The organism is Paraburkholderia sp. J69-1 (assembly GCF_905220255.1).
Classification (GTDB): Bacteria; Pseudomonadota; Gammaproteobacteria; order Burkholderiales; family Burkholderiaceae; genus Paraburkholderia.
The window spans coordinates 288358-346028 of record NZ_CAJMZG010000008.1; the positions used below are offsets into that span (position 1 = coordinate 288358).

At 65.7% G+C, this 57671-nt stretch carries 48 protein-coding genes (2 of these 48 only partly in view); 18 read left to right on the top strand and 30 right to left on the bottom strand.

The window, feature by feature from the left end:
- Positions 1-624, bottom strand: partial view of a beta-galactosidase gene (locus U5A67_RS17000; RefSeq protein WP_321815445.1) — the beginning only. It extends 1359 nt beyond the left edge of the window; the window shows 624 of its 1983 coding nt (coding positions 1-624); its start codon is at positions 622-624; its stop codon lies beyond the left edge, outside the window.
- Between the two features lie 21 nt (positions 625-645).
- Positions 646-1824 carry a sn-glycerol-3-phosphate ABC transporter ATP-binding protein UgpC gene (locus U5A67_RS17005; protein WP_321815276.1) on the bottom strand — a complete coding sequence of 393 codons (1179 nt, stop codon included), beginning with the start codon at positions 1822-1824 and terminating at the stop codon, positions 646-648.
- 246 nt (positions 1825-2070) lie between these two features.
- On the opposite strand from U5A67_RS17005, the gene U5A67_RS17010 reads away from it, so the two are divergent.
- Positions 2071-3123 (top strand): LacI family DNA-binding transcriptional regulator, encoded by a 1053-nt coding sequence (locus U5A67_RS17010; RefSeq protein ID WP_321815275.1) that lies wholly within the window; start codon positions 2071-2073, stop codon positions 3121-3123.
- A 2-nt stretch (positions 3124-3125) separates the two neighbouring features.
- On the opposite strand, the gene U5A67_RS17015 is transcribed toward U5A67_RS17010, so the two are convergent.
- A complete protein-coding gene (locus U5A67_RS17015) occupies positions 3126-3875 on the bottom strand; it encodes a TetR/AcrR family transcriptional regulator (RefSeq protein WP_205985901.1) in 750 nt (249 codons plus the stop codon).
- Between the two features lie 52 nt (positions 3876-3927).
- Between U5A67_RS17015 and shc the strand changes: the two genes are divergently transcribed.
- The 4 genes from shc to U5A67_RS17035 all read left to right on the top strand — a co-directional run bounded on the left by shc (position 3928) and on the right by U5A67_RS17035 (position 9897).
- Positions 3928-5973: a squalene--hopene cyclase gene (gene shc / locus U5A67_RS17020; protein WP_321815444.1), complete on the top strand. Its 2046-nt coding sequence runs from the start codon at positions 3928-3930 to the stop codon at positions 5971-5973.
- A gap of 280 nt (positions 5974-6253) precedes the next feature.
- Positions 6254-7870, top strand: a complete 1617-nt coding sequence (locus tag U5A67_RS17025; protein ID WP_205985900.1) for a methyl-accepting chemotaxis protein — start codon at positions 6254-6256, stop codon at positions 7868-7870.
- A gap of 191 nt (positions 7871-8061) precedes the next feature.
- Positions 8062-9015 carry a chemotaxis protein CheV gene (locus tag U5A67_RS17030; RefSeq protein ID WP_205985899.1) on the top strand — a complete coding sequence of 318 codons (954 nt, stop codon included), beginning with the start codon at positions 8062-8064 and terminating at the stop codon, positions 9013-9015.
- Between the two features lie 276 nt (positions 9016-9291).
- A complete protein-coding gene (locus U5A67_RS17035; protein ID WP_321815274.1) occupies positions 9292-9897 on the top strand; it encodes a histidine phosphatase family protein in 606 nt (201 codons plus the stop codon).
- 33 nt (positions 9898-9930) lie between these two features.
- On the opposite strand, the gene U5A67_RS17040 is transcribed toward U5A67_RS17035, so the two are convergent.
- Positions 9931-12420 (bottom strand): carbohydrate-binding family V/XII, encoded by a 2490-nt coding sequence (locus U5A67_RS17040; protein WP_321815273.1) that lies wholly within the window; start codon positions 12418-12420, stop codon positions 9931-9933.
- A gap of 411 nt (positions 12421-12831) precedes the next feature.
- Here U5A67_RS17040 and sfnG point away from each other — a divergent pair, with 411 nt between their 5' ends.
- Positions 12832-13938 (top strand): dimethylsulfone monooxygenase SfnG, encoded by a 1107-nt coding sequence (sfnG, locus tag U5A67_RS17045; RefSeq protein WP_321815272.1) that lies wholly within the window; start codon positions 12832-12834, stop codon positions 13936-13938.
- 19 nt (positions 13939-13957) lie between these two features.
- On the opposite strand, the gene U5A67_RS17050 is transcribed toward sfnG, so the two are convergent.
- Together U5A67_RS17050 and U5A67_RS17055 are read right to left on the bottom strand one after the other, a co-directional pair.
- The gene (locus tag U5A67_RS17050) at positions 13958-14398 is read right to left on the bottom strand and encodes a cupin domain-containing protein (RefSeq protein ID WP_205985893.1); all 441 of its coding nucleotides are present in this window, start codon (positions 14396-14398) and stop codon (positions 13958-13960) included.
- Between the two features lie 11 nt (positions 14399-14409).
- Positions 14410-14847, bottom strand: coding sequence for a carboxymuconolactone decarboxylase family protein (locus tag U5A67_RS17055; RefSeq protein ID WP_321815271.1), 438 nt, complete (start codon positions 14845-14847; stop codon positions 14410-14412).
- 343 nt (positions 14848-15190) lie between these two features.
- Between U5A67_RS17055 and U5A67_RS17060 the strand changes: the two genes are divergently transcribed.
- Complete coding sequence (locus tag U5A67_RS17060; RefSeq protein ID WP_321815270.1) at positions 15191-16681, top strand: SulP family inorganic anion transporter; 1491 nt, start codon at positions 15191-15193, stop codon at positions 16679-16681.
- A gap of 8 nt (positions 16682-16689) precedes the next feature.
- Here U5A67_RS17060 and U5A67_RS17065 read toward each other — a convergent pair whose 3' ends face one another.
- Positions 16690-17289, bottom strand: a complete 600-nt coding sequence (locus U5A67_RS17065) for a short chain dehydrogenase (RefSeq protein WP_321815269.1) — start codon at positions 17287-17289, stop codon at positions 16690-16692.
- A gap of 107 nt (positions 17290-17396) precedes the next feature.
- Between U5A67_RS17065 and U5A67_RS17070 the strand changes: the two genes are divergently transcribed.
- The gene (locus tag U5A67_RS17070) at positions 17397-18293 is read left to right on the top strand and encodes a LysR family transcriptional regulator (RefSeq protein WP_205985889.1); all 897 of its coding nucleotides are present in this window, start codon (positions 17397-17399) and stop codon (positions 18291-18293) included.
- A gap of 28 nt (positions 18294-18321) precedes the next feature.
- On the opposite strand, the gene U5A67_RS17075 is transcribed toward U5A67_RS17070, so the two are convergent.
- The 7 genes from U5A67_RS17075 to U5A67_RS17105 form a co-directional block, all read right to left on the bottom strand.
- A complete protein-coding gene (locus U5A67_RS17075) occupies positions 18322-19956 on the bottom strand; it encodes an OprD family outer membrane porin (RefSeq protein ID WP_321815268.1) in 1635 nt (544 codons plus the stop codon).
- A gap of 113 nt (positions 19957-20069) precedes the next feature.
- Positions 20070-21122, bottom strand: coding sequence for an oligopeptide/dipeptide ABC transporter ATP-binding protein (locus tag U5A67_RS17080; protein ID WP_321815267.1), 1053 nt, complete (start codon positions 21120-21122; stop codon positions 20070-20072).
- Positions 21119-22114, bottom strand: coding sequence for an ABC transporter ATP-binding protein (locus U5A67_RS17085; RefSeq protein WP_321815266.1), 996 nt, complete (start codon positions 22112-22114; stop codon positions 21119-21121). The genes U5A67_RS17080 and U5A67_RS17085 overlap by 4 nt, the downstream gene beginning before the upstream one ends.
- A 1-nt stretch (position 22115) precedes the next feature.
- Positions 22116-22997, bottom strand: a complete 882-nt coding sequence (locus U5A67_RS17090) for an ABC transporter permease (RefSeq protein ID WP_415767849.1) — start codon at positions 22995-22997, stop codon at positions 22116-22118.
- A 15-nt stretch (positions 22998-23012) separates the two neighbouring features.
- Positions 23013-23951, bottom strand: a complete 939-nt coding sequence (locus U5A67_RS17095) for an ABC transporter permease subunit (protein WP_321815265.1) — start codon at positions 23949-23951, stop codon at positions 23013-23015.
- Between the two features lies 1 nt (position 23952).
- Entirely contained in the window at positions 23953-25602 is a 1650-nt protein-coding gene (locus U5A67_RS17100) for a peptide ABC transporter substrate-binding protein (RefSeq protein WP_321815264.1), read from the bottom strand.
- 364 nt (positions 25603-25966) lie between these two features.
- Positions 25967-26686: a TetR/AcrR family transcriptional regulator gene (locus U5A67_RS17105; protein ID WP_321815263.1), complete on the bottom strand. Its 720-nt coding sequence runs from the start codon at positions 26684-26686 to the stop codon at positions 25967-25969.
- Positions 26687-26837: 151 nt separating this feature from the next.
- Here U5A67_RS17105 and U5A67_RS17110 point away from each other — a divergent pair, with 151 nt between their 5' ends.
- Complete coding sequence (locus U5A67_RS17110; protein ID WP_321815262.1) at positions 26838-28163, top strand: FAD-binding oxidoreductase; 1326 nt, start codon at positions 26838-26840, stop codon at positions 28161-28163.
- 7 nt (positions 28164-28170) lie between these two features.
- Here the strand turns inward: U5A67_RS17110 and U5A67_RS17115 are convergent, their stop codons facing one another.
- Positions 28171-29616, bottom strand: a complete 1446-nt coding sequence (locus U5A67_RS17115; RefSeq protein WP_321815261.1) for an ATP-binding protein — start codon at positions 29614-29616, stop codon at positions 28171-28173.
- A gap of 11 nt (positions 29617-29627) precedes the next feature.
- Positions 29628-30398, bottom strand: a complete 771-nt coding sequence (locus U5A67_RS17120) for a response regulator transcription factor (RefSeq protein ID WP_321815260.1) — start codon at positions 30396-30398, stop codon at positions 29628-29630.
- Positions 30399-30535: 137 nt separating this feature from the next.
- Here U5A67_RS17120 and U5A67_RS17125 point away from each other — a divergent pair, with 137 nt between their 5' ends.
- From U5A67_RS17125 to U5A67_RS17145, 5 genes are all read left to right on the top strand, one after another.
- Positions 30536-31774: an ABC transporter substrate-binding protein gene (locus U5A67_RS17125; RefSeq protein ID WP_321815259.1), complete on the top strand. Its 1239-nt coding sequence runs from the start codon at positions 30536-30538 to the stop codon at positions 31772-31774.
- A 92-nt stretch (positions 31775-31866) separates the two neighbouring features.
- Positions 31867-32895 carry a FecCD family ABC transporter permease gene (locus tag U5A67_RS17130; protein ID WP_205985944.1) on the top strand — a complete coding sequence of 343 codons (1029 nt, stop codon included), beginning with the start codon at positions 31867-31869 and terminating at the stop codon, positions 32893-32895.
- Positions 32892-33719, top strand: a complete 828-nt coding sequence (locus U5A67_RS17135) for an ABC transporter ATP-binding protein (protein WP_321815258.1) — start codon at positions 32892-32894, stop codon at positions 33717-33719. The genes U5A67_RS17130 and U5A67_RS17135 overlap by 4 nt, the downstream gene beginning before the upstream one ends.
- 144 nt (positions 33720-33863) lie before the next feature.
- Positions 33864-35003 carry a porin gene (locus U5A67_RS17140; protein ID WP_321815257.1) on the top strand — a complete coding sequence of 380 codons (1140 nt, stop codon included), beginning with the start codon at positions 33864-33866 and terminating at the stop codon, positions 35001-35003.
- 498 nt (positions 35004-35501) lie between these two features.
- Complete coding sequence (locus U5A67_RS17145; protein ID WP_205985877.1) at positions 35502-36914, top strand: MFS transporter; 1413 nt, start codon at positions 35502-35504, stop codon at positions 36912-36914.
- Between the two features lie 61 nt (positions 36915-36975).
- On the opposite strand, the gene U5A67_RS17150 is transcribed toward U5A67_RS17145, so the two are convergent.
- The gene (locus U5A67_RS17150; protein WP_321815256.1) at positions 36976-37764 is read right to left on the bottom strand and encodes a hypothetical protein; all 789 of its coding nucleotides are present in this window, start codon (positions 37762-37764) and stop codon (positions 36976-36978) included.
- 252 nt (positions 37765-38016) lie between these two features.
- Between U5A67_RS17150 and U5A67_RS17155 the strand changes: the two genes are divergently transcribed.
- Positions 38017-39303 carry a tetratricopeptide repeat protein gene (locus U5A67_RS17155; protein WP_321815255.1) on the top strand — a complete coding sequence of 429 codons (1287 nt, stop codon included), beginning with the start codon at positions 38017-38019 and terminating at the stop codon, positions 39301-39303.
- Complete coding sequence (locus tag U5A67_RS17160; RefSeq protein WP_321815254.1) at positions 39272-39697, top strand: hypothetical protein; 426 nt, start codon at positions 39272-39274, stop codon at positions 39695-39697. The genes U5A67_RS17155 and U5A67_RS17160 overlap by 32 nt, the downstream gene beginning before the upstream one ends.
- A gap of 33 nt (positions 39698-39730) precedes the next feature.
- Here U5A67_RS17160 and U5A67_RS17165 read toward each other — a convergent pair whose 3' ends face one another.
- The 13 genes from U5A67_RS17165 to U5A67_RS17225 all read right to left on the bottom strand — a co-directional run bounded on the left by U5A67_RS17165 (position 39731) and on the right by U5A67_RS17225 (position 56526).
- Complete coding sequence (locus tag U5A67_RS17165; protein ID WP_321815253.1) at positions 39731-42589, bottom strand: Hsp70 family protein; 2859 nt, start codon at positions 42587-42589, stop codon at positions 39731-39733.
- 111 nt (positions 42590-42700) lie between these two features.
- A complete protein-coding gene (locus U5A67_RS17170) occupies positions 42701-44545 on the bottom strand; it encodes an Hsp70 family protein (protein ID WP_321815252.1) in 1845 nt (614 codons plus the stop codon).
- Entirely contained in the window at positions 44542-45156 is a 615-nt protein-coding gene (locus tag U5A67_RS17175) for a DUF2760 domain-containing protein (RefSeq protein ID WP_321815251.1), read from the bottom strand. The genes U5A67_RS17170 and U5A67_RS17175 overlap by 4 nt, the downstream gene beginning before the upstream one ends.
- 409 nt (positions 45157-45565) lie before the next feature.
- Positions 45566-45871, bottom strand: coding sequence for a hypothetical protein (locus tag U5A67_RS17180; protein WP_205985872.1), 306 nt, complete (start codon positions 45869-45871; stop codon positions 45566-45568).
- A complete protein-coding gene (locus tag U5A67_RS17185; protein WP_321815250.1) occupies positions 45868-46395 on the bottom strand; it encodes a hotdog family protein in 528 nt (175 codons plus the stop codon). Before U5A67_RS17185 ends, U5A67_RS17180 begins: the two co-directional genes overlap by 4 nt.
- Complete coding sequence (locus U5A67_RS17190; RefSeq protein ID WP_321815249.1) at positions 46392-47240, bottom strand: beta-ketoacyl synthase chain length factor; 849 nt, start codon at positions 47238-47240, stop codon at positions 46392-46394. Before U5A67_RS17190 ends, U5A67_RS17185 begins: the two co-directional genes overlap by 4 nt.
- Complete coding sequence (locus U5A67_RS17195; protein ID WP_321815248.1) at positions 47237-48457, bottom strand: beta-ketoacyl-[acyl-carrier-protein] synthase family protein; 1221 nt, start codon at positions 48455-48457, stop codon at positions 47237-47239. Before U5A67_RS17195 ends, U5A67_RS17190 begins: the two co-directional genes overlap by 4 nt.
- A 76-nt stretch (positions 48458-48533) precedes the next feature.
- Positions 48534-49457, bottom strand: a complete 924-nt coding sequence (locus U5A67_RS17200) for a polysaccharide deacetylase family protein (RefSeq protein ID WP_321815442.1) — start codon at positions 49455-49457, stop codon at positions 48534-48536.
- An 8-nt stretch (positions 49458-49465) separates the two neighbouring features.
- Positions 49466-51946, bottom strand: a complete 2481-nt coding sequence (locus U5A67_RS17205; protein ID WP_321815247.1) for an MMPL family transporter — start codon at positions 51944-51946, stop codon at positions 49466-49468.
- A 76-nt stretch (positions 51947-52022) separates the two neighbouring features.
- A complete protein-coding gene (locus U5A67_RS17210; protein WP_415767854.1) occupies positions 52023-52610 on the bottom strand; it encodes an outer membrane lipoprotein carrier protein LolA in 588 nt (195 codons plus the stop codon).
- A 59-nt stretch (positions 52611-52669) separates the two neighbouring features.
- On the bottom strand, positions 52670-53743 hold the full coding sequence (locus U5A67_RS17215; RefSeq protein ID WP_415767855.1) for an acyl-CoA synthetase: 1074 nt from the start codon (positions 53741-53743) through the stop codon (positions 52670-52672).
- Positions 53744-53946: 203 nt separating this feature from the next.
- Positions 53947-55776 carry an AMP-binding protein gene (locus U5A67_RS17220; protein WP_321815245.1) on the bottom strand — a complete coding sequence of 610 codons (1830 nt, stop codon included), beginning with the start codon at positions 55774-55776 and terminating at the stop codon, positions 53947-53949.
- A gap of 81 nt (positions 55777-55857) precedes the next feature.
- Complete coding sequence (locus U5A67_RS17225) at positions 55858-56526, bottom strand: hypothetical protein (RefSeq protein WP_321815244.1); 669 nt, start codon at positions 56524-56526, stop codon at positions 55858-55860.
- Positions 56527-57104: 578 nt separating this feature from the next.
- On the opposite strand from U5A67_RS17225, the gene U5A67_RS17230 reads away from it, so the two are divergent.
- Together U5A67_RS17230 and fabG are read left to right on the top strand one after the other, a co-directional pair.
- Positions 57105-57365 carry a phosphopantetheine-binding protein gene (locus U5A67_RS17230; protein WP_205987420.1) on the top strand — a complete coding sequence of 87 codons (261 nt, stop codon included), beginning with the start codon at positions 57105-57107 and terminating at the stop codon, positions 57363-57365.
- 78 nt (positions 57366-57443) lie between these two features.
- Positions 57444-57671, top strand: partial view of a 3-oxoacyl-ACP reductase FabG gene (gene fabG / locus U5A67_RS17235; RefSeq protein ID WP_205987453.1) — the start only. It continues 489 nt past the right edge of the window; 228 of the gene's 717 nt are visible here — the first part of the coding sequence; the start codon lies at positions 57444-57446; the stop codon falls past the right edge of the window.

Here is a 57671-nt window from a genome sequence, read left to right on the forward strand (position 1 = left end):
GCGGTGCGAAGGATGCGCTTCCGTGACCGTGGCATTGGGTGCATCGATTTCGTCGAAGCTGCGGTATTCCATGCTCCAGAACACCGTGCCCCACGCCGCATTCAATGCGCCGATGCTGCCATAGCGCGCTGCAAGCCATTCGCGAAAACGCTTCACGGCGGCCGGCGAATAACTCACTACCGTATTGTGGCAACCGTATTCGTTATCGGTCTGCCAGTAAGCGACGGCCGGGTGCTGGCCATAGCGCTGCGCGATTGCTTCACAGATGCGCTGCGAAGCCTCGTACCACGCAGGCGAAGAAAAATCGTAATGACGGCGCGAGCCGAAGGCGCGCTCGCGGCCATCGGCGCCAATCGGCAGGATATCGGGGTGACGGTCGATGAGCCACTTCGGCGGCGTGGCGGTGGGCGTGCACATCACCACTTTCAAACCCGCTTCGCCCAGCGTGTCGATGGCGCGATCGAGCCAGGCCCAATCGAATTCGCCCGGCGACGGCTCGATACGGCTCCACGCGAATTCGCCGATGCGGACCTGCTCGATGCCAAGCGCTTTCATACGCGCGGCGTCGTCCTTCCACATCGCTTCCTGCCAGTGCTCCGGGTAATAGCAGACTCCAAGACGCATGCCTGTTTCCTCGTTCATGGGTTACGCGCGTTGCGCGGCGAATTCCTGCGATTGCGCATCGAGCGGCGCGACTGCAAAGCCGTCCTGCGCGAAAAGATGGCACTGGGCCGCGTGAGCGCGAAACTGCGCCGTGTCGCCGGGCGAGAAGTGCGCGTCGCCGGGCGCCTTGGCGATCAGCACGGTGCCGCCCGGTTGATCGAGGTGCACATAGCTGTGTTCGCCGAGCGCTTCCACCAGCGTGACCTTGCGGGTAAGCGTGAGCGAGTCGCCGCTGCGCGCAGCGTTCTCGCCGGAAGTGACCAGTTCGAGATGTTCCGGCCGCACGCCAAACGTGACCGGCGAACCCGCTGCGAGCGCGCGCCCTTGCAAGGGCAAGCGAAGCGATTCGCCACTGCCGTCGAGCGTGATGCTTACGCCTTGCGCGTCCACGGAAGTCACCGTGGCAGGCAGAAAATTCATGCGCGGCGAGCCGATAAAGCCCGCCACGAAACGGCTCGCAGGCCGGTGATAGAGTTCGAGCGGCGCGCCAACCTGGGCGATGCTGCCGTATCGTTCGGTATCCTGACCACTGTGCAGTAACACGATCTTGTCGGCGAGCGTCATCGCCTCGATCTGGTCGTGCGTGACGTAGACCACGCTCGCATCGGCGAACTGCTTGTGCAGCCGCGCGATTTCAATGCGAGTCTGGCCGCGCAAGGTGGCGTCGAGATTGGAAAGCGGTTCGTCGAACAGAAACACGCCGGGCTCGCGCACGATCGCCCGTCCAATCGCCACGCGTTGACGCTGGCCGCCCGAAAGCGCCTTGGGATGACGCTCCAGCAAGGCTTCAAGCTGAAGAATGCGCGCCGCTTCGCGTACTTTTCGATCGATATCGGCTTTCGGTGTTTTCGCGAGCTTCAGGCCGAAGGCCATGTTCTCGTACACCGTCATGTGCGGAAACAGCGCGTAGCTCTGAAACACCATCGCCACGCCGCGTTGCGCGGCCGGCACGTCGTTGACCAGTTTGCCGCCGATCGACACATCGCCGTCGCTGACATCTTCGAGGCCCGCGATCATGCGCAAAAGGGTAGATTTGCCGCAACCCGAAGGCCCGAGAAATACGCAGAACTCATTCTTGCCGATCTCCAGATCGACATTGCGTATGACCGGCGCGTTATCGCCGTAGGCCTTCTGCACAGCTCGCAAGGAAATGCTCGCCATTCGTCCCGTCTCCATGTTCTAATCGGCACGAAGCGGAGATTAAGCGCTTAATCAGGTAGCCGAAATAAATGCGATCGTGGGCGCGATCGCTGGCTGCCAGAAGGCGTGTCTCCGATTTCGTTAGATTAATGGCGTTGGCTCGTGGTGTCGGGCGCAACGCTGGAATGCGAGGCCAATGGTGCCGCTGCATGTGCCGATCAGGCAAATGTTGAAACGTGTTCCCAAATAATGAGATGTCGAGACACCATGCCCCCATCCTCCTCAACACCCACGCTCGCGGAAGTCGCGCGGCATGCGGGCGTGACGCCCGCAACGGTTTCGAACGTGTTGCGCGGCCGTGGCCGCGTGGGTTCGGCCACGCGCGAACGTGTGCTCGAAGCGATTGCGGCGCTGGGTTACCGGCCGCATTTGCCGGCCCGCGCGCTCGCGGAAGGACGTGCGCCCACGATTGCGCTGATGGTGGCGAGCATCGCCAATCCGTTCTATCCCGAGTTCGCGCTCGCGGTCGAAAATGCGCTGCGCAGCAGCGGCCAATTCCTCATCATCTGCAATACGGATGGCGATCCGCAAACGGGCCGCGCCTACCTCGAACAACTGGCGGGCACGCTCTCCGCCGGCGTGCTGGTGATGAACGCGAACCTCGATTTCGACGATCTGCGTCTGACCGAATTACGCGGCGCGCCGGTGGTGCTCTGCATGTGGGAAAAGCCGCATGAACCGCCGGGCTTGCCGTGCGTGGCGGTCGATTTTCATCTCGCGGGCGAACTGGCGGCGCGGCATCTGATCGAGTTGGGGCATCGGCGGATTGGCGCGATTGTCGGCAGCAAGGCGTATGGCATTCACGCGGCGCGCTACGACGGTTTTGTTTCGGCGATGGAAACGGCGGGGCTCGACGCGCAGGCCGCCCCCGTGGTGCACGCAATCGATACATCGCAGGGCGGCTACGCGGCGGCGCGCGAACTGCTCACGCATCACCCCGATCTCACGGCGCTGTTCACAACCAATGATCTGCCCGCGCTGGGCGCCATGCAGGCCGCGGCCGATCTGGGTTTCGATGTGCCGAACCGGCTTTCGGTGGTCGGCATTACGGATATTCAACTGGCGAGCGAATCGCGTCCCGCCTTGACGACCGTTGCGGTGCCAACCGTCGAAGCCGCGGAGCTTGGCGTGGCGCTGCTGCGTGAATTGATTGCGAGTGCGGCGAAGACTGCGGATCACGGCCAGCGCGAACCGAAAGTCTGCGTGGCTTCAGAGCCGTATCTGGTTGTGCGCGCATCGACTGCGCGCGTGCAAAACTGATTTCAGGCCGCGTTCAAGGTCATTTTCTCGATCTGGCGCACGACTTCTTCGCGCATTTCCGGCGACATATCCTGATAGCCGAGCAGATCGGAAATCCATAAACCGTCGGCGGCGAGGCGGCAGATCATGAGGCGCGCCGCCTGGTCGAGCGGCAGCGGGTCGGGGCGCGTCCACTTGCGCATGGGCGCGGCGTAACGTTCGCGAATGTCCGGGTCGGTCATCATCGCGGCGACCAGTACGCGCAGCACATTGGTGCTGGCGGCAGGGCTCATTTCGTCGATGCTCGAATGCAGATAGGCCCGCGCCCGCGCGCCGTGCGCGTTGTCTTCTTCTGCCGCAAGACGCGCTTCCATCTGGCCTTCGAAACGTTCGAGCGTCTGCTCGAACAAGGCGTCAAGGAGTCCTTGCTTGTTGGCGAAGTGATATTGCAATGCGCCCTTGGTTACGCCCGCGCGTTCGGCCACGGCGTCGAGCGTGACGGCGGGTACGCCCTGATCCGTGGCGATCTCGGAAGCCGCCTGCAATAGTTGCGCGCGCACCTGAACGGGCGCCTTTTTACGGCGCGTGCCCGATGCGGGAGCGGAGGGTGCGGCCCCGGTTTCCGGCGTGCTGGCTCGCAGCCGCGCAGCCCGCCTTTGGGCCGTTTCAGAGGCACTCGGGTTGCCCGGCGTGGCGCCTTGCGAAGGCTGCGGCGGCGTCGCCTCGGCGTGGCCAGCCGCGTCGGCTGGGGCTTTGGCGGAAGTGTTCTTCATAACGGGATCTTAACATTGCGGGCGTCGGCGCTAAACATTCCGTACGGATGGTATTATTCGCGCCATGAAGAAATCCGACCTGCCATTCGCGGCGCTGCTCGACGCCGCTATCGTCCGGGGACGCGACGCACTCGCGCGCCGGCAACAGCCCGAAGGGAGCTGGTGTTTCGAGCTGGAATCCGATTCGACGATTACCGCTGAATACATCCTCATGATGCATTTCATGGGGAAAATCGATACCGTGCGCCAGCAAAAAATGGCGCGCTATCTGCGCGCGATCCAGCGTCTGGAAACGCACGGCGCATGGGATCTGTATGTGGACGGCGCGCCCGATGTTTCGGCGAGCGTGAAGGCGTACTTCGCACTCAAGGCCGCGGGCGACCCCGTGACCGCGCCGCATATGGTGCGTGCGCGCGAAGCCATCCTCAAGCTGGGCGGCGCGGCGAAGTCCAACGTATTCACGCGTATTCTGCTGGCGACCTTTGGCCAGGTGCCGTGGCGCGCCACGCCGTTCATGCCCATCGAATTCGTGCTGTTCCCCAAGTGGGTGCCGATCTCGATGTACAAGGTCGCCTACTGGGCGCGCACGACCATGGTGCCGCTGCTGGTGCTGTGCTCGCTCAAGGCGCGCGCGAAGAATCCGCATAACGTGTCGATCGCCGAGCTGTTCGTCACGCCGCCCGAAGAAGAGGCGCAGTATTTCGCGCCCGGCAAGGGCGTGCGTCGCATGTTTCTGGCGATGGACCGCCTGCTGCGCCATGTCGATCCGCTGATTCCGGGCGCACTGCGCAAGCGCGCGATCAAGCACGCCGAAGCCTGGTGCGCCGAGCGCATGAACGGCGAAGACGGCATGGGCGGTATTTTTCCGCCCATCGTCTATAGCTACCAGATGATGGAAGTGCTTGGGTATCCTGATGATCATCCGCTGCGCCGCGATTGCGAAAACGCGCTGGAAAAGCTGCTGGTGACGCGCCCGGATGGCAGCGTGTATTGCCAGCCGTGCCTCTCGCCCGTGTGGGATACCGCGTGGAGCACGATGGCGCTCGAACAGTCGATGATCGTGCCCGATGCCGAGGCGAACGAAAGCGCCGCCGATGCCGCTCAACCGCTGCTTGCGCGCGCGGAACTGGAGCGCAGGATCGGTCAGGCCTACGACTGGCTCGCCGAGCGCCAGGTGGACGACATCAAGGGCGACTGGATCGAAAACGTGAAGCCCGACGTGCCGCCGGGCGGCTGGGCTTTCCAGTACGAGAACCCGTATTACCCGGACATCGACGATAGCGCCGTGGTGGTGGCGATGCTGCATCGCCGTGGCCGTCTGCAGAAGCAGATCACGGGCGCGGACCCGTATGCCGCGCGCGTGACGCTCGCGCTCGACTGGATGCGCGGCCTGCAATCGCGCAACGGCGGTTTCGCCGCCTTCGACGCGGATTGCGACCGTCTGTATCTGAATGCGATTCCGTTCGCCGATCACGGCGCGCTGCTCGATCCGCCGACCGAAGACGTTTCCGGCCGCGTGCTGCTGTGCTTTGGCGTGACCGGCCGCGAAGAGGACAAGGCGTCGCTCGCGCGCTGCATCGACTACATCAAGACGACGCAGCGCCCGGACGGTAGCTGGTGGGGCCGTTGGGGCACCAACTATATCTACGGTACGTGGAGCGTGCTGGCGGGCCTCGCGCTGGCTGGCGAAGATCCGTCGCAGCCGTATATCGCCCGCGCGCTGGCCTGGCTGCGCGCGCGCCAGCATGCGGATGGCGGCTGGGGCGAAACCAACGACAGCTATATCGATGCCAGCCTCGCCGGCACGAATGGCGGCGAAAGCACGTCGAATTTCACGGCATGGGCGCTGCTCGCGCAGATGGCGTTCGGCGATTTCGAGTCGGATTCCGTGCAGCGCGGGATTGCCTATCTGCTTTCCGTGCAGGATGGCGAAGGCTTCTGGTGGCATCGCTCGCACAATGCGCCGGGTTTCCCGCGCATCTATTACCTGAAGTATCACGGCTATACCGCGTACTTCCCGCTCTGGGCGCTGTCGCGTTATCGCCGCCTGGCGGGCGCTGGACAAACCACCGCGAAGGCAGAAGCGCTGGCCGCCTGAGCTTCGCGCGATGCCCACACAGACGCCACCTTCCGGGGTGGCGTTTTTTTATCGCCATATAGTTCGAAATGCTAATTAAATGAATGTCTTCGCGCTTGTGCAATTGATTAATAAATGCTTTCAATAAAATTAATTTTTAATTCTGAAGGCAACGTAATCTTCTGCCGAAAGCCGCAATAAAAATTCGAAAAAAAGGCCTAATTGTTTCGCCCAAAGTGTCGATAAAGCGCTGGAGTGCGTCGACAACCGGCGCAACGTTGCCGGAATAAGGGCGAGGAACATGAACGGTTTGCTGCAAACGGTACGCTTCAAGATCATCGCGGCGATGGCCACTTGCGTCGTCATCATCGCGCTCATCGGCGCTTTTAGCGCCTCGACGATTTCGGGGCTGAATCAGACGGTGCTCGACGAGTATTCCGGCACGGTCGTGCCGATCCGCGATCTGGGCGACGTGCGCGCCTCGGCGATCGACGCGCGTCTGCAACTGACGCGCATCGCCATGAACCGTGATGCGGCGCAGACCCGCACGGCGGCCCAGGCCGTCGACCGCGACCTCGCGCAGATGAGCAAGGCGTGGACGGACTACTATCCGGCGCGCGTGAGCGGCGCGGACGAGCGGGCGATTGCGGACAAGATCGACGCGGCCATGGCGCCGTTCCGCGACGGCTCGAACCAGAGCATGCAGCGCTACAACGCGGGCGACTACGACGGCGGCCTGCAACTGGAAAAGGATCACACCGCGCTCGCGCAAAACCTGCAGGATCTGTTGAACCAGGACATCGCCATCAACGACGACGAAGCGCAGGCTTTCGCCGCCGGCTCCGAGCACCACGCCCATGTGGCGCTGATGGTGGCGGTCGCGCTCGTGCTGGCGGGCCTGGCGGTGGCTTTTGCCGCTTCGGTATTCCTGCTGCGCGTGATCATGCGTCCGCTGAACGGCGCGATCACGGTGGCGAATACGATCGCGGGCGGCTGCCTCGAAAGCGAGATCGACGCCAGCGCGGGCGGTGAATTCGGCGAGTTGCTGCGTGCGCTCAAGCGCATGGACGGCCAGCTTGCGGGCATCGTGCGCGGCATTCAGGATTCGACCGAATCGGTGGCGCTGGCGGCGCGCGAGATCGCGGCCGGCAACCTCGACCTGTCGGCGCGCACCGAAGAGCAGGCCGCTTCGCTCGAAGAAACCGCCGCGAGCATGACCGAGATCACCGAGACCGTGAAGCAGAACGCCGATAACGCCCGCGCCGCCAACGGCCTCGCCGGCAATGCCAACGAGCTGGCCAGCGGCGGCGATTCGGCCGTGCAGGAGATGGTCGGCACGATCCGGCAGATCAGCGGCAGCTCGCACAAGATTTCGGAGATCACGGGCGTGATCGAAGGCATTGCGTTCCAGACCAATATCCTGGCGCTCAACGCCGCGGTGGAGGCGGCGCGGGCGGGCGAGCAGGGCCGCGGCTTCGCGGTGGTCGCGAGCGAAGTGCGCAGCCTCGCGCAGCGCTCGGCCACGGCGGCGCGCGAGATCAAGGAGCTGATCAACTCGTCGGTGACGATGATCGAGGGCGGCGCGCAGCAGGCCGGGCGCGTGAGCGACACGATGGGCCAGGTGCGCGAGGCGATCAAGCGCGTGTCGGATATCGTCGCGGAAATTTCGTCGGCTTCGGAGGAGCAGAGCAAGGGCATCGAGCAGGTCAGTCAGGCGGTCACGCAGATGGACGAGGTCACGCAGCAGAACGCCGCGCTCGTCGAACAGGCGGCCGCGGCGGCGCAGTCGCTCGAACAGCAGGCGGACACGCTCAAGCGCGCCGTGGGCGTCTTCAGCTTCGCGCAGGCCGCGCGCCAGGCCTTCGCGGGCGCGCCGCATGGCCAGCCCGGCCAGCGCCTGCAGCCCAGTCTGGGCTGATGCCGCACTGAATAGCGGCAACCAGGGTTCATCCCGTTCAAGCTTCGCCGCGCCCGGCCGTTATCACAATTGAGGCAGCATGAAAGCGGGCGCAGTTTGAACGGGGACGGATCGCGCAGCTTTCAGGCGCGGCCGAGCGCAGGCGCACAGGAAAACTCGCGCAAGACGACGCAAATCACCAGACAAAACCCATGAAGACGATTCAACCAGGCGTTGACGAACGCACCACGCTGACCAGCAACAACCGATTAGAACTCCTTCTGTTTCGTCTTGGCGAGGCGCGTCCCGGCGCCGGGCGTGGCCTGTATGGCATCAACGTGTTCAAGATCCGCGAGATCGTGACGATGCCCGAAGTCACGCCGATCGCCGGTTCCCCCGCGCATCTGGTGGGCGCCGTGGATATTCGCGGGCAGATCATTCCGGTGATCGACATTGCATCGCTGATCGGCTCGCCTTCGGACAAGCCGCCCGCGATCCTGCTGGTGACCGAGTTCTCGCGCGGCACGCAGGCGTTCGCCGTCGATGAAGTGGAAGACATCATCCGTCTCGAATGGAAGGAAGTGCTGAGCGCGGAATCGAGCGGCACGTCGGGCTATGTGACGGGTATCGCGCGCATCGACGCGGGCGACGGTCAAACGCGTCTTGCGCAAGTGCTCGACGTCGAGCAGGTGATGCGCGATGTGTTCCCCGAGCAGCACGAGGACGTCAAGCCGGAAGCCGTGGGCGACGCGCTGCGCACGGAAGGCGGCCGGATTCTCGCCGCCGACGATTCGGGCTTTGCGCGTGCGCTGCTGGGCCAGGCGCTGACCGCACTCGACGCGCCGCATGTGATCGCCTCGAACGGCGAAATGGCGTGGCAAATGCTGCTGAAGATCGCCGATGAAGCCGCGCATGAAAACGTGCCGGTTCGCCAGAAGATTTCCCTCGTCATCACCGACCTGGAAATGCCGGAAATGGACGGCTTCATGCTCACGCGCAAGATCAAATCCGATGCGCGCCTGAAGCATATTCCCGTGATCATTCATTCGTCGCTCACGGGCGCGGCAAACGAAACGCATGCGCGCAATGCGGGCGCGAATGGCTATGTGACGAAGTTCGCGCCGGCGGAATTGTCGGCGGCGATCCGCAAGGCGCTGGCGGCCTGAGCCCGGCGCGTGCCGATCGATACAAAGAACCCTGTAAAACTACACGCTACGCGGTAAAAAAGCGGTTCTCTCTGTTCCATGCGCCGGCAACATGGCCATGGAACCTCTCCGTACCGGCCTTGAGGCATCGACCTTAGGGCCGGTTTTTTTCGTCTGCAGAAAACGTCGATGCCGGCCGCAGTCCGCGTGCGCCTGCCTTAGAATGAGTTCCCCTGTTAATGTCGTTGGGCCTTACGGCGTGCTTTCGCACGACCTTGCCCATCACGGAGCGCATCCATGTCCGTAGCATCGAAAGCCCCTTCCACGACCCGCGAAATCTGGCTGATCCGCCACGGCGAAACCGAGTGGAGCCGCAGCGGGCAGCACACGGGCCGCACCGATATCGGACTCACCGAACATGGCCGCGAACAGGCGCGCGCGCTGGCGACGCCGCTGGGCGCGCAGCATTTCGATGCGGTGCTCACGAGCCCGATGTCGCGCGCGATCGAAACCTGCAAGCTGGCGGGGCTGGGCGAGCAACTGGTGGTGTCGGCTGACCTGCACGAATGGGATTACGGCATTTACGAAGGCCGCAAAACGGCCGAGATTCGCGAGACCGAACCCGACTGGAGCGTCTGGCAATCGCCGATACCGCAAGGCGAAAATCTCGCGCAGATTCAAGCGCGTGCGCGTGGTGTCGTCGACGCGCTGCTGACGATGCTTGGCGACAGTGGCCGGATTGCGGTGTTTTCGCACGCGCATTTTCTGCGCGTGCTGGCGGGCTGCTGGATCGGCAATTCGGCGTTGCTGGGCGCGCATCTCTATCTGGATACGGCGTCGATCAGCATGCTGGGTTTCGATCGCGAAAACCGCGCGATCCGGCGCTGGAACGCGAAGCCGTAAGGGTGCGAATAAGCGTGCGGCGCGCGGCACGGGTTATCGACGCCAGCCGTGAAAGGCTTGCGGAGCGGGGCGCGAATCGAAGGATGTTCTAACTGGCTGATGCTGGGCCGATCCTGCGAGGCGTTGCACGTTATCCGTGTTTGTTGCGCGCGGCGGATTGTGGCTGAGCTGATCGTGGCTGAGCTGGTTGTGGCTGAGTTGCGTCAGGCTGGCCGAGGCGGTTGCACGGCGTTGATCGCTTGAGGCGACAGCCGTATGAGCCGGGCTGCGTTGCGCCGACTGCCCCAGCCGCTGCAAACTGGCCGACGCTGTTTTGCGTTGTTCGCTGAGCGCAGGCGCCGTGCTGCCGCCGGGCGTGTGCGTATGGATATGGCCGTCGTGATCGACGACGATCTTGCCGTTGTCCCACGCCACACCACTATTCGTGCGCCGGTTCACCACAATGCCCTTGCTGTTCGTGCTGAAGTCGCCGTTATGAATGTTGCCGCTGATATCGAATTCGGCCGCGCCCGCGCGGCCGGTTCGCGCGTTATAACCGGCCACCTGTCTGCCGGCTGTGTAGTCGCCGCTGTAGCGATTGCCGGTGATGCCGCCGCGCGCGACGCCTGACATGCCAGTCGACGGATTGTAGAAAGCGCCCCGGCGGCCTGCTGCGTAATCGCCGCTATAAGGGTTGTACGCGCCCGCGCGGCCGCCGTAATAACGTGCGCCGGTGTGCGGATTAAAGCCATATCCGCGTGATGCGGCCCAACTTGTGCCGGTCCACGGATTCCATCCCGCTGCGTGCGTGACGCTGGCCTCGCCCCAACGGCCGTAGAAGTTCGCGTGGCTGATATTGGCGTAGTTCCAGCAGTAGGGGCCGTAGTGCCAGTAAGGGCCCCAATACGGCGCGGCTGCGCCCCAGATCGCGCCTGCTGCGAAACCGAATGCGAAGCCTTCAACCGCGCTCCAGGCGACGCTCGCGCCGTATCCATAGGTGACGGGATAGCCGTAGTACACCGCGCCAACGTAAGGCGTATACACATAACCGGTGCCGTAGACGACCGTGCCATCGGCGCTGACCACGACACCGAGATAGCCCGGCGTATAGCCCATAACGACGACATCGGGCGTGACCTTATAAATACGCACGAAAGTCACATAGTAGAGCGGCGAGCCAGGCGGAATCGTATAGATGGCGGCGGGAACGGAGATGGCTACCGTCCACATACCCGTAGGCGTCGGCGAGACGAACCATATGCCGTTACTCACCGCGTAATAAGAACCTCCAGCACTCCTGATGATGGGCGTTGCGCTGTTGACCGCGTATTGAAGCGACGTGCCCGCGATGGGCACGAACGCCGGTTTGCCGTCGTAATGCACGGTCAGTGTCGCTTTGCTTCGCGAAACGGTCGCGGTTTTGGGTATCGTCGCAGCAATCGCCGATGCTCTGGCTTGCGGCGTGCCCGGCACGGCGGCGAGCACATCCGCCTGGGAATCCTGCTGCGCGATCTTCGCGAAATCCGGCGGCAACTCGCTGCCGGGCACATATTGCCAGGGGCCGGACAATTGCGGCGCGCTGAACCAGCGTCCTGAAAGCAGCAGATAGTTGGTGTGCGTGACGGGATCGAGAAACACCGCATGATCTGCGTTCGCGAGCGTCAGCAACTTCGTGCCTTCGACCGCGACAAACTGCGGAGCGCCGTTCGTCACAATCAATTCGGCAGGTTGTGTCGTCATGAGGACGGCTGGCGCGCGTGCGGGCGTGACGCCGTCGCTGGGCAACATGGGATCGGCGGCAGTGGTGGTGGCCGTTTCGCTGGCGGCTTCGATCACCGGTTGCGGCGTGTGTGCACTTTGCGCCCAGCTTGAACCGGCCGTATCGGATCGATACCAGTAACCGGCTGCGTGCAGATAGAACGCGCCATTGGAATCGCGCAACAACATCGCGCGCGCGTTGATGGCGCGCTCGATCCCACTGCTGCCGATCTTGCGCCATGCAGGATCGCCATCCACGAGTACGAGCAAGGTCGGCGAACTGGCGAACAAGATTTGTGGCACGGCGTTTTGCGTGGGCACATGTTCCGATTGCGCAATGCGTTGTTGAGCGAGGAGTTCGTCCTGACTCAGCGTGAGGCCGGCTGGCGGAATGCGCCTTTGCAGCGCGGAGCGGATGCGGCTGGCGGCGTTGGGATCGGTGGGCACGTCCACGCCTTCGATGGCGATCTGGCTCAGATGAACGTTGCCGCTTTTCTTATCGCTTTGCGTGCGGGCCGAAAATCGCACGTCGCCGTAAGTGGGGGCTTCGTTTTTGGCATTCATTGCAACGGCGGCATGCGCCTGAATGCGCTTGTCGGTCCATTGCTCGATGGCGGGTTGATAAAGTTCGCCGTGTTCGCTTTCGGTATCGAAACCCACAGGCCAAACGAGTTCAGTTTTGCGCGGCGACAGGTTCGGGTGATCCACGTAGCGCACAAACGGAACAAGACTCAGGCAGGCGATGGCCGCCACCAGCATGATGAAATTTTTCTTTGCATATGACATGTTGACTCCGTGAGAAAGTCGAGCCGACTTCTCTTCTTTCCCCGCTTGCCGTTGCCTGAAACGTGCTAATGCTTTTGTGTTCATGCAACCGATGCATGCAGGCGATTCATGCAGTAAGGACTGCGTGATGAATACGAAAGCATCGTGCAAATTTTGCGATAGTTAGTCAACCGAGCGCGCAACGAAACCGGTGTTTCGATCAGGAAAATCAGGACATTTCTGTGTGATGAACGAAGGCAGGCATGATTATTGAGAAAGCGGATGTTATGGTGCGGTCACGATGGCGTCACTGCTTTAACACTGCATAGCAGCAATCGAGCTTTCCATAGCAGAACAAAATCGTTCAGCCTGGCGGCTAAATCCCGAAAGATGACGTGATCGATACTTCGTCACTTTTCACGGGAAACGATCATGAGCCAGAACGCCGCCGCATCCGCCGACGCCATCAAGTTCGCCTACTGGGTGCCCAATGTGAGCGGCGGGCTCGTCGTCAGCAAGATCGAGCAGCGCACCGACTGGAGCCTCGAATACAACCAGAAACTTGCGCGCACGGCCGAGGCGGCGGGTTTCGAATACGCTTTGAGCCAGATTCGCTTTACCGCCGGTTATGGCGCGCAATATCAGCACGAATCGGTTTCGTTTAGTCAGGCGTTATTGCACGCCACGGAAAAGCTCAAGGTGATCGCCGCGATTCTGCCGGGGCCGTGGAATCCAGCCGTGGTGGCCAAGCAGATTTCGACCATCGACCATATTTCCAACGGGCGTATTGCAGTCAATATCGTGAGCGGATGGTTCAAGGACGAATTCACCTCGATAGGCGAACCGTGGCTGGAGCATGACGAACGTTATCGCCGGTCGAATGAGTTTATTCGCGCGCTGCGGGGCATCTGGACCCAGGACGATTACACCTTCAAGGGCGATTTCTATCGCTTCAACCAGTACACGCTAAGCCCGAAGCCGGTGCAAAAGCCGCACCCGGAAATATTCCAGGGCGGGAGTTCGCGCGCTGCGCGTGACAATGCCGCGAGCGTGTCCGACTGGTATTTCACGAACGGCAATACGGTCGAGAACATCAAGGCGCAGATCGACGATATTCGTGCAAAAGCGGCACAGAACAATCACCAGGTTCGCATCGGCGTGAATGCTTTCGTGATTGCGCGCGATACCGAAGAAGAGGCGCGCGCGGTGCTCGACGATATCGTGCGCAACGCGCATGTCGAAGCCGTGCAGGCGTTCGGCAGTGCGGTGAAGGAGGCGGGCAAGGCCTCGCCCGAAGGCGAGGGCAACTGGGCGAAATCGACGTTCGAGGATCTCGTGCAGTACAACGATGGCTTTCGCACCAATCTGATCGGCACGCCGGAGCAGATCGCGCAGCGTATCGTCGCGCTGAAAGACGTGGGCGTCGATCTCGTGCTCACGGGTTTTCTGCACTTTATCGAAGAAGTCGAATACTTCGGCAAGAAGGTATTGCCGCTCGTGCGTGAACTGGAGCGCGAGCGGGAAGTGCAGCCTGCGTAAGCGCTCAACCTCCCGCCCCTCAACGCGGCAGCGGCTTCTTGATCGGATCGTGTTCGCCGGCGATCGCGAATACGAGAATCTGCGCGGGTTCCGTCGCGCTCGCGTTACGCGCGACGATATGATGCGCGCCCGGCGGCTCGTACCACGCCTCACCCGGGCCATACACATGCGCGGGCGAGCCTTCGAGTTGCGATTCGATATGACCTTGCGTCACATACGCGAAGATCGAGCCCGGATGCATATGCGGGTCCGAATTCTGCCCCGGCGCGAAGGTCACGGTCGCCATCAGCACGTTCTTGCCTGGCGCCTCTGGAATCGCCTGCTTGAGCACCGGCGTGATTTTCTCGCCAGCGGCGGACGACGCGTCGCTATCGTGCGCCTGCACGATCCCGCCGCCGGCCAGCGCGGCCAGCCCGAACGCCGCCGCAGCGGCGCGCACGACTATCGAACGTGATTTCATGACACGCTCCTTCACGCCGGCATCTTGCGAAACGCGATCGCAAAACGGTTCCAGCTATTGATTGCGCTGATCAGCAGCGTGAGATCGACGATCTCGGCTTCGCTGAAATGCGGCTGCACGGTTTCCCAGACTTCGTCGGGCACGTGATCGTGCGAGACCAGCGTGAGCGCTTCGGTCCAGGCGAGCGCCGCGCGTTCGCGTTCCGTGAAGAAAGGCGTTTCGCGCCAGACCACCACGGTCGCCAGGCGGCGCTCGGTTTCGCCGCCTTTGCGCGCGTCCGTCGTGTGCATATCGACGCAGTAGGCGCAGCCGTTGATCTGCGAAGCGCGCAGGCGCACGAGTTCGGCGAGCGGCTTTTCGATGTTGCTTTTCTCGATGCGCTCTTCCAGTGCGAGCATCGCCTTGATGGCGTGCGGGTTGGCGCGATAGAAGTCCAGACGCTGTTGCATGGCGATTCCTTTTCGGTGAGTGCGCCGCGTGGCGCGATGGAATGCATAGTAGGCGTCGATGCGGCTATGTCAAATGACCAATCCACGGCTATTCGAGGTAGCCACTTGACGCGCCCGAGCGGCGGGCCGCGCGGCGCGCCAGGCCGGAATCTGGTAGCATCCGCGCTTTCGTCCGTCCAGGCCGCGCACGCATTGCCGATGCCGTCTGCGCCGCCTGTTCTTCCGGTTCTCCTCGTCGTTTCCGGTTCGCCCGCCTGCTACCGCTCGCGTTGGCTCACGCCACCGCGCTTGCGCCTGCTTGCGATCCGCGCAATCGACCCTTATTTGCCAATCGACTCGCACCATGGAATCCGCCCGTTCCGGCTTGAGCCGCCTGTCTACGCTGCGCAGCGAATTGCTCGCCGGCATCACCTCGTCGTTTGCGCTCGTGCCCGAGTGCATCGCCTTCGCGCTCGTCGCGCATCTGAATCCGCTGATGGGTCTCTACGGCGCGTTCTTTATCTGCACGATCACGGCGCTGTTCGGCGGCCGGCCCGGGATGATTTCCGGCGCGGCCGGCTCGATGGCGGTGGTGATCGTCGCGCTGGTGGTGCAGCACGGCGCGCAATACCTGTTCGCGACGGTCGTGCTCGGCGGTCTGCTGATGATCCTGTTCGGCGCGCTGCGTCTGGGCAAACTGATCCGTATGGTGCCGCATCCGGTGATGCTGGGCTTCGTCAATGGCCTGGCGATCATCATCGCGCGCGCGCAATTCGAGCATTTCAAGGCGCCCGGTCCGAACGGCATGGAATGGATGCACGGCCAGGCGCTCGCGCTGATGGTGGGTCTCGTTGCGCTGACCATGGCGATCGTGTTCGTCATGCCGCGTTTGACGAAGGCGCTGCCGCCCGCGCTGGTGGCGATCGTCGGCGTGGGCGCGGCGGCGGCGCTGCTGCACCTGCCTGCGCGCACGCTCGGCGACATGGCGCACATCGCGGGCGGCCTGCCCGCGTTCAGCCTGCCGGCCGTGCCGATGAACCTGGAGACGCTGCGCATCGTGCTGCCGTATGCGGTGCTGATGTCGCTGGTCGGCCTGCTGGAAACGCTGCTCACGCTCAATCTCACCGACGATGTGACGAACTCGACCGGTCAGCCCAATCGCGAATGCGTGGCGCTGGGCGCGGCCAATATCGCTGCGGGCATGTTCGGCGCGATGGGCGGTTGCGCGATGATCGGCCAGACCGTCATCAACCTGGGTTCGGGCGGCCGCGGCCGTCTTTCGGGCGTGACGAGCGGCGTGATGATCCTGCTGTTTATCCTGTGCCTTTCGCCGCTGATCGAGCGGATTCCGCTTGCGGCGCTGGTGGGCGTGATGTTCGTGGTGGCGGGGCAGACCTTCGCGTGGGGTTCGCTGCGCGTGCTGCATAAGGTGCCGCGCAACGACGCGCTGGTGATTATCGCGGTCACGGTCATCACCGTCTGTACCGATCTCGCGACGGCCGTGATGTGCGGCATCGTGATCGCCTCGCTGAATTTCGCATGGCAGCACGCGCGCGAATTCCGCTGCGACATGCGCGATGAGGCGTCGGGCGAGCGCGTCTACACGCTGCGCGGCACCTTGTTCTTCGCTTCGGCGGCGCAGTTCCAGACGCTGTTCGATCCGGCGCGCGATCCGCAGCAGGTGCGCCTCGACTGCGCGCATCTGCATGTGGCCGATCACTCGGCGATTGCCGCGCTGGAAGCGGTGCAGGCGCGCTACGAGCGCGCGGGCAAACACGTTGCGTTCGCGAATCTGTCGCCGCGTTGCAGCGGCCTGCTCGCGCGCGCGGATGCCGAGGTGCGGGTTTCGGCGTAAGCCCGCGCTCAATACACCTTGAACACGCGGCCCGTCTGCACGCCTTCGACGCTGCGCTGGTAGGCCAGCGCAGCACGCTTTGCACTCACGCTCTCGAAGCCCGGAAAGAACGGCCCATACGACGGCAGCGATTCCGTCAGCACGGTCGGGCTCACCACATTGATACGGCGATCGCGGCGCAGCTCGGTCGCCGCCGCGCGCACGAAGCCTTCGAGCGCCGCGTTGACGGTGGTGGCGTTCACGCCCTGCGCAATCGGCTCCTCGCCGACGATACCGCTCGTCAGCGTGATCGAGCCGCCGTCGTTGAGATAGTGCTGGCCGATCAGCGCGAGCCGTACCTGACCCAGCAGTTTGTCCTGCAGGCCGATATTGAACTGCGCGGTGCTCATCTGCGCGAACGGCCCGAAATGCAGGTGTCCTGCCGCCGACACGATCGCATCCACCTTGCCGACTTCGCGAAACAGCGCCTCGACGCTGTCGTCGCGCGTGATATCGGCGCGAAAATCGCCGCTGTTACGGCCGACGGTCACGACCGTATGGCCCGCGCCGAGGGTTTCCACGACCGCGCGCCCGACGGCGCCGCTGGCGCCCACCACGATGATCTTCATCTGCATGTTCTCCATGAACGGATAGGGAAGGGCTTCACTATCCGCCTGACACCAGAAAGAATAAATGGACGATAATTTCGTTCACTTGAAACTACGGGTACGTAATCATGGATCGCCTGCGCAGCCTGGAAGTCTTCGTGAGCGCCGTGGAGCGTGGCAGTTTCAGCGCCGCCGCGCGCGAGCTCGACCTGAGCCCGGTGATGGTGGGCAAGTACGTGCGGCAACTGGAAACGCATCTGGGCGCGCAACTGCTCCAGCGCAACACGCGCGTGCAGAGCCTGACCGACGCGGGCCGGCGCTTTTACGAGGAAAGCCGCAAGGTGCTGGAGCAACTGGCGCTGGCGGAGGCCTCGGTGGAAAGCCTGCGCGCCGAGCCGCGCGGACGCCTGCGCATCACCGCGGCGACCACGGTGGGCGCGTGCGTGATCGCGCCGCTGGCGGCCGAATATCAGAACGCGCATCCGCAGGTACGCATCGACCTCGATCTGAGCAATAGCGTGGTCGATCTCGTCGATGAGGGCTTCGATGTGGCGGTGCGCATCGGCGATCTGGGCGCGGATCTGAATCTGGTGGCGCGGCCAATCGGGCAGTACCGCATGGCGATCTGCGCCTCGCCCGATTATCTGGCGCGCCACGGCACGCCGCGCACGCTCGACGATCTGGCCGCGCATCGCTGCATCGGCCATTCGATCTGGGACCGGCGCAATGGCTGGCGGCTCGCAGGCCTCGCCGGAGAAAACCGCTGGCCCGAAGACACCACGTTCCTCTGCAACGATGGCCTCGCGCTGCGCCAGGCGGCGCTTTACGGCGCGGGTTTGCTGCTGCAACCGGCGATTCTCGTCGCCGACGATCTGGCGGCCGGGCGCCTCGTGAGCGTGCTGCAAGAGGCGACGCCGGTTGGGCGGCCGGTGCATGCGCTGTATCGGCAGGACCGGCAGCCGCTGCCGAAAATCCGCAGCTTCGTGCGCTTTCTGGAGGAGCGGGCGAAGGCGTGGCTGGAGTAACGCCAACCCTGCCTTACGCCCGCCAGTTTCAGAACAGATTGAACGGCATGCCGATCACCAGGCGATATTCCATATTGTTCGGGTCCGAGTAGTACTTCGAACCGTGATGCCACATCGCCGAGAGCGCGATCTTCGTATCCTTGAAGCGCCCGCTCTGGATCGTGTACGAAGGAATAAAGCCGAATTCATGATGCGAGCCGTGCACGGGCTGACCGTCGCGCCAGTAGAGCCCATACAGCGCGCTGCCAGCGGGATTCGCCGCCGCGCCCGCCGAACCATCCGCGCCCCAGCCCAGCGCATACCAGAGCATCGCCTTGGCGCCTGGCAATCCTGAATATTTACCGTCGAAGCCATAGCGCACCTGGAATGACTTTTCGTGCGGCGCGTTGTAATCCACGTCCATCGAATTCACGAGATAAATGCCGTTGGTCTCGTTCACGTAATCGAAGAACTGGTCGCCCAGAATCTGGTGATAGCCGAGCAGCAGCGAATGCGCGCCGTGCTGCGCCGCCAGTGACAGGCTGTACGCGTTATTGTTGATATGGCCTTCGAGACCGCCTCCCACGCTATGCGTCGAATAGAGATTGGCGAAGCCGGTCCATTTGAGCGTCGAAGGATCGCCGATGCTGTGCTGCACCGATCCATAGAATTGCCGCCAGACGCTATCGGCCTGATTCGCGTACAGCGACACGCTGCCATTCGGGCTGTAATCCCAACTGCCGCCCGCGAAGCTGAAACGCTTGAAGGTCACGCCGCCATAAGACGTCGAGAGATCGACGAGATTGGTGTGGCCGCGCGGGTCGACTTTCGTGAAACTGCCGCCTTGCAGCACCATATTGGCGATGTCCTTGCTCACGATCGAGACGCCGAGGAACGTCGGCGGCAGCGCGCGATTGTCGTGCGGCTCGAAGAACGGATTGTTGTCCGTCATCTGCAGGCCGTATTTGACGACCGTATCCGCGACGCGCGCCTTCACGTCGTAAATGCCCGGATAGGCCCACGCGAGCTGGTTCGCGCCGCCGCCATCTTTGCCCACGTGCACCATATTGCCCGCGCCCTGGCCGCCGTCGAGCTTGAACGCGCCATAGAGCGACGCGTCGACGCCAAAGCCAATCGGCCCTTGCGTGAAGCCCGAGGTGTAATCGAGCATCGCGCCTTGCACCCACGCGTGGCGATGCGGGCCGCCCGCGACGTCCTGCACATCGGCGTAATTGCGCAGATTGAGCGCGAGATGACTATCGCCGATAAAGCCTTTGCTGGCGGCCTGGCCCGATTGCGTGCCCGGCGGATTGTCGGCGCGCACGGTCTCGTTGGCGCTTTCCTGCGGCATGCCGGAGGCGAGCGTTTCAGCGGCGTTGGGCGCGAGCAGCGGATCGACGCTCGATACGGGCGGCGGCGTTTGCACGTTGTTGACGGCGGCTGAGGCTTGCGATTGAGCTTTTTGCGCGTTTTGTGTGGTTTTGCGCTTGCTCTTGCGCGTGTGGCGAGTTGCGGGCTTCGATGCTGGAGGCGTCGTAGCGATGGGTATCGTTGCGGGTGCAACGGTCGTGGCAGCGCTGGGCTTCGTATCGTCGGCGCAAGCGGATGTCGCGCCCAGCGACGCGGCCAGTGCAAGCGTGGCGAGCGCCATGGCGCTCTTGCGGTTGATCGGGGAATGCTTCATCGTCGGTCTCGTCTCATGTTGTCGTTAGAATGGGCAATCGATTCATTCGATAAGGATTGCCAGGTGGTTTGAATGTCCGCATGACGAAAAACGCGGACGCTTCAGTCAATCGGTTAGTCGGTCAGGCCGCGCCCGTGCGGATGCCAGCAGGCGGCCAGCGTCTGCTCCTCGCTCGCACGGAGCAGCGGTGGCGTGCGCGTGGCGCAGGTCTCGCTGGCGCGCGGGCAACGCGTGCGGAATGCACAACCCGATGGCGGATTGAGCGGCGAGGGAATCTCGCCGCTCAACGTCAACGCCGCGCTGCGCCGCGTGCGCGCCAGAGCAGGATCGGGCACCGGCACCGCGTCGAGCAGCGCGCGCGTATAGGGATGACGCGCACCGCCATACACGGCCTCGCAATCGCCGATCTCCATCACGCGGCCCAGATACATCACCATCACGCGATGGCTGATGGTTTTCACCACCGCAAGGTCGTGCGCGACAAACAGCAGCGAAAGCGCGCGCTCGCGCTGCAGATCGCGCAGCAGATTGACGATCTGCGCCTGGATCGACACGTCGAGCGCGGAAACCGGTTCGTCGCAGATCACCAGACCCGGATCGCCGATCAATGCCCGCGCGATGCCCACGCGCTGGCACTGTCCGCCTGAGAATTCGTGCGCGCGCCGCGCCGCGTGCTGCGCATTGAGGCCGACCCGTTCGAGCATCGTCAGCACGCGCCGCTCGATCTCCTTGCGGCCCAGTTGCGATGTATGCGTGCGCAACGGTTCGGCAACGATCTCGCCAATCGACATGCGCGGATCGAGCGACGCCAGCGGGTCCTGAAAGATCATCTGCACGTCGCGGCGCAGCGTGTCGAGCTGGCGTTGTGTGCCCGATACCGTTTCCGCGCCGCGCCAGTTCACGCTGCCGGCCGCGACGGGCGCGAGGCCAATCAGCGCACGCGCGAGCGTGGATTTACCGCAGCCCGATTCGCCGACGAGTCCCAGCGTTTCGCCGCGTCTCACGTCGAACGACACGCCGTTGACCGCGTGCAGCGTGGCCTTCTGCCAGGGCCAGCCGCCGCGTGCGACCTGAAAATTCACGCTGAGATTGCGCACGCTCAGGAGCGTTTGCGCGTGAGACGAATCGGTGTGTTCGCTCACGGCGGGGAGGGTGAAATCGCTCATAGGCCGACTCCAGGCGTGGATTGCAGCAGGATTCCGGCGTCCAGATGGCAGGCGCGCGCGCGTGCGCCATCGGCGTACAGCGGCGGCACTTCGCGCTGGCAACGCTCGAAGGCATGCGCGCAACGCGGTGCAAAGGCGCAGCCCATGCCTGCGCCGCCAGGCAAGGGCGGATTGCCGGCAATCGTGCGCAGCGGCGCGCCGATGGGCGCATCGAGGCGCGGCAACGCGCCCAGCAAACCTACGGTGTACGGATGCTGCGGCCGCGCGAAGAGCGCATCGACGCGGGCTTTTTCGACAGCGCGGCCCGCGTACATCACCATGATGTCGTCGCAGAGTTCGGCGACCACGCCCATGTCGTGCGTAATCAGAAGAATCGCGGTGCCGCGCTCGCGGTTCATCTCGCGCAGCAAGGCCATGATCTGCGCCTGCACGGTAACGTCGAGCGCGGTGGTGGGTTCGTCGGCGATCAGCACGTCGGGCTCCATCATCAGCGCCGTGGCGATCAGCACGCGCTGGCGCATGCCGCCCGAAAACTCATGCGGATACATGCCGATACGGCGCGCGGCATCGGGAATGCGCACGCGTTCGAGCGCTTCGATGGCGCGCGTGCGTGCCTCGCGGCGCGTGAGGCGGCGATGTTGCTGCAAGGCCTCGGTCATTTGCCGTTCGATCGTCAGGAACGGATTGAGCGAGGTCATCGGGTCCTGGAAGATCATGGCGATGCGGTCGCCGCGAATGCGGTTGAGCGCGGCGGGTTTCATCGCGAGCAGGTCTTCGCCGCGCAGCCGCGCCTGACCGAAGGTCTGGCCGTTCGACGCCAGCAGGCCGAGCATCGCCATCACGGTCTGGCTTTTGCCCGACCCCGATTCGCCGACGATGCCAAGCGTGCCGCCCGCTTCGAGCGCGAACGACACGTCATGCACTACGGTCACGGGCGGCCCGTCGCGGCGCGCGAAGCGTACGCCCAGGTGGTTGACTTCGAGCAGGGCCATTTCAGCGCTCCTTGGGATCGAGCGCGTCGCGCAGGCCGTCGCCCACGAAGTTCACGCAGTAGAGCGTCGCGCACAGCATGCAGGCGGGACCGATGAGCAGCCACGGCATGGCGTCGAGTTTCTGCGCGCCGTCCTGGATCAGCACGCCCCAGCTGGTCATCGGCTCCTGCACGCCAAGGCCGAGAAACGACAGCACCGATTCGGTCAGCACGATGCCAGGCACGGTGACCGTCGCATAGATCGCGACGATGCCCGCGAGATTCGGCACGATATGCCGCGCGATAATCGCGGCGGGCCGCACGCCGATGGCGCGCGCCGCATCGACGAATTCACGCGTGCGTAGCGAGAGCGTTTGCCCACGCACCACACGCGCCATATCGAGCCATGAAAACGCGCTGATCGTCAGGACAACGAGATAAAATGCGCGGCCAAACAGCGTGACCATGAGAATGGCGATCAGCATGTACGGAATCGCGTACATCATGTCGACGATACGCATGAGGATGGCGTCCGTGCGTCCGCCCAGATAGCCCGCACTCGCGCCGTATATCACGCCCACGAGCGTGGAAACCAGCGTGCCCAGCAAGCCCACTTCGAGCGAGACGCGGCCGCCCACAAGCGTGCGGACCAGCAGATCGCGGCCCAGTTCGTCGGTGCCGAACCAGTGCGCGCCTTGCAGCGTAGGCGCAAGGCTGATGGCGCTCCAGTCGTTATCGGTGGGCGAATTCGGCAGTAGAAGCGGGCCGATAAAGCAGGCCAGCGCGATCAGCACGAGCATCGCGAAGCTCGCGAGCGCCGCGCGATGGCGCACGAAACGCGCGAGCGCGGGCGGCATGCGCCGTCCCGGTGCTGCATGCGGCGGCAAGGTGGAAAAAGTAGTCATGAGCTAGCCGGGGCTTCAGTAACGGATGCGCGGATCGAGCCACGCATAGGCGAGGTCGACGAGCAGGTTGAACAGCACGGCGCAAACGGTGGTCAGCACGACCAGACCGAGCACGAGCGTGTAGTCGCGATTCACCGCGCCGTTCACGACCAGTTGCCCGATGCCGGGCAGCGCGAACACGGACTCCGTCACCACCGCTGCCGTGATCGACGAAATGCACACGGGTCCGAGCAACGAAACCACTGGCATCAACGCGGGCCGCAGCGCGTGGCGCAGCACGATCGTGTGTGCGGGCAGGCCCTTGGCGCGCACAGTGCGAATGAAGTTGCCCGCAAGCACTTCGATCAGACTGCCGCGCATCACCCGCGCGATCGCGGCCATATTGATGATGACGAGCAGCGCGACGGGCAGCACGCGATGCGTCCAGTCGCCTTCGCCCCAGCCGCCGGCAGGCAGCCAGCCTGCGCCTTCGCGGGTCTTGAGCGTCACCGCAAACACCAGCACCAGAACGGGGCCAAGCACGAAAGGCGGCACCACATTGCCGAGATTGCCGAGCAGCATCACGGCATGATCGACCAGACTGTTGCGGCGCACGGCAGCCAGCGCGCCGAGCGCCACGCCGCACAGCACCGCCAGCGGAATCGCCACGCCGCCAATCCCGAAACTCACGGGCAGCGCCTTTTTCACGAGTTCGTTGACGGACCAGTCGGCGTAGCGGAACGAACTGCCCAGATCGCCCTGCAGCAGCGCACCCAGATAGCGCAAATACTGCTGCCACAAAGGCTCGTTCAGGTGATAACGCGCGTTGAGGTTGGCGAGCGCGGCGGGCGACAGCGCTCGTTCGGTGTCGAACGGGCCGCCTGGCGTTAGGTGCAGCAGCAGGAAGCAGGCGGTCACGACGGCGAGCACGGTGGGCACGGCCCAGAGCACACGGCGCAGGGTATAGGCGAACATGTCAGTGCTTGATGATGTACATGTCCTGCGAAGCGCGCTGATCGATATTGTTCGTGGGCGTATAGCCGCCCACGTACGATTTCACGAGTCGCGCACCCGAGTATTGATAAAGCGGCAACAGCGGCGTGTCGCGCATCGCCAGTGCGAACGCTTGCGTGAGCGTGGCGTTGCGCTGTGCGTCATCGGCTTGACGGTTGGCTTCGGCAACCTGATCGTCCACTTTCGGGTTGCAGGAACGCTGGTCGTTTTGCGGGCTGCCGCATTGGATCAGCGCGAAGAACGTCATTGCATCGTTGTAATCGGCATACCAGCCGTCGCGCGCGATCTGATAGGCGCCGTCGTGACGCTGCTTGAGCAGTACCTTGAATTCGATATTCTCGATCTTCGCGTTGACGCCGAGTTTCGTGTGCCATTCGCTCAACGCGAACAATGCGGTCTTTTTATAGAGTTCGTTGGTGTTGTAGGTCAGCGTGAAAGCAAGTGGTTTGGAATCCGAATAACCCGCCGATTTCAACAGGCCGCGCGCGGTTTCCACGCGTTTGCTCATCGGCCAGGCGGCCCATTCGGGCGTGAACGGCTGCGCGCCCTTCGTGCCTTCGACAATCAGCCCGTATGCGGGCTTTTCGCCGTTCTGCGTGATTTTCGCGGTCAGCAGATCGCGATCGAGCACCATCGAAAGCGCCTGGCGAACGCGCGCATCGCGCAGTGCGGGATCGGTATTGTTGAGTGCGTAATACACCGTGCCGATTTGCAGGCTGGGCCGCAATTCCGCGCCGAATTGCTTGACGAGTTGCGGATACTGCCCCGACGGCAATTGATACGTCATGTCGATCTGGCCGGACTGGAACATGCGCATGGCGGTTTCATCGCTTTCGATCGGCATCCATGTGACCTTGGTGATCGGCACATGCGCGTTGTTCCAGTAATGCGGATTGCGCACCAGCACGATGCGGTCGTTCGGGCGCCAGTCGGCGAGCATGTAGGGACCGTTGCTCACCAGATTTCCGGGACGCGTCCACGTTGCGCCGTATTTCGCGACCGTTGCGCGATCCACAGGCGCGAGCGAGGAATTGGCCGTGAGTTCGGTGAAGAAGGGCGTGGGCGCTTCGGTTTTGACTTCGAGCGTGTACGGGTCGATCGCGCGCACGCCCAGGTTCGAAACGGGTTGCTTGCCAGCGATCACGGCCTTGGCGTTCTTGAGGAATTCAACCGTGACGGTATAGGGCGAAGCCGTTTTGGGATCGGCCACGCGCTGCCATGCGTAGACGAAATCGCCTGCTGTCACCGGATGGCCGTCGCTCCACTTCGCGTCGTGGCGCAGTGTGAAAACCCAGGTATCGGGCGCGCTGCGCGTCCATGAAGCGGCGACGCCGGGCGTCACTTTGCCTGCGGCGTCAATACGCGTGAGACCTTCAAAGATATCGAGGCCGACGAGATTTGCATTGGTCGATTCGATACGCGCAGGATCGAGCGATTCGATTTCCGCCTGAATTTGACGCGTGATTTCCTGCTTCGGCGCGAGCTGTGTGCCTGCCGGAATGGCGACGGCTTGCGCGGGCACTGCCTGGATCGCAATCAACGCAGCGAGGCCGGTTGCCTCGATCAAGCGTGTGGATCGCCATTTTCCGAAATGAGTCGCGAAGGTTTTCATGTGGTCTCCTGATTAAATAATTTTCCGATCGCTGCTTTAAGCGACCGCTGGAATTAGCCCGCTCTGGCGAACGGGGGCGATTATTGGAATCGCTTCCAGAGCTTGTCAATCAGGGGAGTGGAGCCGATGAAATCGGACTTGTCTGATGGCGACGCGTGCTGCGGATAAGGCGTAAAAATCGTGCCCGCGCCTAAGCCGTTGATATTGAATTCTTTATTTTCGAGAGCGCGAGCGCGATGGCAGACGGCGCGCGAAAAGCGCTATCACAGCGCGTGGCGTAAGGTTTCGCGCTGTGAATAAGGTTTGCGTTTCATCAAACGCGGAACCCGTCGGTCTCTATGCGGAATTCGCGAATAGCCGCCGCTCAAGCGGGCGTCGTCGTCTTGCGGCTGGCACGTTTGCGCGCTGGCGCCGGGCGTGATTCCGCAGCAACTGGCAGACACGCGCGCACAATGGTTTCCACCAGCGCCTGCAATTCTTCGTGCCGCTCGGTGATCGACACGTCGAACAGTTCGAACACGCCCGCACCGCGCAAGGTCGCGAACACCGAAGTCGCGAAACCCTTGGGATAGGGATGATGCTCGCGCAATTCGGGAAAGGCCTCGACGAACATCGTGAAGTAGCGCGCGTCTTCCACGGTGCGCTTGGTTTCGATGCGATCGAAGATCGACGGTGTGCCTTTGCAGCCGAAAAACAGGCTCCACGCGGTCACATAGCTTGTCGCGCCGTAGATGTGCGCCCAGGACTGCTCGACGAAAAATTGCGCGCGCTCGCGCAGCGGCAGGGCGGGATCGGGCCAGACATTGCCCGCGCCATCGCGGCCGCCCAGCGGCGCAAGGGCTTCGTCGACGAGCCGTTCCATCAGCGCGTCGCGGCTTTCGAAATGATGCTGGAGCGCGCCCATCGACACCTGCGCGCCGCGCGCGATGGCCTGCAGTGTGGCGCTCTTGAAGCCTTCTTCGCGCAACAGCCGCTGGGCCGATTCGATGATCTTGCGTTGCGTGGCTTCGATGCGTTCGGCCTGCGGCACGCGTGTGCCGGCGCGGCGCGAGGGCGAGGTTTTGGGCTTGGCGTGGGCGGTCATAGGGCAACCATCATAAAGCCTTCCGGCAGCGGGCAAGCCCGCCGGGCGCTAACTTTAACAATAATAAATTATTGTTGTTGTATAGTCTGGGCTGCGATGGCGCGTCCGCATGAGCGATCTCGCGTCAATCTTCATACTTTCCGGATTCGCCATGCCCCGCCTGATCACGCGCCTGCCCGCCGACGACCGCACCAACGGCTGGAGCGCCTTGTTGCCCCAACGCACGCCGCGCCCGCCGCTGGAAGGCGAGCATACGTTCGACTGGGTTATCGTCGGCTCGGGTTATGCGGGCATCGCGGCCGCGCGTCGGCTGGCCGAACTGCGTCCCGACGATTCGATCGCGCTGCTCGACAGCGGCGCGGTGGGCGAAAACGCCTCGGGGCGCAATTCCGGCTTCGCGATCGACTTGCCGCACGTGCCCGGCGATTCGGCTGCGTCGATGGAGCAGGGCCGCCGCGCCACCCGCGTGAACCGTTTCGTGATGGCCGATCTGGAGCAGCAGATCGCGGCGCACGGCATCGATTGCGGCTGGGAGCGGCGCGGGCGCTATCACGCGGCCGTGACCGAAGGCGTGGCGGCGAGCGCGCTCGACACCTACGCGGCCAACCTCGATGCCTGGGGCGAACCGTACGAAATGCTCGCACGCGATGCGCTTGGCGCGCGTCTGGGCACGCGCTATTACCACTCGGCCGTCTACACGCCGGGCACCTGCCTGATGAATCCCGCCGCCCTCGTGCGCGGTCTGGCCGACAGCCTGCCGTCGCAAGTCGCGCGCTTCGAGCATTCGGCCGTCATCGAAATCGAAACGAATGGCGCGGCGCCGTATGTGCGCACCGAACGCGGGCGCATCCGCTACGGCAAGCTGATTCTGGCGGTCAATCCGTTTGCGCAGTCGTTCGGCGTGTTCCGAAGCCGTCAGATTCCGATGCTGCTGTTCGCGAGCCTCACGCAGCCGCTCACGCCCGCGCAGCAGGCGAAGCTTGGCGCGGACCCAAGCTGGGGCATCACGCCCGCGCACGGCGTGGCGGGATCGACGCTGCGTCTCACGCCGGACAAGCGTCTGCTGATCCGCCAGGGCTTCGAGTATTCGCCTTCCCTGCGCACCAACGACGAACGCCGCAGCGCCGCGCGCGCCCAGCATGCGCAACTGCTCGCGGGCCGCTTCGGCCATCTGGGCGAGCTGACGATCGAGCATTTCTGGATGGGCTGGCTCGGCATCTCGCACAACCATGCGCCGGCATTCGGCGAGGTCGGCAGGAACGTTTATGCGGCGGCCTGCTGCAACGGTTCGGGCATCGTGCGGCACACCGCTGCGGGGCGCCTGATCGCGGAACATGCGCTGGGCGTGCAGAGCGAACTCGCCGAAGACTTCCTGATTGAAGGCACGGCGAGCTATATCCCGCCGCGTCCGCTGCGCGATATCGGCGTGCGCTGGAGTTTGATGCGCGAACGCGCATCGGGCCGGCAAGAGGTGTAAGCGGGGTTTAATCGTCGCGCGGCAGCACGAGTTCGGCGTCGAGGCCCGCGATGCGGCCGTTTTCCACACGATTCACCAGCGTGAGCGTGCCGCCATGCGCGGCGGCCACGCTGCGCGCGATTGTCAGGCCCAGACCCGTGCCGCTGCCTGTTTGCGCGCCGCTTGCAGAAGCGATGCGGAAATAAGGCTCGAATACGCGTTCGAGCAGCGCGGCATCGGCGATACCGGGGCCGTTGTCGCTCACGCTCACGCGCACCTGGCTGCCGTCGTCGCGCACGGTGATGTGCGCCGCGCCGCCATAGTGGATCGCGTTATCGACGAGGTTCTGCAAACAGCGCTTGAGATTGCGCGCAAAGCCTTTCACCGGTGCACGCGTGTTGCCCGTGACGCTGGCTTCGTGGCCCGCTTCGCGCGCGTCTTCAACGAGGCCTTCGAGCATCGAATCGAGATCGATCTTCTGGCGCGCCTCGGTAATGTCCACGCCCTGCACGACGTCGAGCGTCGCGCGCACCATCGCTTCCATATCGTCGAGATCGCCGCGCAGACGCTCGCGCCAGCTGGCGTCGGGCAGCATTTCCGCGCGTAGACGCAGCCGCGTCAGCGGCGAGCGCAAGTCGTGCGAGACGGCCGCGAGAAAGCGCGAACGCTCGGTGAAATTGTCGATCAGTTGCTGCTGCATCGCGTTGAAGGACTGCGCCGCGCTGCGCACTTCCTGCGGGCCGGTTTCGGGTAGCGGCGCGCGATGGATGTTGCGGCCCAGCGCTTCGGCGGCGCGCGTGAGTTGACGCAAGGGCGCGAGCGCGAAGCGCACCGCGACAAACGCAATCGCACAGACGGCCGCAAAACGCAGCAGATAGATCCGCAGCAGATAGTCGAAAACGAGTTCGCCGCGCTCGGAATGCATGCCCGCCTGGCCTTCGACCGAACGCACGTCGAGCCAGCCTTGCCCGGGAACGTTCAGGAGTACGTGGAAGTTGCCGGTGGGCATGCGCGAGTCGAACAGACTCAGGATGCCGCGATGGCGGCCGCTGTCGTCGCGTAGTTGCGCATCAAGCAGGCGCACATCGACGGGCTCGGCAAGCCGTTTTTCGATCACGCCCGAAATCAGCCCGCTTGTCGCGCGCAAGGTGAGCGAGTGCGGCGTGTCGGGCGAGGCCGGCGGCGGGCTGACCATCCAGCGCAGCGTGTAACGCGCGTCGCTCAGTTCGTCGAGGATGGTGTCGCGCGTGGCGGCGTCGGGGGCGTGCTGGAGCAGGCGCACGGTATCGGCGAGACGGCTCGCGAACAGGCGCGCGGGAATTTCCAGCGTGCGGTTGTCGTGCGTGTCGAACCAGATCGTGCTGGTGAGCAACTGGCCCGCGAACAGGCCCGCCGCGAGGATCAGTACGAGACGGCCGAACAGCGTGTCGGGCCAGAAGAGGCGACGCACGGGCGCGATCAAGCGGGTAAGCACGCGCGGCATCGTCACGCTTCGTGGTCGACGTCGGCGACGAGCATATAGCCTTCGTTGCGCACGGTGCGGATCAGCGCGGCATTGCGCGCCGAATCCTTGAGGTGATGGCGCAACCGGCTCACGCAGACGTCGATGGAGCGGTCGAGCGGCGTGTGGCCTTTATCGAAGACCTGATCGAGCAGATATTCGCGCGACAGCGGCCGGTTCGGGTGATCGAGCAGGGTGCGCAGCGTGCGGTAGTCCGAGCCGCCGAGCGAGACCACCACGCCTTCGGGCGACAACATCTGCTTCATGCGCGTGTCCAGACGCCAGCCCGCGAAGCTGACGAAGGCGCTGGCATCCGCATGACGGCCGCGCGGGCCGGTGGCGGGGCCAGTGGCGGTGGCGTTCGCCGCTTCCGGCACGGCGCGCGTGCGCCGCAGCACCACCTTGATCTTGGCGACCAGTTCGCGCGGATCGAAGGGCTTGGGCAGATAGTCGTCGGCGCCCATTTCGAGGCCGAGGATGCGGTCGAGCAGGCCGCCGCGTGCGGAAAGCATGATGATCGGCACGGCGTTTTCGCGGCGCAGTTCGCGCGTGAGATCAAGGCCGTCTTCGCCGTCGAGCATCAGGTCGAGCACGATCAGGTCGATGGGCGACTGACGCAGTTCCGCCTGGCGCAGCGCCTGTTTCATCTGCGCGCCGTTGCTGGCGGCGCTCGCCTCGTAGCCCATGTCGCGCAGATAGTCGCGCAAAAGCTGGCGGATATTGGGGTCGTCGTCGACGACGAGGATGTGGTCCATCGTAGGTTGTTCTCTGCTGCTCTGGCCCTGCCAACACATTCCATTACAAAAGGGCCGCTTCTCAACACATTGCCATTACATCGCGCCGCTAAAGTGTCGGCTGCAAATAGCAATCGTTCTCATTTATGAATTCTATCATGTCGATGGGTCGTTTTTCTTCGCACCTGACGCGTGCCGCCGCTGTGGCTGGCGCGTTCGCTTTCGCCGCCGCTGCTTCGGTTTCCGCCCACGCTGAAACTCCGGGCGCGCCGCATGTTGCCACGCCGGCCGCTGCCGCAACAAGTGCGCCGGCCGCGCCGCTGACGGTCACCGACCTCGCGGGCCGCACCGTCAAGATTCCCGCCAACCCGCACCGTATCCTGCTGGGCGAAAGCCGTCTGCTGTCCGCCGTGGCGCTGCTCGAAGGGCAAAAGCCGCTCGCGCGCATCGTCGGCTGGCAAGGCGATCTGCCGACGATGGACCCGCAGACCTACGACGCCTACGCGCGCAAATTCCCCGAAATCCGCACGATTCCGCTGATCGGCAAGGCCACCGAAGACAGCATCAGCGACGAAAAAGCGCTGGCGCTCAAGCCCGATGTGGCGATCTTCAGCGTGGCCGGTCACGGCCCGAGCCGCTACAACGCGCTCGTGAAGCAACTGGAAGCGACCGGCACGACGGTGGTGTTCATCGACTTCCGCGTGCATCCGATGCAGAACACGCTGCCGAGCATCAAGCTGCTGGGCGAAGTGCTGCATCGCGAGCCGCAGGCGAACGCGTACATCCAGTTCTATCAGCAGCATCTGGCGGCGGTCGAAAACGTCGTCAAGACGATTCCTGAAAACCAGCGTCCGAAGGTGTTCGTCGACATGCTGGCGGGTGTGTGGGACGCAGGCTGCTGCCACACGGCGGGCAAGGGCAACTTCGGCGAATTCGTCGATGCGGCGGGCGGGCGCAATATCGCCGCCGGTCTGCTGCCGGGCGTGCTCGGCGACATCAGCATGGAGCAGCTGATCGCTTCGCAGCCGGATGTGTATATCGCCACCGGCAGCCGCACCAAGCCGGGTCTCGCCTCGCTGCGCGTGGGCGCGCTGACGAGCGAACACGATGCGCAGGCGAGCCTCGCGCAACTGGTCGAGCGTCCGGGCTTCGACACCATCAAGGCGATTCACGATGGCCGCGTGCATGGCATCTCGCACAACTACTACGACTCGCCGTACAACATCGTGGCGATCGAGGCGTTCGCGAAGTGGTTCTATCCGCAACAGTTCAAGTCGTTGAACGTGCAGGCGACCCAGGACGAGCTGGATCGACGCTTCCTCGCCGTGCCGGATAGCGGCACCGAATGGGTCGACTCGCCGCTGCCGCAGCCGGCGCAGAAAGAGGCCGCGCGATGAACGATGTGCGCATGCCGGCCGGGTCCGGCTGGCGTGCAGGCGAGGCGCAGGCATCGCTGGCCGGCGCCGGCGATGAGCAGGCGCAGGCGCAGATGCGCGCCTACGCGCGTCTCACGCGCCGCCGCGCGCTGCTGCTCGTAGCGGTGGCCTTGCTGATCGCGCTCTCGCTGCTGTTCGACGCGAGTTCGGGCCCGTCGGGCCTGCCGCTCGCGACGCTGCTGCACACGCTGTTCGACCGCGCGCACGCCGATCCCGCCAATGTGGTGATCGTCTGGCAGATCCGCCTGCCGTATGCGGTGATGGCGCTGGCGGTGGGCGCGTCGCTCGGCCTGTCGGGCGCGGAGATGCAGACCATCCTCAACAATCCGCTGGCGAGCCCGTACACGCTGGGCGTGTCGGCGGCGGCGGCGTTCGGGGCGTCGCTCGCGATCGTGCTCGATCTGGCGATTCCGGGCGTGGCGCAGACGTGGGTGGTCTCGGCCAATGCGTTCGTGTTCGCGTTTGCATCGGCCTTGACGCTCGATCTGGTCGCGCGCTGGCGCGGCATGAGCACGGCCGGCGTGGTGCTGATGGGCATCGCGCTGGTGTTCTCGTTTCACGCGCTGGTCGAGCTGATGCAGTTCATCGCCTCCGCCGACGCGCTGCAGGGCCTCGTGTTCTGGACGCTCGGTTCGCTCGCGCGCGCCGACTGGACCAAGATCGGCGTGCTCGTGGCGGCGCTGGCGATTGCCTTGCCGCTGTCGATGCGCAACGCGTGGGCGCTCACGGCGCTGCGTCTGGGCGAAGACCGCGCGGCGAGCTTCGGCATCGATATCAAGCGCCTGCGTCTGACCACGCTGCTGCGCGTGGCGGTGCTCTCGGCGCTGGCGGTGTCGTTTGTCGGCACCATCGGTTTTGTCGGGCTGATCGCGCCGCATCTCGCGCGTGCGCTGTTCGGCGAGGATCACCGCTTCTATCTGCCGGGCAGCCTGTTGCTGGGCGCGCTGATGCTGTCGCTGGCGTCGATCGCTTCGAAGCTGATCGTGCCGGGCGTGCTGATTCCGGTGGGCATCGTCACGGCGCTGGTGGGGATTCCGCTGTTTCTGGCGATCGTGGTGCGTTCGCAGGGGGCATCGCAATGAGTTTGCCCAAACCCGGTCTGGCGATTCACGATCTGGGCGTGCGCTATGGCCGCCGCGAAGTGCTGCGCGGGTTGAGCGCAGGACCGTTGCCGCGCGGCGAAATCACCGCGCTGCTCGGGCCGAACGGCAGCGGCAAGTCCACGCTGCTGCGCACGCTCGCGGGCCTCGCGAAGCCCTGCGCGGGTTCGCTCACGCTCGACGGCGCGCCGCTGGCGCTGGGCGTGGCGAGCGCGCGTTCGCATAGCGTCGTGTATCTGCCGCAAGCCTTGCCTGCGGGCGTGCGTTTGCAGGTGCTCGAATCGGTGCTGGTGGCGGCGCGCGCCGGGCGCGATCCGGCGCTGCGGGGGCAGGCGAGCGGAAATCAGCTTGCCGCGGCCCACGCCGCGCTCGAACGTCTCGACATCGGCGCGCTGGCGAATCGCTCGCTCGACGAACTCTCGGGCGGCCAGCGTCAGCTCGTGGGCATCGCCCAGGCGCTGGTGCGCGAGCCGCAGGTGCTGCTGCTCGACGAACCGCTTTCCGCGCTCGACCTCAATCACCAGTATCACGTGATGGCCGTGCTGCGCGAGATCACGCGCGAGCGCGGCATCGCCACCGTGGTCGTGCTGCACGACATCAACGCAGCCATGCGCGCGTGCGATCGCGCCATGCTGCTGCACGACGGGCGCATTGCGCACTTCGGCATCCCCGCCGAAGTCGTGACGCCCGCCAGCCTCGCCGAGGTATTCGGAGTCCGTGCGCGCATCGAGCCATGCTCGCGCGGCTTCCATCAGGTTCTGATCGACGGTCTCGCCGATCGGAAGGGCCCAGCCAGCCGCCAGTAGCGCGTCCCAGCCACGCCCGTCATTCCGTCACGCACCGGTTCGCGCCGGGAACACGACGCCGCGCCTCGCGCGCAGCGCCGTGCGCCCGCGCGCGCCCGCGTGACGCCAAAACAACTCGAAATCAGACGAAACAAGCAGGGAACCATGAAGAAGACTTTCCTGGTCGCCGCATGCGCGGCCGCATGGGCGTGCGGCGCGCATGCGCAGAACAGCGTGACGCTGTACGGCATCATCGACGCCGGCCTTTCCTTCAACAGCAATTCCGGCGGCGCAAAAGCGTGGCAGGCCGGCAGCGGCAACGTAACGGGTAGCCACTGGGGCTTGATCGGCCGCGAAGATCTGGGCGGTGGCACCGCGGCGATCTTCCAGCTCGAAAACGGCTTTTCGGTGATGAACGGCACCTTGCGCCAGGGCGGACGCCTGTTCGGCTTCCAGTCGTGGGTCGGTCTGACCAACCAGCAGTACGGCACGCTGACGTTCGGCCGCCAGTACGACTCGGTGGTCGACTATCTCGCGCCGCTGAGCTTCACGGGACGCCACCCGGGCGGCAATAACCTGAGCGCGCACCCGTACGACAACGACAACCTCAACAACTCGTTCCGCGTGAACAATGCGGTCAAGTTCGCGAGCACGAACTACGCGGGGCTCAAGTTCGGCGCGCTCTACGGCTTCTCGAACGAAGCCGGCGGCTTCGACGACAACCGCGTGTACAGCATGGGCGCATCGTACGAAACCGGGCCGCTGATTTTCGGCGCCGGTTATCTGCAGGCGAATAACGGCGGCAGCAGCAACACCAGCGGCGCGATCACGCTCACCGAGCGCACCTTCATCGCTTCACAGCAGCGCGTCTACGGCGCGGGCGTGAACTGGCTGGCGGGCAAGGCGCGCTTCGGCCTCGTGTGGACGCGCACGCAACTGGGCGGTCTCGACACGATCAACGGCGCGAACAGCCTCGGCCTCACGCAGAACGGCCAGGGCGCGAGCTTCTCGAACTACGAGGCGAACGTGGCGTATCACTTCACGCCGTCGTTCAGCGTGACGGGCGAATACACCTACACGCAGGGCGCGCTGTCGACGTCGACCGGCGAGCATCATCCGCAATGGCATGAAGTGTCGGTGCAGGCCGATTACTTCCTCTCGAAGCGCACCGACGTCTACACGCAGGTGAGCTGGCAGCATATTTCCGCCGATGGCTCGGGCCTGACCGCGGACGTGAGCGGCCAGTCGGTGGCCTCGGGCGATCAGCAGACCGTCGTGGGCGTGGGCCTGCGGCACCGTTTCTAAGTGCGCCCGCGTCTGGTGCGCCGCCTCGCTGCGGTGCACCAGACGCTGACACGAAGGCACACGAATGGTGGGGCGCATGCGCGAGCATGCGCCCCGTCTTTTTGTCTCGATGAAAACGGGGCCGACTGCGCGAGCCCTGTATTTCAAGGCCTTGCAGGCAATCTGCGCCCACGCCGATTACGAATGGCATACCTATTGCTTATAGAGCAGCGAGGTCAATGACGGCCTCGACGAATTAACGTCGTCACGCTTTCGGGCGGGGCGATCGAACCTGGCGAAGCGGGGCAACGGCGTCCCGAAGCGTGTTTCCCACATGGAGCGGATGGCTTCATGCGGAAGCGCTTCGGGACGCTTTTTCGTTTGTGGGCTGCATCGATGCAAAAGGGCGGCCGCGCCGGTTCGGATCAAGGTTTGCCGAATAAATCGGAGTGCGAAGTTAAACGGAAGGGAAGCGCGAGCGGTATCCGCGTATTCGATCCATTACCTGGGGAGTGCCTCGTGAAAGACCTTTTGAGTTCGCTGAAGAGCGGCAACTGGCGCGCGCTGCTGGCGTGTTTCCTGTATTTCGACACTGGCTTCACGGTCTGGGTGATGTTCGGCCCGCTCGCGCCGTTCATCCAGAAGGACATCCACATGTCGCCGGCCGAACTCGGCCTGCTCGTCGCCGTGCCGGTGCTGGGCGCGGCGATTCTGCGCGTGACGCTCGGCAATCTCTATCAGGCCTGCGACGGCCGCAAGGTCGCGCTGATGGGCATCGCGCTTTCGGCGATTCCGGCGGTCGTGCTGCTGCTGATGCCGGGCGCACCGTCCTACACGCTGCTGCTCGTGCTGGGCGTGTTGCTGGGCGTGGGCGGCGCAAGCTTCGCGGTGGCGCTGCCGATGGCGGGCAGCAACTATCCGCCGAAGGTGCAAGGTCTGGTGCTGGGCCTGGCGGCGGCCGGCAATATCGGTGCAGTGCTCGACGGCTTCCTGTTTCCGGGGCTCGCCAATAGTTACGGCTGGGCGCGTGCCACCGCTGCAGCCTTGCCGCTGCTCGGCATCGCGGCGGTGGCCGTGAGTTTCTGGGCACGCGATCTCGGCCAGAAGTCGGGCAGCGCGCCGAAGGCCTTGCGCGCATTCTTCATCACGCTGGCCGGGCTGATCGCGCTGGTGCTGGCCGTGCATGCGGGCGTGTTCGGCGCGGGCAAGACCGGCGTGCTGCTGCTGCCGGTGATGGGCGCGCTGCTGGCGATCGCGGTGCTGCCGCGTCATTATCGCGGCGTGCTGGCGGAAGGCGATACGTGGGTCGTCATGCTGGTGTACAGCATTACGTTCGGCGGTTTTGTCGGCATGTCGTCGTATGTGACGACGCTGCTGGTGTCGCTTTATCAGGTGCCCAAGCTCGAAGCGGGCGTGATCATGTCGCTGCTGGCGCTCACGGGGGCGATGGTGCGTCCGATTGGCGGTCTGGTCGCCGATCGTATTTCGGGTGTGCGTGCGCTGGTGCTGCTGCTGGCCGCGATCTCGCTGTGCGACTTCGCGTTCGCGGCGTGGATGCCGCCGTTCGCCGCCGGTATCGCGCTGCTCGCGCTGACGTATGTGTGCTTCGGTCTGGGTAACGGCGCGACGTTCCAGCTGGTGCCGCGCCGCTGGCAAGGGCGCACGGGCCTGATGTCGGGCATCGTGGGTGCGGCGGGCGGCATCGGCGGTTTCTATCTGCCGGTGATCATGGGGATTGCGAAGGAAAGCACGGGCAGCTATCAGATGGGTTTTGCGACCTTTGGCGTGCTGGCGGCCGTGGCGTTCGGCCTCGTGGTGGTGCATCGCACGCGCTGGCTGGAATGGGCGCTGCCGCAGGAAGCGCTGATGCCGCAGCCGGTGTTGCAGCCAGCGGTTCAGCCGATCTCGCAGGCAGTGGAAGCGGGGCGCTGAATCGATTCGGATGACTCTCGTGTGCGCGCGTACTGCAGCGCGCACGAGGTTTGCCGACGATTTATTCCAACGCCTGAACGGCCGCAAGATTGCCGATGAAATCGTATTGACCGCTGTGCACCACGCCCGGCCACGCGCAGCCATACACCGCGCCGCCATGCTTGCGCACGAGATTGCAGAAGTAAAAATCCTCGCCGAGCATGCGGCCATCGATCACGCGCTGCGAAAAGAATTCGTAGATGGGAAAGTCCGCTGCGCCATCGGGCATGGCGCGCGGCACGCCGGCATCCACGAGACGTTGCAGGCAGTCGCGCGCGATCAACATGATGCCGGTGCCGGTGCCGGTGCCGGTTTCGGCGACCGGCATGGGCGCTTGCAGCGCCGCCGCCGGTGTATCGGCTTCGTGCAAAAAGGTCTGCATGCCGCCATATTGGCCGGCCACCTGCGGTAACGTCGACGGATCGATATCGGGATGCGCGAGTACGGCGCGCTTGACCTGCGCCCAGTCGATTTCCTTGCGCGGATACATGGCCGCGACCACGTCGTAAGCGTGCCAGTCGAGCATGCGCATGATGTCGGGGACGTCGAAACCCATATCGTCGTCGACGAACAGCATGTGGCTCAGCGAAGTCTTGTGCAGAAAGAAACTCGCGAGCAGATTGCGCGCGCGATCGACGAGACTCTGGTTCGGTAACGTCAGCAATTCGACCGGCACGCCGCGCGCGATGCAGGCGCTCTGCAGCCCCCAGACGCAGCGCACATAAGCGGTGGAGAAAAGCCCGCGATGCGATGGCGTGGCGACGGCGACTGAGAATGGGGCTGGGACTGAGGCTGAAATTCGGCTAGACATGCTCGTCTCCAGAAAAGCGGCGATTATGAAATCGTTGCAACAGACACATTGGCCGGACGGCTTGATTCCTTGATGTGCGACAGATTTCGCCCATCCAGGTGCGATCGCGCCCCATTCCGACTTCGTGATTTTTCAAGATCGACTATGCTTGTTGCGGTCTGGCCGCGCCAGCCCATTCCTTTGTAAACCGAATGAATTTCGGCCGCCTCAACGGTGCGCCAGTCAAGTTTCCTCACTTGGGCAATGTTCTCTATGCAGTGGTTCGAGCGCGCGTTGGATGACCACCGGGCGGGGCGGCTCGACGAGGCCGCGCTCGGATATCGGCGTGTGCTCGAGCATGAGCCGCACCATGCCGATGCCCTGTATCTGCTCGGACTGATCGAATTCAAACGAGGCAAGGCTGACAGTGCCGCGCAATGGATTCGACAGGCGATCGACATTAATCCCTCGCCGATGTTTCTGGGCAGCCTCGGCAACGTTCTCACGGCGATGGACGATGCCGCCGGAGCCGAAGCAGCCTATCGCCGGGTCATCGAACTGAACCCGGATGATGTCGATGCAAACCTCAAGCTCGGCGCGCTGCTCACGAATGCGCGCCGCTGGGACGAGGGTGAAGCGCTTCTGCGGCATGCGCTTGCGCTCGACCCGGCGCGCGCCGGGTCGTATCGGCATCTCGGCAGATCGCTGGTTTTGCAGCGCCGTTTCGCCGAGGCAGAACCGCTGCTTCGCAGAGCTATCGAATTGAGACCTGACGACGCCCGCCCGCACGCGGGTCTGGCCGCCGCACTCATCAACCAGGGCCGTGACGACGAGGCGCAGTGCGCCTGCACGACGGCGCTCGCAATCGATCCGCAGTGCGTGGATGCGCTTGTCAATCAGGGGCTCATACAGTTGAACGCCTCGCGCTTGTCCGAAGCGGAGCATGCGCTGCGCGCGGCGCTCGAAGTGGACCCGGGCCACGCGATTGCACAATTCAATCTGAGCGCCGTTCTGCTCAAAGAGGGGCGCTATGAGGAAGGCTGGCGTCTCTACGAGGCGCGTCTGGAGCCTGACGTGCGCGCGGATGCGCCCCTCGACGGCAACCGGAGCGAATGGCACGGCGAGCCGTTGCAAGGAAAGTCGATCGCCGTGCTTTGCGAACAGGGATTCGGCGATATGTTGCAGTTCTGCCGCTATCTCCCCATGTTGTGGCGGCTTGGGCCCGCCAGACTGACGATCGTGTGCCCGGCGTCCTTGACGCGGCTGCTGGAAACGATGGACGGCGCGCCATCATGGGTGCTCACTAGCGATCGGCACGATGCGGTCGACCACGACTTCTGGTGCGCGCTGATGAGCCTGCCGTTGCGATTCGGCACGACGCTGCAGTCGATTCCTGCTGCAAGCCCTTATCTGAAGGCACCGGAAGCCGCGCTGAGGCGATGGCGAGCGCGGTTGCCGTCCGGCGGTTTCAAGGTGGGCCTGGTCTGGGGCAGGCGATTCCCGCATCAGACAGGCGGATGCCCTTATCGTGGATCGACGCCGATCGCTGCATGTCCATGACTTCGCGCCCTTGCTGAAAGTTGCGGGCGCAACGTTTGTCAGTCTGCAACTGGGCCGCCTGTCGCGGCCGCAAATCGAGGCGATCGATCCGCAATGGCGTCCGCTGGACCCAATGGGCGAGGTGGCCGATTTCGCGGATACGGCCGCCATCGTCCAGTGTCTCGATCTGGTGATCGCGGTGGATACGTCGACGGCCCATCTGGCCGGTGCGCTGAACTGCCCGGTCTGGATACTGTCGCGATTCGACGGCTGCTGGCGCTGGCTCGAACATCGCGACGACTCGCCGTGGTATCCGTCGGCGCGTCTTTTCCGGCAGCGCAGCGCGGGCGACTGGACGGAAGTCGTCGAGCGGGTGACGCAGGCGCTGCACGAGCGTCTGGCCAGCAGCGCGTAGATTCACGCACGCGCGTGCTGGCGCGTTCGCGCGCTACGCCCCCATCAAGGTCAACCCGGCCGGCAGCGCTTCGCCGAACACGCGCCCGGTATCGGCGGTATCGAGTTCCACGACCTCGCGCACCATCTCGATCCACGTATGCGGCGCGTTCGCGTTTTCCAGCCGCTTCACCACGGTTTCGCGCAATGCCGGCGCGATATCGCGCGAGCGGTCGCCGGTCATGCGCGCGATCTGCGCGGCGGCGAACATCGCCGGTTCGACCTTCTTCCAGTCGAGCGCGAGTATCGCTTCGAGCCATTGCTGCGCGATTTCCGGCGGCACCACGCCGTGCGTGCTGCCATAGAACGGCAGACGCGCGCCGATGCGCCCCATCGCCCACCAGCTTTGATGATTCTCCGACGCCTTTTGCAGGCGCTCCAGCAGTTGCGTGCCGATCTCGATCTTGCTGGCCGCATCGATCTGTTCGAGCGAGGCGTAGAGCCGCACCATATCCGCGTGGCCGAGCTTCGACGGATCGAAGGGCAGTTTGTGCTGTTTCGCGCTGGCCGCTTCCTCGAGCCAGCGCATTGCTTCCATCACCTGCGCCTGCGCCTCGCCGTTCAGGCCGCCCGCCGCGCGGCGCCAGAGCGTCCACCACTCGGACCAGACCTGGCTGTCGTTGAGATGCTGGATGCCATCGTCGAACAAGGTCCATAGCTGCTCGACGCGCCATTCGTCGAGCGGATAACCAAAGCCCGGCCGCACGCAATAACCGGCGAGATTGAGCCACAGCCGCTCGTGATCGGCCGAACGCCGCCGCCGCCCGGCACGGTCCCAGAGCGCGCCGAACAGTTCGCGCAGCAGCGGGCCGTCCCAGTTCTGGCGCGCGCCGAGCGTGTGTTCGAGCTGCGCGCGCAGACGCTTCACTTCCTTCGGATCGACCTTGGTGGACTTCGGGCCGAACACGCGATCGATCAACGCGATGGCTTCGTCGAGCGCGGGATGACGCACGCGCGCGCCCGCGTCGGGGCGCGCATGTTCGTTGCGGCGCAACTGGAATTCGAGCAGCCAGTGCTGCGCGGGATCGTCGGTGGCGATGCAGCGCACTTCCAGCGTGCCGACTTCGGTCAGTTGCGCGGTGAGCCTGACGGGGCGCTCGCGGCCGTTCTTGTCGTTCTTGTCACCGGCGACCACGGTGGCGAGCGGCGGCAGGCGCACGAAATCGCTGCCTTGCGCGCCGCCAAGATCGACAATTTCACCGGCTTTCCAGGGCGTATCGGCGACCGTCGAGACCAGATGGAACTGCACCGGATGACCGAGCCGCAAGCCGAAGGTGCGTTCGTCGAGCCGAACTTCGTGGCCTTCCTCGGTGCCGCGCGGCAGCAGGCAGATGCCGCGTTGCTGCGCGTCGCCACTGGCGTTTTCGTTACGGCCTTCGTCGAGCACGAGGAAATAGCTGCGCGGCGAGCCGCCGCCGATGCGCGGTGCGCGGCCTTGACGCGCGAGCGCGAAGGCCACGGCGCCGCGCGCGACGGCAACGTCCGGGTGATCGTTTTGCAGGACCGTGAGCGGCGCGTCGCGCCACGCGCCGAGCGTGTCGCGCAGACGCGCGGACAGCGCGGGCGCGTTGAATACGCCGCCGTTGAGCAGCAGCGTGTCGGGCACGGGGAGCGCTTCGCCGCCTGAATTTGCGGCCTCGCCGGTCGCCAGCGCCTCGCGCGACTGCGCCGCAAAGCGTTGCAGAAAGGCCGCGATATGACGCGTGATGCCCGGATCGGAGGCGTACGGCAAACCGAATTCGACGATGGCCGCGCGCGAGCGGCGCGGCAGATCGCTGGCATTGCCAGCGGGGAAAAAGCCGTCGACGACGATACGCGTGGCTTCCTCGCGCGTGAGTTGCGTGGTGCGCGCGCCGCCGATCAGCTTCGAGCCCGCGCCGAGCAGCGTCACGCCCACGGCTTCGGGCGCCTGCGCGTCGAGCAGTTGCTCCTTCGCGACGCGGCAGCGCTCGACCAGTTGCGACAGGCTCGCGGCGGACAGCCTGCCCGGCTGATCCTGCGTGCCCGCCAGCCGGCTTTCGGCCAGATGCGCGAGCGCGAGGTCCATGTTGTCGCCGCCGAGCATCAGATGATTGCCGATGCCGATGCGTGTCAGACGCGGCTCGCCGCGATCGTCGATCTCGACCTTGATGAGCGTGAGGTCGGTCGTGCCGCCGCCCACGTCGCACACGAGCACGAGGCGCGTGCGCGCGAGTTCGGCCTGTAGTGAATCGCGATGATGAAACAGCCAGTCGTAGAACGCCGCCTGCGGCTCTTCGAGCAGACGCAGTCTGGGCAATTGCGCGCGGCGCGCGGCTTCGAGCGTGAGTGCGCGCGCGCCGTCGTCGAACGAAGCGGGCACGGTGAGCACCACGTCCTGCTGTTCGAGCGGCGCATGGGGAAAGCGATGGTTCCACGCGGCGCGCACATGCGCGAGATAGCTCGCGCTGGCGTCCACGGGCGAAATCTTGCCGACGTCGTCGGGCGCGCCCCAGGGCAGGATCGGCGCGAGCCGGTCCACCGAGGCATGCGAGAGCCAGCTTTTGGCGCTGGCAACCAGTCGACCCGGCACCTGCGCGCCCAGCGTGCGCGCGAGACGGCCGACCACGGATGCGGCGGTGTGATCGACGTGATCGGCGTGGCGGGTGTTATCGGCGTGTTGAGGCGCGGGCCACGGCAACTGCAAGGCGCCCGCCGGCAACTCGCCCGGCGCCGGGTGATAGCGCGCCGACGGCAGCAGCGGCTGCGCGCCGACTTCGCCGGGCGCAGTGAGCTGCTCGATATCGAACACGCGGATGTCGTCGCCGCCGGCTTGCGCGTAGGCCACGACCGTATTGCTCGTCCCCAGGTCGATGCCGACGACGTATGGCTTCATCGCGCTCAAATGCTGACTCGCTTGGCGAAGGGAAGGGCGCCGCCCGGTCGAACCGTGCGGCGGCGCCCGAATGGACAGGCGCCAAAAGCGCCTGGTGCGACAGACGACGCGTTAAGCGCTCGCGCCGCCGCGCACGTCGAACTCGACCTTCCAGCGCTCATGGCTGCCGGACGGCACGGCTTCGAGTTCCAGCGTGCCCGCTTCGGTCACGCGCGCGTGCAGCTTGACCGGGACGATTTCGCCGGGCGTGCGGCCTTCGGTGGGCAGCGTGGCCTGGATTTCTTCGAGTTCCTGCAGTTCTTCGGCAGACCAGTAATCGAGCATCGTGCCGACCTGATCCTGACGGCGCACCGACGAACCGAAGAAGCGGAAATGCACCGGCTCGCCCACCACCAGGCCGAATTCCTGCGCGGGCAGCGGCGCGTCCGTGCCTTCTTCCATGCCGAACGGCGCGACGCATAGCGCCGACACCGGCGGCTCCAGACCCGGCACCGCAGGCATGGCCGATTCCACCGCCACGTAGTACGCACGCGCCGTACCGCCGCGAATGCGCACGCCCTTGCCTTGCTTCACATAGCCGTAATAGGCCGCGCCACGCGCGACTGCGAGGTCGAGATCCGCGCCGCCCAGCAGACGTGCGGCGGGCGCGCCTTCGGCCGCCAGCCAGCCGTTGACGATGTCGAGCACGCGGCCCGCCAGCAGTTCCGACTTGAACACGCCGCCATTGAACAGCACGGCCGTGGGGTGCAGGAAGCTTGCGCCTTCAGGCGGCGCGCCGAAGCCTTCGACTTCCGCGAGCGCGGCGACCTGACGGCCGAGGAAGGCCGCGAGATGGCGCGTGACGCCCGCGTCCTGCGCGTAGGGCAGGCCGAGTTGCGTCAGACCGGCGCGGGTGCGCACGGCCGGACGCGCGGCGGCATCCACCTGCGGGAAAAAGCCTTCGAGGATGATCTGCGTGAGTTCCGCGCGCGTGAGTTCGGTGCGGATCGAACCACCGATCAGCTTCGAGCCGCGGCTGGGCACCACGAGCGGCACCGTGTCCACGCTCGAATCGGTCAGCAGCGTTTCCTTGGCCGAACGGCACGCATAGGTGAGCGCGCGCAGTTGCCACGGATCGGCCTGGGTGCCTTGCGCGGCGAGCTTGCGCGCGACCACGTGGGCCAGCGCCAGATCCATGTTGTCGCCGCCGAGCAGGATGTGCTCGCCCACGGCCACGCGATGCAGTTCGAGATTGCCTTCGCGCTCGACCACGGCGATCAGCGAAAGGTCGGTCGTGCCGCCGCCCACGTCCACCACGAGGATGATGTCGCCGACCTTCACGTCCTTGCGCCAGCCGCCGCCGCTCTTCTGAATCCAGCTATAGAGCGCCGCCTGCGGTTCTTCCAGCAGCGTCATGCGCGTGTAGCCCGCCGCCTGCGCGGCTTCGGCGGTCAACTCGCGCGCGGCCGGGTCGAACGAGGCCGGAATCGTCACGGTCACGTCCTGGTCGCGCAGCGGCGCGTCCGGGTGCGCCTGGTCCCACGCTTCGCGCAGGTGCGTCAGGTAGCGAATCGACGCTTCGAGCGGCGAGACGCGCGCCACTTCGGGCGGTGCGTCGTTCGGCAGGATGGCCGCGCGGCGATCGACGCCCGGGTGGCAGAGCCAGCTTTTCGCGCTCGACACGAGACGGATCGGCGTGCCCGCGCCACGGCTGCGCGCCATTTCGCCCACGGCGTACTCGCGCGAGGCGGTCCACGGCAGCGTCAGGTCGCCCGGCGTCAGCTCGCCTGCATTGGGCAGATAGAGGAACGAGGGCAGCAGTTCCGGCGATTCGATCGCGCCGGGCGCGGTCAGTTGCGTGACGGGCAGCACGCCCTGCACGGCCTTCTCGCCGTCACTGCCGGCGAGATCGACATAAGAGAGGGCGCAATGCGTGGTGCCCAGATCGACGCCGATGGAATAACGGGCTTCGCTCACAGTTCCACCTCGGCCGGCGCGAGTACCTTGGCGTCGTGCGACTTGACGAGCTTGGGCAGTTTCACGTCTTCGACGCGCCAGCCGCGGTGGCTGATCGTGCCGTTGAAGGGCGCTGCGCCCACCACGTTGCCGGTCAGACGGATGGCCGTGGCGTCGAAGCCTTCGGCGATGGTCACGCGGCTGCCTTCGGCTTCCGTGCGCACCGGGCGGATCGTGAAGTGCTCGCGCAGCGTGGCGCGGCAGCCTTCGTGAACGAGGCGCGCGGCCGCGCCGATGTCGGCGTCCGCGTAGCCTGCGATGTCTTCCTCGACGAAATCGACGAAGCGCGCGTTGCGCTGGAGCAGGCCGAGCAGTTGCAGCGCCGATTGCGGGCTGGCTTCTTCGATGGTGCTTGCTGCGGGCGCCGGGGCGACCGGCGCGGCAACGGGAGCCGGTGCGGGTGCAACAGGCGCAGCAGCGGGCGCAGCAGGCGCAACCGCAGCGGCGGCGAACGTTTCGCCATTGCGCAGGCGGCGCACGTCGGCGGCCAGTTCGGCATTGCCGAGAATGGCGAAAAACGATCCGAAGGCCAGCGAAACGCGGCCCGCGAATGAAATTTTGGGTTCGGTCATCAAAACAACTCCATGAGGCTCACGCGCGGTTAATCCGGAAAAAGCGCCGAAAGGAGCGCCGGAAAAAACGCCGGGTCAGCCCGGGTCAACGGTCCGGCCGGCCGCGCGTCGAGGCCCGGATGATACGTCCTCGGGCGGCGTCTGCTAAGGGCTTAGGCGCAACCGGCGGGAAAAAGAGGAGCCGGCACGGGCTCGAAAACCCGTATTTTGCCTTGTTGTGAGCGCGAGACGGGCAAATTGGCCGTTCGGCAGAGGGATTCGGGCCCGAAAACCCGCCAGTCGGGCGCGCAGTGGGTGCGCCGTGGGCGCGATGAGGGAGAAAACAGCCGCAATCATCAACAAGCGGCGCGCCGGCCAGTCCGCAGAGCGACTGGCCGGCGCGCCTTCAAACGTCTACTTCGGCACCGCCTCAGGCATCGTCGCGATGGGTGTCGGTTTTGGCGTCGTCGCGGCTTTCGTCCTTGTGGAACACGCGCTTGGTCGCGCGTTTGGTGGCGTCGTAGCCTTCGCGCGAGGCGTGCGCGATGCCGTGGCCCACCGTCTTTGCCGCATGTGCGGTCGCATGGCCGAAGTCGCGCGCGGCTTCGCCGGTCTTGTGGGCGGCTTCCTTCGAATCGTGCTTGATGTCTTCCTTCACTTCATGCAGATCGGCGTGCGCCGCCGAGCTGACGAGGCCGAGCAGCAGCGCGGCGAAAACGATCGAACGGTTTTTCATGATGATGCTCCCTTGGTGATGGCTTCGGTGCCGCTGCCGGGCAGCCGCGCCGAAGCGTCCAGCATCACGGCGGCGCGGCCCGAAAGCAGCAGTTGGGCGCCGCAGCGCACCGTGAAGGCGTAGAGGACGGTGTTGGCATCGCCGCTCAGACGATCGGCTTCGATCGTGAGCGGCGCGGTGAAAGTGTCGAGGCGCGCGACGTGGGCTTCCACGCCGCGCACGCTGGCCAGAAAGCCCACGCGCGGCACGGCGCCGTCCGGGCCATTGGCGCCGACCAGCGCGCCGTGCACGGCCATCGCCTGTGCTGCGTATTCGATACCGCAGGCCGCAGCGAGCCGCCCGCGCGAGCGCAGCGGATTGTGCGGATCGTGATGGCTCGTGGCCGTGCAGCGGATATGCAGGTCGTCCCAGGCATCGACGCCGTCGAGCAGACACATCGTCCCGCTGTGCGGAATGTGCGCCTCGATCCACGCGCGATCGAGCGGCGCGGCGTGCAACAGGTCGTGCGGCACGGCGGCGGTCATGGCGCGGGCTCCGCGTGATGCGTCTGCGCCGCGCCCGGGTGCGGAAAACTCACGTCGATACGCACGCGCGTTTCCGGCAGATAGTCGATCACCACGCTCGCCGGGCGTTGCGCCGCGATCGCTTCGAGCAGCGGCAGCACGCGCGCCGCCGGGTTATCGACGCGTAACGCCTCCAGTTCCGGCGAGGCCAGCCTGGTGGCCGGTGCGTCGGTGATCTGCGCTTCGATGTGCGCGAGGCCCGGCGTTGGCGCGCCGCCTGCGTTCAGCGGCGCGAACACCAGCGCCACGCCGAATGCGTCGGCGATCGGGCGTTCCGTGTGCAGCGGTTCGGGGTAATCGGCGTCGTAGGCGATCAAGAGGCTCGGGACGCCGTCCACGGCCACCTGGCATAGGCTTTCCAGCAGACCCGCGCCGAAGCTGCCGTCGTGCGCGCACAGCACGTTCGAGGCGGCCTGCGCGCGCGCCGCGATGCTCCAGTAGCCCGCCGGCGCGTTGTGCACGGAATTATGAAAGCGCGTGGGCGAAAGCTGGCGGTCGTCGCCCGCGAGCGTGTCGCAGATCGCGTGGCAGTTCTGGCCGTCGCCGCCCGAAGCCGCGAACACGGCGGTGAGCGTGGTGGCGTCGCGCCCGCTCGCGGTGACGGCTTCGTGGCCGACGGCCAGCGCCGTGCGTACGACCGGCCCAGTGCGGCGGCGCTCGGCCGGCGGCAGCGAGGCGGGCGGCGGCAGCACGGTGCGCGCGCTCGCGTAGGGCGTGCGGCCCGCGAGCACGTCGGCGGCGTGCGGCCAGTCGGGCAGACCCGGGCCGATCACGCCGATGCTTTCGAGGCAGACATGGAGTTTCATGGCGTGTTCGCCCCAAAGAATCGCGCGCTGCCGAACAGCAGGCTGCAGTTGGTGCCGCCGAAGCCGAACGAATTGCTCAGCGCGGCGCGCACATCGGCGTCGCGGCTTTGCAGCACGTAGTCGACGCCCAGAGCCGGGTCGGGCTGCGTGGTGTTCACGCCCGCGGGAATAAAGCGATGGCGCAGCGCGAGGGCGCAGGCCACGGCTTCCAGCGCGCCCGCCGCGCCCAGCGTGTGGCCGGTCGCGCCCTTGGTCGAGCTTGCGGGCGCGGCGTCGAACAGCGCGGCGATGGCGCGGCTTTCGGCGGCGTCGTTGCTGGGCGTGGCGGTGCCGTGCAGGTTGATATAGCCGATGTCGCCCGGCGCGAGGCCCGCGCTGGCGAGCGCCTGTTCCATGGCCGCGCGCGCGCCCAGACCGTCGGGATGCGGCGACGACATATGGTGCGCATCGCTCGACTCGCCTACGCCGATCAGCAGCACGGCGTCGTCATCGAGCGCATCGGCTTGCTGGGGCAGGCGTTCGAGCAGCGCAAAGCCCGCCGCCTCGCCGATCGAAATGCCGTCGCGCGCCACGTCGTACGGACGGCACGGCTGGCGTGACAGCAGTTCGAGCGAGTTGAAACCGTACAGCGTGGTCAGGCACAGCGAATCGACGCCGCCAACCACCGCCGCGTCGATCAGCCCGGCTTCGATCATGCGCCGCGCCGAACCGAACACCTTGGCCCCGGACGAACACGCCGAGGAAATCGACGTGGCCGGCCCGCGCAGCCCGAAATACGCGCGCACGAACGAGGCCAGCGCGTAGGGATTGTGGGTTTCGGCGTAGTGGAAACCGGCCGCGAGTTTGCCGGTGGCCATGTCGCGCTGGCGATAGGCGCGCTCGGTTTCGAGGATGCCGCTCGTGCTGGTGCCGACAAACACGCCCACGCGGTCTGCGCCGTAGCGCGCCACGGCAGCGGCGACGCTCGCGGCGAAGCCGTCCTGTTCGAGGCCGAGCTGGGCCAGCCGGTTATTGCGGCAGTTGTAGATCTCCAGGCCGGCGCGGATCGTCACATCGTCCACGCCTTCGACCTTGCCGATCCAGGTGTCGAGGTCGGCGCGTTCGAAATCGCAGGGCGCGAGACCGCCGCGCTGGTTGCGCAGGGCGTCGAGCATCGCGTCGAGACCTCGCCCGAGGCAACTCGTGGCGGTGTAGTGCGAGAGCAGGAGTGGGTTCACGAATGTCGTCTGGTCGGGAAGTCGGTGAGGACGTGTTCGAGGACCGCCGGGCTGCGCGGCCCCACCTTGTCATTCATCAAATTTTATCAAACGGGGCCGCTTCAACCGCTTTTCCGGCGGAGATGTCGAGGCGTTTCGGCACTGCGGGCAGGCTGTCGGCGAGCGCCTCGCGCAGCGTCGTCCAGCGCAGTTGCGCGTGTGCGGCGGCGCGCAACAACTCGGGCAGCACCGCGAGGATCACGGGCTCGCCATCCGCGCCGCGCGCCGCATGGCCGTCGTGCAGCAACAGGATGTCGCGCGGCGCGAGGCCGTCCAGCAGGCGCTGCGTGACCTTGCCCGCGTCGCGCTCGCGCGTGTCGAAGCCGCGCCGCGTCCAGCTCGCCAGATGCAGGCCCAGATCGCAGAGCACCGGTTCGAGAAACGGATTGCGCAGGCCGGCGGGCGCGCGGAAGAACTGCGGGCGCGTCCCGGCGATATCGGCGAAAGTGCGCTGGGCGGTTTCGATTTCGCGGCGCAGCGCGCCCGGTCCCGACACCGAAAACGTATGCCGATGCCGCTGGCTATGGTTCTCGACGTCATGGCCGCGCGCGACGATCGCTTCGACCACGCGCGGATGCCGCCGCATGAGATCGCCGATACAGAAAAACGTGGCGCGTGCGCCGTGCGCGTCGAGCAGGTCGAGCACGCGCGGCGTGACTTCCGGGTCCGGGCCATCGTCGATGGTCAGGGCGAGACGGTTGTCGGGAGCCGCGTGCGCTGCGGCGTGCAGGGCGGGCAGGCGCGTCCAGTTCGGGCCGAGCAGCGCGCTTTTCGGCCAGAGACCGGCCGCCGTGACGAGCAGATGCGAGGCGATCACGCTGCCCGTCGCCCACGGCCACGTCGCCGGTTCGGCGAGCATCGCGGCCGCCGCGCCCACGTGCAGCGCGGCCGTACCGGTAATCAGCGGCGACGGCTTCCAGCGGCGCGGCGCGGCGAGCGTCGGGATCGATGGTGCGTTCATGCCGGCGTTCATACGCGTTTCTCCTCGCGCGCGTTCAGCGTCGAGGCCACCTTCGCGCGCGCGGGCTGCGGCGCAAGAATCGCCGCGAAGGCGAGCGCGAGCATCGCGCCGGGGCCAACCGTCAGGCCGAAGGTTTCGAGCAGCGGCACATGCGAGAGCGCCAGCAGGCCGAAGCCCGCCACCGTCGCGAGATTGGCGACCAGCAGCGAAACCAGCGTGCTGGGCGCAATCGACGCCTGCGCGCCTGCTTCGCGCTTGCAGAAGAACAGCGCGTAATTCGAGCCGACCGCGACGATCAGCAACATGCCCACCAGATGCAGGATCGTGAGCGGCACGCCCGCGAGCGCGAAGCCCGCCGCCACCACCAGCACGGCGGCGACGAGCGGCGCGAGCGCCCGCGCGGCGCGTTGCGGCGAGCGCAGCGCGACGACCAGCAGCACCACGATCGCCGCGAAACCGGCCAGCGAAAGGCGAATGTCCTCGCGCACGTAGTTGGCGTAGAGGCGGTCCGCTTCGGTTTTCAGATCGACGAACAGCGCGCCCGGCACGCCTGCCGCGTCGACGGCGTTGCGCACCGTTGCCGCATCGAGGCTCGATGTATCGGCCTTCGTTGCGCCGTCCGGTGCGCGCAGCGCGAGCATTGCGTTCCAGCCGCCGCCCGCGCGCGGCGTGAGCAGCGCATCGACGCCGAGTCCCATCGAGGTGCCGCGCAGATCGGCGCGCGTGATCGGCGCGGTGTGGCGGGCGGCCGCGACATCGGCGAGGAAGGGGGCGAAGGCGTCGGGCTTGAGGGCGATCGGTTGATCGGCGAGCGCGGCGCGCAGACGGGCGGCGAGCGTGGCATCGTCGGGCAGGCTGGCGAGGCGCGCGCGCTGCGTGGCGTCGCTCGGCAGATAGCGCGCCGGGCTTTCGAAACCGGCCAGCACGCCGCGATCGACCAACGGCTGCAGACTTGCGCCGATCTTTTCCGCGCCTTCGAGCGCGGCCTGTTCGCTGGCGGCGGGGATTTCGACCAGATAGCGCACGTCGGGCGCGCCTACGTCGGCGCGCAGGCGCGCGTCGAGCGCCTGGCTGGCGGCCGGGACCGGGCTCAGCGCGGACAGTTCGTGGCTCCACAGGCCGTCACGATGCAGCGCGAGCACGGCGAGTGCCGCCAGCGCCACGGCCGCGAGCGGCCAGCGCAGACGCGGCGCGGCCTGGGCGGCGCGCGCGAGCCAGCCGCCCAGACGCGTGACGTCGCGCGTGAGCGCCGGGCCGCCTTGCAGACGCGGCAGCACGAAGCGCGTGACGAGCGCCGCCGTCACGAGGCCCGCGATCGAATACGCGCCCAGTTGCACGAGGCCGGGGAAGCCCGAAAACAGCATCGACGCGAAGCCGCACACGGAGGTCAGCACGCCCAGACGGATCGTCGGCCAGTACGCCGCGACCCAGGCGCGCAGCGAGTCTGCCGCGCGTGCGCCAGCGGGCGGGCGCGACGACTGCACGAACAGATAGATCGAGTAATCGACGGCTTCGCCCATCAGCGTCGTGCCGAAACCGAGCGTGAGCCCCTGCACCGTGCCGAACGCGAGACTCACCGCTGCGATGCCCGCCGCCACGCCCGAGAGCACCGGCAGCAGCCCGAGCACCAGCGTGCGCGGCGAACGGTAGAGCGTGAGCAGCAGCGCGACGATCAGCGCAAGACTGAGCACGGAAATGCGTTCGACGTCGTGGCGGATCGCATCGCGCGTCTGCACCGAGAACACGCCGGGGCCGCTCATGACGAGGCGGTAGCCGGGTGAGCCCGGGACATGCGCCGCGGCCGCATCGAAGGCGTGCTGGATGGCGTCGATGGCGCGGGCCTGGGCGTCGGTGTCCGAACCGGCGGCGGCGGTCTGCGCCACCAGCACGGCGCGCGAGCCGTCGCGCGAGGCCCAGACGCCGTCCTGGGTCGCGGGCTGCGCGGCGCTATCGAGCTGGCTGACGAGCGCGGCGACTTCGCCAGTCGGATCGTGCGGCAGCAGATCCTTGGCGACGAGGCCCGCCGACGAACTCAGCAGATCGAGACTGTCGCCCAGCGCCGCATGCAGGCCGGCCTCGGTGAAATGCTGCGGCGTGACGGCGGGACTCAGCACATAGCGGTGCGTGAACACGAACTGCTGATCGCGCGCGTCGTTGACGGCTTCGCCGTTATGCAGCGCGGCGAATTGCGGATCGGCGCGCAGTCTGGCGGCGACCTGTTTGGAGAGCTGCGCGCGCGTGGCCGGATCGCCGCCTTCGATGGCGACGAGGATCAGCTTCGAGACCACGCCGTCGCGCAATTGATCGACGAGCACGCGCTGGCTGGCGCTGGGCGCGCTCGGCAGGAAGGCGGACAGATCGGTGCTGAACGGCGTGCGCGCGATCACGGCGGCGCAGGCGAGCAGGAACAGCAGCCAGACGGGCACAGCCCAGCGTTGCAGCGCCTGCAGGCAGCGGCGGGGCAGGCTGGGTTCGAGGGAGGGTTTCATGCGGATCGGGCAGGCTGATTGAGGCGGGGTGCGGGCGCGGGGCTCGGTTGGCGCTGGGTTGTCGCCAGACTGGCGCTCAATTCGATGACGACGCCGACGCCGCGAGCGGGCGCAGACGCATCACCGAATGATCGCCGCCCGCCTGCTGGATCGCCACGCTGCGCAGCATATCGCGCGTGCCTTCGAGCGTGATTGCGCTAACGGTTTTGCGCATCTGCGAATCGCGCGGCGTGAGCGTGAGCGTCCAGTCGTCGCCGTTGCCGGTGAGCGCGACCTGGTAGGTCTGCTCCAGCGCGAAGCGGTTGCCCGTGAGCGTCGCGCGGATGCTCTCGATAAACGCGCCCAGTTCCGGGTAGCGGGCGAGCGCGAGCGTGTACTTGTGGTTGTTGCGATCGACGGTGAGCATGTCGCCGTCCACGACCAGATGCTCGGGTTTGGGCGCGAGCGTGTTCTTTTCGAGGTGGTCGGGCGCGACGAAGGAGAGTTCGCCGGACGATTCGACCGGTTGCGTCGCGATTGCGAGGTACTTGGTTTCGGTGAACGCGGCGCGGCCCGACTTGTGCTGCGCGAGCGTGGACATCAGGCGGTCGAGCGTCCAGCCTGCATCGGGTGCCGAGGCTGGCGATGCCGCCGGCGACGCCGCTTGAGCGAGGCTCGCGCCCATCAGCACACACACGGTGAGCGCGCGTGTGACGTGGCGCAGCGAAGGAAAGCGAAGGGCGCTCATGCGTCGGAAGTCTCCCGGGTGGCGAGGCTGGCGGTTTTGTCGCGGCGCGCCGGTGCGCGGGTCTGCGCGTGGGCGGCCGCGCCGACCGCACCGCCGGCCCGATTGGCGCTACTGGCCGCAAACGCGTTCTGCGCGAGCCGTGCGGCCAGCGCCGCGCTCTTTGCCTTGGCTTCGGCGCTTTGGGCGCTGGACTGCGTCTGTTCCGCCGGCGCGTCCTGCGGCTTCTGCGCCGTCTGCCAGAAGTCGAAGTAGTTGAACCAGTTATACGGCGCGCTGCGGCAATAGCGGTCGAGCAGCGCGACGTAGCGCACCAGCGCCGCATCGATGGCCGCCTGACGTTGCTCGCGCGGGATGTCGGTGAAATCGGCGAGCTTTTCGAAGTGCACGTCGTAGCGATTGCCGCCGCGATACAGGCCCGTCATGAAGATCACCGGACGCTTGAGCATCGCGGCCATATAGAGCGGCCCGAGCGGAAACGCGGCGGGCTCGCCGAGAAAGGCCATGCGGCGCAGCGCGGCGGTGTCGTCGGCGAGCAGGGTGCGGTCGGCGAGCATGCCGACCATGCAGTTTTCGTCGAGCCGCCGGTTCACGCGCAGCATCGAATCGACCTGGCCGAGGCTGATTACCTCCGGTTGCGCGGCCGGGTTCACGGCGGCGAGCGTCGCGTTGATCTTGCGCGCATTTTCTTCGTACATCGTCACGACCACGCGCAGGTCGGGCTTGGTGCGGCCGAGCGCGCGCACCACTTCGAAGCTGCCCAGATGCGCGCCCATCAGGAACGCGCCGCGCCCGCTGGCGAGCGCTTCGTCCACCAGCGTATGACCTTTGGGACGGATGTCGAACAGGTCGAAGCGCTGGTTCATCAGGTAGATGCGGTCGTGGATCGTCACCGCGAAGGTGAAGACGTGCCGGTACAGATCGAGCCAGTTGGCCGGACGGCCGAGCACGCGGCGCAGATAGTCGCGCGACGCGGCGCGTGCGCGCGGCGAGAACAGCACGAAATAGGCGGCGGTGAGATGCACGAGCGTGCGCGCGACGCGGCGGCCCAGACGCAGCGAAATCCACGTCATGGCGCGCAACAGCAGCGCGTTGCCGCGCTCCTCGCGCTGGGCCCAGTCCGTGCGGGTGCCCGCGTGGCTGCTGGTGCGGTTATCGGCGCCGCTTTCTGCGCGGTTTTCTGCGCGGTTTTCTGCGCGGTTTTCTGCGCGATTTTCTGCGCGATTTTCTGCGCAAGGGTCCGTGTCGTTGCTAGCGGTGCGTTGAGTGTTCTGGGTCATGGCTGCGGCCCTTCCTGCGTGGTTGTCGCGCTAGTCTTTACGTTTTGCATGGCGCTGGTGGCGGCCGAGAGCGTACCGCTCGCGACATCGCGCGCGCCGGCGCGCACGGTGAAGCGGATCGCGCCGCTCGCCTGGGTGTCGAACTCGACCTCGAGCGCGTCGCCGGGCGCGGCGGGGCTCAGGAACTTCGCCGCGCTCAGACGCCAGGTGTTGAACGGACGATCGAGCGCCGCACCGATCGCGTCGATGGCGTGGTCGAGCAGCACGACGCCCGGCACGATCGGATGGCCCGGGAAATGTCCGGGCAGCGCGGGGTGATCGGCGGCAATCGTGAAATTCAGGGCGGGCTTTACGGCGGCTTCTGCGTCGATCTGTGCGTCGCGCTGTGTGCCATTTTGGGCCCCGCCGCGCGTATGTCGCGCGACCAGCGCCGCGAGGACGTCGTGCGGGAGCTTGCCGGTTTCGTTGCGCGGCAGTGCATCGACGAAGATCAGCGGACGCGGCATGAACGCCGCGTCGATGCGCTCGCGTAGCGCGCGTTGCAGACGCGCGGCGTCCAGCGCGGGCGCGACCACCAGCGCGACAAGGCGCGTGACCGGCTCCGCGGCGGGCGTGGCGCGAGCGCCTTCGTCGGGCATGAAAAACACGCCGTCCGTCACGCCGTCGATCGCGTTGAGCTGATGATTCAGATACGCCAGCGATGTGCGCTTGCCCGCGATATTGATCAGATCCGCCTTGCGCCCGTGCAGCAGGAAGCGATGCGTATCGAGCAGTTCGAGCGCGTCGCCCATCGGCACCGGCGTTTCGATGTGGCCGCCGGACGCCCACACGCTCGGGCCGTCGTCCTGCGCGGCGCTGGCATCGTCGCGCGCTTCGAGGCGGATGGCGTCGTAGAGCGTCCACGTCGCGCCCTGCGCGGTGCGGCGCGTGGCGATCTGGCCGGTTTCCGTGCTGCCGTAGATCTCGACGAGCGGCGCGTGCAGGCGCGCTTCGGCATCGCTGGCGAGCTTTGCTGCGAGCGGCGCGGTGGCGCTGAGCACGAGTGCGGCGTCGGGCACGGCGGCGTCGCTGGCGAGCAGCGCGCGCAGATGGATCGGCGAAGTCACCAGCACGCGCGGCTGCGGGATGGCGGCCAGTTCGCTGCGGATGTCCTCGGGATAGAACGGCTGGCGGTTGCTGAACGCGAGTCCCGCGATCAGCGGCAGCAGCACCGTCGTTTCGAAGCCGTACATATGCTGCGCCGGCACGGTGCCGATGATTGTCGGCGTGGCGCCGGTGTGATCGGCGAGACCTGGTGCGGCGAGACCCAGGCGCGCGGCCGAAGCCTTCATGGCGCCGACGAGAAAGCCCCAGGTCTTGCGATGCGGCACCGGCGTGCCGGTCGAACCGGACGTGAAAACGTAGGCCATCACGCGTTCGGCGTCGATCTGCGGGACGTCGAAGGGCGCGTGGGTCGGGTCGGCGTAATCCGCGGAATCTGCCGCTTGCGGGGCCGCCGGATAGCGCACTTGCGGCAGATCGATGCTGCAGTGGGGCGCGTCGTAGAGGCAGAACGCATCGGGTGCGAACGACGCGATCTGGCGCACCATTTCCGGCGTGAGCGTCGAAGGCAGCAAGCTGATGCGGCCCGACACCAGCGCCGCGCACAGACTCACCGCGAAACGGTAACGGTCGCGGCAAACATTGAGCACGTGCGTGCCCGGCGGCAGCGCAGCCGCAACCTGCGCGACCTCGGCGAGGAACGCGCGCACCGTGACCGGCGAGCCGTCGCGCCAGGCGATGACCTGACGGGGCGAGGTGTGAGAAACCAGCGGATGAGTCTGCATAAATCGGTTGATACGAAAACAGGGACCAGCGATACGACGTGCCGGTCAATCATTCATTCAGTGCGCGTGCGGACGGTCAGTTCACGTTCGGCCCGCGTTCGCCGCGCCGGACGAGGCCCGATAAGCGCGCACCGATTCCATCATGCCCGCGCGCCGTTCGCCCGGCAGCGCGAAACGCCGGCACGCATGCTCGGCGACGAACATCACGCCCACCAGCGGCAGCGCCAGATAATTCGCGAAGGTCGCCCAGTCGACGATCGGCGCGAAGGCAAACATCAGCGTCGATACCGCGGCGGTCGCGACAAAAAACAGCGTCCATGCAAGCGTGATCTGCCGCGTGTAGCGCGCAATCGCCGGTGCGAGCGCGCTGCCGTCCCGGGTATGCAACATCGACGCGAACTGCGTGCACAACGGCGTGCGTCCGGCGACCAGCGTGCGCCCGAACAGCAGCGCCATGCCCAGATTGAAGCTCGCGTGTTCGATGTACAGGCCCCATTCAAACTGCTGAGCAAGCGGCGTGCGCGCTACCCAGAGCGCGCCTGCGCCTGCCACCCAGAGCGGCAGGAGCCACGCCCGGCGCGGCGATTTCGCGGCTGCGCCCAGCGCGAGCAACAACGGCGGAATCAAGGCCATCGCGAGCCCTAGACCCTGTTCGCCGGGCGTGGCGACCGCATGATGCGCGAGCACCTGATACGCAATCACCGCCGCGATCCCCAGCCCCGTGCGCACCACTGCGCCGCCCGCGCTCATTGCGCGGCTCCTGCACGCACGCCCTCGCGCACTGCATGGCAGGCCGGGGCATGACGCGCGGAACAGGCATAACGGGCGCGAACGGGCGGGCGGAGCATGATCGTCGGGAGTCCTGGTCTATGGTGGCTGCGGGAGTTTTCAGTTCGCTTACGAGATAGCGGCTTCGCTCACGAACTCAGTTATGTCATATCAATCTGCGGCCCATAATTCGGGGCAGGCGTATTTTAAGATGCCCGGCCGGCTTCCTCGGTAAGCCTTCTGGGCGCTTTGTAACCGTTTGTATGACACCGCGCAGGCGCCGGCAATCGCCGCAGCGAGGTCGGCCCACCGCCCTTCAGGCGCGACGCGACTTTGCGTGCTCAAAGCCACACGGCCTGTGCCCGACCCTCTGTAACCTTTCGGAAGGCCTCCCCGTATACGCCCCGATACCCTTCGTCTAGAATCCGCGTAACTTTTACCAAACGAACCCTAAAATCAGGGGCTGGCGCCGGGAGCCGGACTATAACCGATGGCGGCTGCCGCTCGTGAGCATTCCGAGCCGTTGCGCGCCCCTCATCTCACGCTTCTCACGCACGCACATGAACCCACTGGAACACGAACTCGCGACGTTGATCGTCGGTGAACTGAATCTCGAAGACATCGCGATCGCGGATGTCACGGCCGAGACCCCGCTCTATGGCGAAGGCTTTGGGCTCGATTCCATCGATATTCTGGAAATCGCGCTGCTGATCTCGAAGAAGTACGGTTTCGAGCTGCGTTCGGACAATCCGGATAACGAAAAAATCTACGCGACGCTGGGCGCCTTGTCGGCCTACGTCGAGGCGCATCGCACGCGCTGAGCGGCGCTTGCGCTGCCGTCGCGCCGCCATGGCATAACGGGGACTGACATGCACAAGGACAAGCCGAGGGATAAGCCCATGCGGGCGCTCGTGACCGGCGGCAGCGGCTCGATCGGTCAGGCCATCTGCGCCGCGCTGGCCGAAGCCGGCCATGAAGTCTGGGTGCACGCGAACCGGCGTCTGGACGATGCGCAGGCCGTCGCGCAACGTATCGTCGATGCAGGCGGTCAGGCCCAGGCGATTGCCTTCGACGTGACCGACGCCGACGCCGCCCAGGCCGCGCTCGAACGGTTGATCGAAGACGCG

Excerpts from the sequence above, each read along its gene's own strand:
- U5A67_RS17005 (WP_321815276.1), bottom strand. The coding sequence starts at position 1,824 with ATGGCGAGCATTTCCTTGCGAGCTGTGCAGAAGGCCTACGGCGATAAC.
- U5A67_RS17010 (WP_321815275.1), top strand. The coding sequence starts at position 2,071 with ATGCCCCCATCCTCCTCAACACCCACGCTCGCGGAAGTCGCGCGGCAT.
- U5A67_RS17015 (WP_205985901.1), bottom strand. The coding sequence starts at position 3,875 with ATGAAGAACACTTCCGCCAAAGCCCCAGCCGACGCGGCTGGCCACGCC.
- U5A67_RS17025 (WP_205985900.1), top strand. The coding sequence starts at position 6,254 with ATGAACGGTTTGCTGCAAACGGTACGCTTCAAGATCATCGCGGCGATG.
- U5A67_RS17030 (WP_205985899.1), top strand. The coding sequence starts at position 8,062 with ATGAAGACGATTCAACCAGGCGTTGACGAACGCACCACGCTGACCAGC.
- U5A67_RS17035 (WP_321815274.1), top strand. The coding sequence starts at position 9,292 with ATGTCCGTAGCATCGAAAGCCCCTTCCACGACCCGCGAAATCTGGCTG.
- U5A67_RS17040 (WP_321815273.1), bottom strand. The coding sequence starts at position 12,420 with ATGTCATATGCAAAGAAAAATTTCATCATGCTGGTGGCGGCCATCGCC.
- sfnG (WP_321815272.1), top strand. The coding sequence starts at position 12,832 with ATGAGCCAGAACGCCGCCGCATCCGCCGACGCCATCAAGTTCGCCTAC.
- U5A67_RS17050 (WP_205985893.1), bottom strand. The coding sequence starts at position 14,398 with ATGAAATCACGTTCGATAGTCGTGCGCGCCGCTGCGGCGGCGTTCGGG.
- U5A67_RS17055 (WP_321815271.1), bottom strand. The coding sequence starts at position 14,847 with ATGCAACAGCGTCTGGACTTCTATCGCGCCAACCCGCACGCCATCAAG.
- U5A67_RS17060 (WP_321815270.1), top strand. The coding sequence starts at position 15,191 with ATGGAATCCGCCCGTTCCGGCTTGAGCCGCCTGTCTACGCTGCGCAGC.
- U5A67_RS17065 (WP_321815269.1), bottom strand. The coding sequence starts at position 17,289 with ATGAAGATCATCGTGGTGGGCGCCAGCGGCGCCGTCGGGCGCGCGGTC.
- U5A67_RS17070 (WP_205985889.1), top strand. The coding sequence starts at position 17,397 with ATGGATCGCCTGCGCAGCCTGGAAGTCTTCGTGAGCGCCGTGGAGCGT.
- U5A67_RS17075 (WP_321815268.1), bottom strand. The coding sequence starts at position 19,956 with ATGAAGCATTCCCCGATCAACCGCAAGAGCGCCATGGCGCTCGCCACG.
- U5A67_RS17080 (WP_321815267.1), bottom strand. The coding sequence starts at position 21,122 with ATGAGCGATTTCACCCTCCCCGCCGTGAGCGAACACACCGATTCGTCT.
- U5A67_RS17085 (WP_321815266.1), bottom strand. The coding sequence starts at position 22,114 with ATGGCCCTGCTCGAAGTCAACCACCTGGGCGTACGCTTCGCGCGCCGC.
- U5A67_RS17090 (WP_415767849.1), bottom strand. The coding sequence starts at position 22,997 with ATGACTACTTTTTCCACCTTGCCGCCGCATGCAGCACCGGGACGGCGC.
- U5A67_RS17095 (WP_321815265.1), bottom strand. The coding sequence starts at position 23,951 with ATGTTCGCCTATACCCTGCGCCGTGTGCTCTGGGCCGTGCCCACCGTG.
- U5A67_RS17100 (WP_321815264.1), bottom strand. The coding sequence starts at position 25,602 with ATGAAAACCTTCGCGACTCATTTCGGAAAATGGCGATCCACACGCTTG.
- U5A67_RS17105 (WP_321815263.1), bottom strand. The coding sequence starts at position 26,686 with ATGACCGCCCACGCCAAGCCCAAAACCTCGCCCTCGCGCCGCGCCGGC.
- U5A67_RS17110 (WP_321815262.1), top strand. The coding sequence starts at position 26,838 with ATGCCCCGCCTGATCACGCGCCTGCCCGCCGACGACCGCACCAACGGC.
- U5A67_RS17120 (WP_321815260.1), bottom strand. The coding sequence starts at position 30,398 with ATGGACCACATCCTCGTCGTCGACGACGACCCCAATATCCGCCAGCTT.
- U5A67_RS17125 (WP_321815259.1), top strand. The coding sequence starts at position 30,536 with ATGTCGATGGGTCGTTTTTCTTCGCACCTGACGCGTGCCGCCGCTGTG.
- U5A67_RS17130 (WP_205985944.1), top strand. The coding sequence starts at position 31,867 with ATGCGCGCCTACGCGCGTCTCACGCGCCGCCGCGCGCTGCTGCTCGTA.
- U5A67_RS17135 (WP_321815258.1), top strand. The coding sequence starts at position 32,892 with ATGAGTTTGCCCAAACCCGGTCTGGCGATTCACGATCTGGGCGTGCGC.
- U5A67_RS17140 (WP_321815257.1), top strand. The coding sequence starts at position 33,864 with ATGAAGAAGACTTTCCTGGTCGCCGCATGCGCGGCCGCATGGGCGTGC.
- U5A67_RS17150 (WP_321815256.1), bottom strand. The coding sequence starts at position 37,764 with ATGTCTAGCCGAATTTCAGCCTCAGTCCCAGCCCCATTCTCAGTCGCC.
- U5A67_RS17155 (WP_321815255.1), top strand. The coding sequence starts at position 38,017 with ATGCAGTGGTTCGAGCGCGCGTTGGATGACCACCGGGCGGGGCGGCTC.
- U5A67_RS17165 (WP_321815253.1), bottom strand. The coding sequence starts at position 42,589 with ATGAAGCCATACGTCGTCGGCATCGACCTGGGGACGAGCAATACGGTC.
- U5A67_RS17175 (WP_321815251.1), bottom strand. The coding sequence starts at position 45,156 with ATGACCGAACCCAAAATTTCATTCGCGGGCCGCGTTTCGCTGGCCTTC.
- U5A67_RS17180 (WP_205985872.1), bottom strand. The coding sequence starts at position 45,871 with ATGAAAAACCGTTCGATCGTTTTCGCCGCGCTGCTGCTCGGCCTCGTC.
- U5A67_RS17185 (WP_321815250.1), bottom strand. The coding sequence starts at position 46,395 with ATGACCGCCGCCGTGCCGCACGACCTGTTGCACGCCGCGCCGCTCGAT.
- U5A67_RS17190 (WP_321815249.1), bottom strand. The coding sequence starts at position 47,240 with ATGAAACTCCATGTCTGCCTCGAAAGCATCGGCGTGATCGGCCCGGGT.
- U5A67_RS17200 (WP_321815442.1), bottom strand. The coding sequence starts at position 49,457 with ATGAACGCACCATCGATCCCGACGCTCGCCGCGCCGCGCCGCTGGAAG.
- U5A67_RS17205 (WP_321815247.1), bottom strand. The coding sequence starts at position 51,946 with ATGAAACCCTCCCTCGAACCCAGCCTGCCCCGCCGCTGCCTGCAGGCG.
- U5A67_RS17210 (WP_415767854.1), bottom strand. The coding sequence starts at position 52,610 with ATGGGCGCGAGCCTCGCTCAAGCGGCGTCGCCGGCGGCATCGCCAGCC.
- U5A67_RS17215 (WP_415767855.1), bottom strand. The coding sequence starts at position 53,743 with ATGACGTGGATTTCGCTGCGTCTGGGCCGCCGCGTCGCGCGCACGCTC.
- U5A67_RS17220 (WP_321815245.1), bottom strand. The coding sequence starts at position 55,776 with ATGCAGACTCATCCGCTGGTTTCTCACACCTCGCCCCGTCAGGTCATC.
- U5A67_RS17225 (WP_321815244.1), bottom strand. The coding sequence starts at position 56,526 with ATGAGCGCGGGCGGCGCAGTGGTGCGCACGGGGCTGGGGATCGCGGCG.
- U5A67_RS17230 (WP_205987420.1), top strand. The coding sequence starts at position 57,105 with ATGAACCCACTGGAACACGAACTCGCGACGTTGATCGTCGGTGAACTG.